Origin of the sequence: Corynebacterium pelargi, assembly GCF_014635485.1 — a bacterium.
GTDB classification, from domain to species: Bacteria; Actinomycetota; Actinomycetes; order Mycobacteriales; family Mycobacteriaceae; genus Corynebacterium; species Corynebacterium pelargi.
This window is the reverse complement of the sequence record NZ_BMCX01000005.1, coordinates 98452-156122: the sequence shown is the minus strand read 5'-3', so window position 1 is coordinate 156122 and position 57671 is coordinate 98452. Positions and strand designations below refer to the sequence as shown.

The window sequence follows — 57671 nt, the reverse complement described above, 5'->3', positions numbered from 1 at the left end:
CTTGGCCACCGTGGCGTCTTCCACGCATCTTCCGGTGCTGTGCAAGGACTTCATCATTGATCCGGTGCAGGTGCATGCGGCGCGCTACTTCGGTGCCGATGCCATCCTGCTCATGCTGAGCATCTTGGATGATGATGAATACCGTCTACTTTCCGCCGAGGCGCAACGCCTTGGGCTAGATGTGCTCACGGAGGTCATTGATGAGGAAGAAGTAGCCCGCGCGCAGCGCTTGGGCGCGAAGATCTTCGGCATCAATCACCGCAACCTTCACGATCTTTCCATCGATCTTGGCCGCTCTGCCCGTTTGGCTTCGCTGATTCCCGATGACGCAGTGGTGGTCTCCGAGTCGGGTATCCGCGAGCACGCTGTGGTGCGTAAGCTCGCCGCGCATTCCGACGCCTACCTGGTTGGCTCGCACCTCACCGGGCAGGAGGATGTGGATCAGGCTGCCCGCAGCCTCGTGTTTGGCGAACATAAGGTGTGCGGTTTGCGTTCTCCCTCCGCCGCCCAAGCAGCCCGCGCGGCAGGCGCCCTCTACGGCGGGCTCATTTTTGAGCAAGCCAGCCCGCGCAATGTTTCACGTGAAACATCGGCCGAAATTATCGCCGCGGAACCTGGGTTGCGCTATGTGGCCGTATCCAGGCGCACCGATGGTTGGGCCGAGCTGATCCAGGAGGGCATCCATGCCGTGCAGGTCCACGCCCCTTACCAAGGCTCCATCGAGGCCGAGCGCGCGTTGATTGCTCGGGTGCGCGAAGAGGTAGGGGAGGGCATGAAGGTCTGGCGCGCGGTTTCCATGAGTGCGCCGGAAGGCCCAGCGCTGGCCCGCGCCCTCGTCGACGACGTAGACCTCCTCGTGCTCGACGCAGCAGATGGCGGCAGCGGCACACGCTTTGATTGGGCATCGGTGCCCGAGGAAGTACGCCAGCACAGCCTGCTTGCCGGTGGCATCGACCTAGAGAATCTCCATGAGGCACTCGGCATTGAGTGCCTCGGCGTGGACCTGAATTCCGGGGTGGAATACCACCACGCCGGCTCCTTCAATCACCACAAAGACGCAGGCGCGCTACGCCGGGCGTTTCACATCATCCGCACCGACGCAAAGGACGCGAAACGTGACTGAATCATCGACCATCCTGCCCGCATACTTTGGAGAATTCGGCGGACAATTTGTACCCGAATCCTTGATCCCCGCCTTAGATCAGCTTGAGCGCGCCTTCGTTGATGCCATGGAATCCGAGGCCTTCCGCGAAGAACTCCGCGGCTACCTCCGCGACTACCTGGGCCGCCCGACACCGCTCACCGAATGCTCGAAGCTGCCCCTCAGCCGCAAGCAAGGCGAATCCAAGGTGCGCATCTTTCTCAAGCGCGAGGACCTCGTGCACGGCGGCGCACATAAAACCAACCAGGTCATCGGCCAGGCGCTCCTAGCCAAGCGCATGGGCAAAACGCGCATCATCGCCGAAACCGGCGCCGGCCAACACGGCACCGCCACCGCCTTGGCCTGTGCGCTCTTGGATCTCGAATGCGTGATTTATATGGGCGCGAAAGACGTGGAGCGCCAGCAGCCCAATGTCTATCGCATGGAGCTGATGGGCGCGAAGGTGGTGCCGGTGGATTCCGGATCCGGCACCCTCAAGGATGCCGTGAACGAGGCGCTGCGCGACTGGACGGCCACCTTCCACGAATCTCACTACCTGCTCGGCACCGCCGCAGGCCCGCACCCATTCCCCACCATCGTGCGTGAATTCCACCGCGTTATTTCCACCGAGGCCAAAGCCCAAATGCTTGAGCGCACCGGCGGCCTGCCCGATGTAGTGGTTGCCTGCGTAGGTGGCGGCTCCAATGCCATTGGCATGTTTGCCGATTTCATTGATGAGCCCTCCGTGGAGCTCGTAGGCGCAGAACCCGGCGGGCACGGCCTGGACTCGGGGGAGCACGGTGCGACCATTAACGCCGGCCAAATCGGCATCCTCCACGGCACCCGCGGCTACCTCATGCGCAATGGTGATGGGCAGGTAGAAGAAAGCTACTCCATCTCCGCTGGCTTAGACTACCCAGGCGTAGGCCCCCAGCATGCCTACTTAGCCGCCAGCGGCCGGGCAAAATATGTGGCCATCACCGACGCAGAAGCCCTCGAGGCCTTCCAATTGCTTTCACGTGAAGAGGGCATCATTCCCGCCTTAGAATCCAGCCACGCGCTGGCCTACGCCCTCAAACGCGCCGCCATTGCAGACCGCGAAGGCAAGGCCTTGAACATTCTCGTCTCCCTTTCCGGACGAGGTGACAAAGACATTGACCATGTTCGCGCCACCCTCGAGGCCAACCCCGAGCTCAAGCTGAAAGGCTAAGAACCATGACCCGTTATGAAGCACTCTTCCAACGCCTGGGCAACGAGGGCGCCTTTGTTCCCTTCGTCATGTTGGGCGATCCCACACCCGAAGATTCTTTGCACATCATCCGCACCCTCATCCAAGCCGGGGCCGATGCTCTGGAGCTCGGCGTCCCCTTTTCCGATCCCGTTGCCGATGGCCCCACCATTCAACGCTCGCACCTGCGCGCACTCGATGCAGGGGCAACGGTAGATAGCTCCCTGGATCTCATTGCACAGATCCGCGAGGAATTCCCCGAGGTTCCCATCGGCTTGCTCATCTATGGCAACGTGCCCTTTACCCGCGGCATCGATCGCTTCTATGAGGAGTTTGCCAAGGCCGGGGCTGATTCCATCTTGATTCCAGATGTGCCCGTGCGCGAAGGCCAGCCCTTTATTGCCGCCGCCGAACAAGCCGGCATCGATCCCATCTTCATTGCACCAGCCAGGGCCAGCGAGGCAACACTCAAGGGTGTGGCGGCACATTCCAAGGGCTATATCTACGCCATTTCACGTGATGGCGTTACCGGCACCGAGCGCGCATCGGAGACGACCGGGCTGCAAGAAGTAGTGGAAAATATTGAGCGCTTTGATGGTGCTCCCATTCTGCTTGGCTTTGGCATCTCCACCCCGGAACACGTTGCCGAGGCCATCGCGGCCGGAGCCAGGGGAGCGATTAGTGGTTCGGCGATCACCTCCATTATCGAGCGCCACTGCGAAGGCGAACATCCTGAGCCGGCAAAGTTGCGCGACCCGGAGGCGCTTGGCAAAGAGTTAGGAGAGTTTGTGCGCGGCATGAAGGCTGCGACCAAGCAATAATCTTGCGGAGTTTCGGGCCATTTTTTGGGTTGTGGGAGCTCGTGCTATTTGCGTCACGGTGACGTTATATAGAAGACTTGCTTAGGTCATGGTTGGTTTTGCTCATGGGGCTGCGGTGCCATACTCATAGGCATGAACCAGCCCGAGCAACACCTCTGTTCCCGACGAGCCTTCCTCATCGGCAGCGCAACCACCTTCGCCGGTGCACTCCTGGTGGCTTGCGGGGGAGAAAAGAACGTGCCCCAAGACATCGCCGTGAATGACGTCCCCGTGGGGAGTGCGGTGATCGTAGATAAATACATCATTGCCCAACCCACCCAGGGCGACTACAAAGCCTACTCAGCCATCTGCCCCCACCAGGGCGCGCCAATCACCGTGGTGGAAGGCGACACCGTCAAATGCACCAAACACGGCTCCAAATTCAGCATCAAAGACGGCAGCGTGCTCAACGGCCCGGCCCGGCAACCCCTCGAATCAGTGGGGGCGCATGAGGATAACGGCCAAATCCACATCAACTAAGGCGGGGAGCTCAGCAGCGGGCACCATAGGAGCTTGCACTAGCCCCGGCGACTAGGCTTTGGGCATGCGCCGAATCTCCATCGACCCGCTGATCGTGCTGATCCTCTCGGCGGTCTTGCTCGCCATCGTCTTTCCTGTGCGCGGGCAGGCCGCCGAGTGGTTCCGCTACGCCACAGATATCGCCATCGCAGCGCTGTTTTTCCTATACGGCGCCAGGCTCTCTACCCGTGAGGCTCTCGAAGGCCTGAAACATTGGCGCTTGCACCTCACCATCTTGGCATTTACCTTTGTGCTCTTCCCTCTCATCGGCATAGCACTCCAACCCCTAGGCTCCTGGTTCGGCGCCGGCATCGCCATGGGGCTGATGTATCTGACCCTGGTGCCCTCCACCGTGCAATCCTCGGTGGCCTTTACCTCCATTGCAAAGGGCAATGTCGCAGGCGCCATCGTCAGCGCCTCACTTTCCAACATGCTCGGGGTCTTCCTCACACCAATCTTGGTGATGGCGCTGATGACCCACGACGGCTCGGTGCACGTCGATACCAGCGTCTTTATCAAAATCGCCACCCAACTACTGTTGCCCTTCGTGCTCGGCCAATTGCTCAGACCCATTGTTGGGGCAGTAGCTGCCACCAAAGGCACCAAGGTGGTCGACCGCGGCTCAATTACCATGGTGGTGTATTCGGCCTTTTCTCAGGGCATGGTGGCCGGTATTTGGGCCAGCATCGGCGCAATGCAGATCATCGCCCTGATCGTGCTCTCTGCCGCGATTGTTGCCCTGATGCTGTGGTTGAGCAAGCTCGTGGCGAAAAAACTTCATTTTGGGCGAGGCGATCGTATCGCTATACAATTTTGCGGTTCTAAAAAATCCCTCGCATCTGGGCTTCCCATGGCGGCGGTGATCTTCGGCGGTGCGCAGCTTTCGCTGCTGATTTTGCCGCTCATGATCTTCCACCAGGTGCAATTGATCATGTGCTCCTGGTACGCCCAGCACCTCCATTCCCAAAAACGCTAGAAAGGGCGCAGCATTGCTCTACGTACGCACCACCTTCACCATCCCTGGGGTAGGCCAAAGCATCCACATTGCAGAACTAGAACCCATCGGGCCTCACACCTGCCGCATGCACCGCATGATTGAGCTCGACCCCCAAGGCGTTATCCGCGGCAGCGTCCACGGCACGCAGATCAAAGGCGAAGCCACCCCACCCATGCAGGAAGTACCCCACCCCGATACCTACGAGCAATACGACGGCATCCAGGCCGAGCATCTCGACGCAGCAAGCTTCCAGGCGTTATGGGCAGAAGCCGAAGCCAAGCTTGGATCCTAAGGCCTAGACCTTCTTAGTTATCGTCAATCTCACTTGGGTAGGTGGCAAACAGTGGCAAGGGCATGGGCTGGCGGCGCAGCACATTTACCCAAAGGTCTTGATTGCCAGGGGTGAGAATATCCGAGGGCAGCGCGGGGGTGACGTACCAATCGCCGCTGGCAATTTCTTCTTCCAATTCTCCAGGGCCCCAAAATTGCAGGCCTTGGAAAATACGAACGCCTTCTAATAGCTCCGCTACTTCGCCTGGATCTTCGCTCATGGCGATGCGCACGATGCGATTGGCAACGCGCAGCATATCCGGATGCTCCTCGCGCACTTTATCCTTAGCCAAAATGCCCAAAGCAGAGACCGCACGCTGCTCATGGGCACCGCCGATAAACACCGCCGGGGGTTTAGAAGCCAACGGCGCCCATGCGGGCAGCACATTAAACACCGCCACATCGGAACGTTGATTCAAAATCACGGCCATGGAGTGCGTCTCGGAGTGCTCCAAGAGCAATAAGATGCTGCGGTGAAAAAAGCTGCCCTCTAGGCCGAGGGGGTCGGCCACCAGCAACATGCCGGGTTCTGGGGCTGCCTGTTCAAGGGCTTGGAAGAGCCGTTCTCCAAAGAGGTTCATGCTTCCTGCCTTTCTTTCCACCACGCTTGCAGTGCTGCTTCAGCTTCTTCGGTTTCCATCGGGCCGCGCTCTAAACGAAGCTCCTTGAGGTACTGCCAAGCCTGACCAACCTCGGGGCCTGGCTGAAGGCCTAATAATTCCATAATTGCATTGCCATCGAGCGCCGGGCGCACCTTAGCCAGGTCTTCTTTGGCGGCAAGGTCTTCAATGCGCTCGGCAAAAAGATCAAATAGACGCCGAAGCCTCTGGGCCTTCTTGCGGTTGCGCGTGGTCACATCCGCACGCACCAGGGTGTTCAATTGCTCAAGCTGATCGCCTGCGTCATTGACGTACCTGCGCACTGCGGAATCGGTCCAGGAATCCTCGCTAAAGCCGTGGAAGCGCATATGCAAGAACACAAGCTGGGACACGTCCTTGACCATCTGCTTAGAGTATTTCAGTTTGCGCATGCGCTTGCGCACCATCTTGGCGCCCACAACCTCATGTTGGTGGAAGCTCACCCGGCCGTTTTCATGAAACTCCCTGGTAGCGGGCTTACCAATATCGTGAGTGAGTGCCGCCCAGCGCAATACCAGATCGGGATTCTCTTCTAATTCCACCGCCTGGCGCAGCACCGTCAGCGAGTGCTCATACACATCCTTGTGCTGGCGGTGTTCGTCTTGGGTAAGCCGAAGCGCCGAAATCTCCGGATACACCACATCGGCTAGACCGGTATCGACCATCACGCGGATGCCATCCCAAGGCGCCTGGCCGAGCATGAGCTTGTCCAATTCCATTTGCACGCGCTCAGCGGAGATGCGCTCGATCTGCCCGGCCATTTCTTCCATCGCCTTGTGCACACGCGGGGCTAGGGAGAATTCCAGTTGCGACACAAAGCGCGCTGCCCGCAGCATGCGTAGGGGATCGTCGTGAAAGCTCAGCTCGGGGGCGGCAGGGGTGTCGATGACGCGGCGTTCTAAATCCTCTAAACCACCGAGGGGATCATGAAAGACCGGCTCCGCTTCCACATCGAGCTCTAAGGCCATGGCATTGACCCGAAAGTCTCGGCGGATCAGGTCATCTTCTAGGCGATCGCCATATTGCACCTCAGGATTGCGCGATTGGCCATCATAGCTATCGGCGCGGAAGGTGGTGATCTCAATTTGCATGCCCTGCATTTCTGCAGAGATGGTGCCGAAATCAATGCCCGTATCCCACACACTGGGGCTAAGAGCTTGGAGAATTTCCTGTACCTGTTCCGGGCGGGCCTCTGTGGTGAAGTCGAGGTCGTGGCCTAGGCGGCCAAGGAGTGCGTCGCGCACGGAGCCTCCCACAAGGTATAAGGAGTAGCCCCGATCCCGAAATGCTTGCGCCAGCGGGCGTAGCACCGGTTGAAGTTTGGCTATTTCCTTTTGCCCCTGCAGCAGCAAAGTTGCGTTGCGTGACGTCATCATTAGCAAGATTCTACATTCTCGACGCGCCCTGGCTTATACCGTTTCAGGGCGCTAGCGGTTACGATCAGCGGGATGGATGAAAACGAGACCGCCTCAGGTGGTTCCTCGCAACCCTCGAAGCATCCCCGCAGGCGCAGGCGACGGGGGCGCTCGAAGAAGCGCGGTGCCCAGGCACAACAGCAGCGCGGCCACCAAAATAGTGAAGGTGGCGGCGCTTCTCGGCGTGCCCGCAGCCGGGCGGGGGGCTCCGGGCGCAAGCAGCGGAGAAGCAACAACAACCGTGGGGCACATAACAGCTCCATGCCCACCCGCGATGAGACTTCAGCGGGCGGTTTGCTCGTCTCTGGTTTAGCCGAGGCAGTGGATGCCGATGGCAATGTGGACCTTTCCAAGATTTATGTTGCCCTCATTGGCAGGTTGGATCGCCGTGGGCGCATCCTCTGGTCCATGCCCAAGGGGCATGTGGAGCCGGGCGAAGATAAAGCCGCCACCGCAGAACGTGAGGTGTGGGAAGAAACGGGCGTGCACGGCGAGGTCTTTGCCGAGCTCGGTGTGATTGATTATTGGTTCGTTTCCGAGGGCGTGCGGATCCATAAAACCGTGCACCATCATCTCTTGCGCTTTGTCGACGGAGACCTAAACGACGAAGATCCGGAAGTGACCGAGGTTGCTTGGATTCCCGCCAATAAGCTCAGCGAGCATTTCGCCTACGCTGATGAACGCAAACTCGCACGGGTGGCCTATAACCTCTTGCCTGAATACGCCCGTGCAGAACGCGCCGAAGGGAGGGTCACGCCACGTTAAGCCGTCGAATGCTCAGCACCGGCGTGGCCGTTGGTTTGCTCGTCGGTGTCCTTGGCATGCCCGATACAGCCTTCGGCGAGGGTCTTCCCGTATCGCCTTCTGCCCAAAGCACCCGCGAACGCTGGATCAACCCGAATGTTCGCGAGATTGATGCCGAGGGCGATCTTCGCATTGAACTGACCCAAGTGCCCACCTCTGTGGAGCTGGGGAGTCCACTGTCGCTGCGCGCCCGGGTCATCAACGATTCCGATGAGTCACTCAACGCCGATAATCTGCGCATCCTCATCGCCCACGCCGATAGCGAGGATTCCCTTGGGCAAAGCCGCGAGGTTTTAGCCGCTGATCCCTCGGCCTATCCCTATCGGGCAACGCCCGTCAAACTCAACGGCGTGATACGGCCGGGCGAAGCCAAGGAGATTTCCCTTGAAGTCGCTACCTCCGAGCAGCGCGATGGCCTGAGACTGAAATCTGCCGGGGTGTATCCGGTGATGGTGGCCTTGGAATCAAGCAGCGAAGGCATTGTCAGCACCCAGCGCTTCCTAAGCGCTGTGCGCAGCGGCGATGAAGAAGAACAAGAACGCACCCCGCTTTCGGTGTTGGTGCCTTTAAGTGCCCCCATTGATGCAGTCGGTGGCGAAACCGGCGATGCCCCCGAGCCTTCGGAACTGCTGTTGCAGTCTGAGGATCTTGCCCATAACTTCGGCCCCGGCGGGCACCTTGGCCAAACGCTGAATGACTTTGATGCCTTCGCCACGGCGTATCCTCAGGCGGCTCAGGGCACCTGCCTTGGTATCGACCCGGAATTGGTGCGCACCGCAGCGCGCATGTCCCAGGGCTATAAGGTGGCCCAGGAACGTCCCAGCGTGGTGAGCCAAAAGCAGCGCCTTCGCGATTCTTGGGGCAGCGGCGGCACGGATATTCAGAGCACCGAGGGCACCGGCCAGGAGATTGCCGCACAGTGGCTGAACCATTTGCGCGAGCTTGCCGGGCGCAGTTGCACCGTGGCCTTGCCCTGGGCCAATGCTGATCTTGATGCGGTGCAGGCCACCAATAATGAGTGGTTGATGCGCGAGGCTTTGCAGCGCGGCCAGATCACCTTAAGCAATGTGCTCGGCAGCGAGCCGCTGGACAATGTGGTGGTGCCGGGTAAGGGCTATATCAGCCCGCCGAGCGTCAGCAGCATGGGGTGGGCCTATAAGGCTTCGATCCCGCAATCGAGCACGCTGGATCCTTTAGGTAAGGCGTGGTTTGATCAGGGCGAACAAAACCCTGCTCCGGAGCCGGAAAACACCTCCGATTCCGCCCTTGAGCAAACCCGAACGCAGGCTCCTTCCAACGTGCCGCCCCGCCCGCAGCAGCCCGTGCGAGTGCTCATGGCCGATAACACCATTTGGACTGCTCCGCGAAGTGGCGATACGGCGCTGCTTGGTCCGAATATTTGGGCCAAGACCTATCCCGGCTCTTTAGCCGCTTTGCTTGCCGACGCCTCCGCGACCCCAGAAACCAAGGGGTATAGCAACTACAACACCCGCTTTGATGCGCGCCTCGATGCAGGCCCGGCGCGGCTGGCCACTGCCAGTGCGGCCATTGAGTTTGAGGCACAGCGCAGCGAGGATCCAGTCTTGGTGATGCTGCCGATCAATGCTTCGAGCCCGAAGACGCTGCTGAATACCGTGGGTGAATTGGTTGAACGCGGCGATGCTGAAAGCATCACCCTGGATCGCTATGTGGCCTTGGACCCGGATGTGGCTCAAGAGTTAGAAGCACAACCGATGCCCGAACCCCCAGGTTTTGGTGCACCCTTTGATGATCCGACGGTGATTTCGGATACCGAGATCAGTCGCGCTCGCCAGCAGGCCGATTATATTGATGACCTCACCCAGCTCATGGTTCCCGATCCGGCGGTAGCCATTGGGCCGTATAGCTTTACGGTTCCGCTGCGTATGGATGTGTTGCGTGCGTTGAGCTCGAATGGTCGCGGTTCCATTGCCACCTTTGATCAAACGGTGCAGCGCGAGAATGCGCTGTTGAACCAGAACCGCGAAACGCTGACCGAGCTTCGTTCCTCGGTCACGCTCTTGCCGCCTGGCAATGTCTATACGCGCTGGTCTGATTCTTCTCCCTTATTGATTGCCGCGCGCAATGGTCTGCCGCTGCCGGTGGATGCGCGGATTCTTTATGATGCGCCCAAGGGGGCGAGCATTAACGTCGAAGAGCGCCTGCTCATCCCCGCAAAGGGTTCTATTACCGCCCAAATGACGGCCACTTTGCCCACGGATTCAGGGCGAACCGATATTGACCTGTGGTTGGCCACACCTTCTGGTGCTGCCATTTCCAATCCTGTGACCATTGGTGTGCAAACTCGCTCGGGGATCATTGGCTCGAAGCTTTCCACGGTGCTGATTATGTTGGCGCTGGTGGGCTTGGTCTTCCTTGGTGTTATTCGTAGGCGCCGTGCTAAGCGGCGCGTGCAGCGCTTTGATGCGTCCAAGCGTGCTCCGAGGCCGCCGCAGCGCTATGCCCAAAGCACTCGCTATATTGCGCATCCAAAATCGCAGCGGCGCCCCAGACGTGAGGAAGGGGAGGGGCACTAAGCATGCCCGCAACTTCACGTATTTCGCCTCAACCCTCAACGCTCAAGGATGGACCCCGTGACCCATTCAGGTGCTAACGGTACTCGCCACCGCATCGTCGATCCCTCCGCGCCCGCGCCGGTGCCTGAGATTCAGCAGACTCCTGCTCCTCAACCAGAGCAGGATCATTCGCGCTTATCTACCCCGGCCAACCGCCCGGCGCGAGTCCGCAATGTGCCGGCGCCGAACCCAGAGGGTGAACAAGACGCCAAGGCCGTCGAGCATGCGATGAGCCAGCAGGATTCGGCTCCGAAGGCTAGCTCGAAGAAAGCCAGCGACGCCGATGTGGTGCGTGCCGGTGGTTCCATGGCGATTGCCACACTGTTTTCGCGCATCACGGGCTTTTTGCGCAATGTGATGATTACCGCCACCTTGGGTGGTGCCATTGCTTCGGCGTTTAATGTGGCGAATACGCTGCCGAACTTGATCACCGAGATCGTGCTCGGCGCGGTGCTCACCTCGCTGGTGGTGCCGGTGTTGGTGCGTGCAGAAAAAGAAGACCCCGACCGCGGCGAGGCCTTCATTCGCAGGCTGTTTACCTTGGCGGCCACGCTGCTGATCTCGGTGACGTTATTGGCCGTCATCGGCGCGCCCTGGCTTACAGAGTTGATGCTGGATTCCGAGAGCAAGGTCAATCTGACCCAGGCCACCAGCTTTGCCTATCTGCTCTTGCCGCAGATTTTCTTCTACGGCATCTTCGCCCTGCTCATGGCGGTGCTCAACACCAAGGGCGTGTTTAAGCCCGGTGCTTGGGCGCCGGTGGCCAATAACGTGATCACCCTCGCGGTGCTCGCACTGTATATGTTCTTGCCCGGCAAGCTCGACGCTTCGGCTCAAAGCCCCGTCACCGACCCGCATGTGCTGTTGCTTGGTGTGGGCACCACCTTGGGCGTGGTGGTGCAGGCGCTGATTATGCTGCCGCCGATTCTGCGTTCTGGTGTTTCCCTAAAACCGCTGTGGGGCATTGATGCCCGCTTGAAGCAATTCGGTGGCATGGCCTTGGCCATCGTGGTGTACGTGGGCATTTCCCAATTGGGCTATGTGGTCACCACCCGCATCGCCGCAAATTCTGATGCCGCTGCGCCGAATATCTATCAGCAGCACTGGCTGCTATTGCAGGTGCCCTATGGCATCATCGGCGTCACCTTGCTCACGGCGATCATGCCGAGGCTTTCTCGCAATGCCGCCGATGGTGACGATAAGGCCGTGGTCAAGGACTTGGTCATGGGCTCGAAGCTCACGTTCTTGGCTCTGATCCCCATCGTGGTGTTCTTCACCGCCTTCGGTGAGCAGATCGGTCGCGGCTTATTCGCCTACCGCGAATTCGATGCCTCGCTTGCTTCGATTCTTGGTTGGACTTTAAGTTTCTCGGCCTTCACGCTGCTGCCTTATGCCTTGGTCTTGCTGCATTTGCGTGTGTTCTATGCCCGCGAGGAGGCGTGGACGCCCACGCTGATCATCGCCGGTATCACCACCACCAAGATCCTGCTTTCCTATCTTGCTCCGGTGCTGGCCACCGATCCTTCGAAGGTCGTGATCCTGCTTGGTGCGGCCAATGGTTTCGGTTTCGTCGCCGGCGCCATGATCGGTGCCACCCTGTTGCGCCGCAAACTCGGCTCCCTTGGCACCCGCGCGGTGGTGCACACCAGTGCTTGGGCTTTTGGCGCCTCGCTGGTGGGCGTGGCCATTGCTTTGGGCCTTGATTTCGTGATCCGCCGCATCGGCATCTTAGAGGCGCTTGGCAGCATCGGTGTGCTTGTCGAGCTCGCCATCGTCGGCGTGGTCTTCCTGGCTATTACCGGCATTGTGCTTTCGCGTTCCGGCCTGCAGGAAGTGGCAAGCCTCGGCGGTTCTTTGCAGCGCATCCCGGGGCTGAACAGAATTATCAAGGTCAAGGAGAAGGAGCTTATGAGCGCTCCTGCGGCCACCTCCTTGACGCCCGAGCTTTTGGCACTGGACGATACCTTTAACGCCACCCCGGTGCCGCCGCCAATGTCTGCAGGTGTGGTGCGCGGCCCGCGTTTGGTCCCTGGTGCGCGCGTATCTGATGGGCGTTTCAGGCTCCTGGCCGATCATGGTTCTGTAAGCCAGGCCCGCTTCTGGCAGGCCCGCGAGGTCGCCACCGATAGGGAAGTGGCGCTGGTGTTTGTGGATACCTCCGGTTCGGCTCCGCAGGCTCCTTTGAGCCCCGCTGCCGCCGCCGGTGCTGCCGCCGAGGTCTCCCGTCGCACTCGGGCGCTGGGTAAGCTGCGCCACCCGGCTATCGCTCCGAATATTGAGGTGCTTTCTTATCGCAATGGCTGCCTTGTGGTTGCCGATTGGGTTGCTGGCACCACCTTGGCGTCGGTGGCAGAAGAAGGTGCAGATCCCTTTGCTGCCGCCTATGCCCTTGAGCTGCTTGGCGATGCCACAGAGGCCGCCAAGCTGAAGGCCCACACGCCTTTGGGCTTGGATAATCGTTCGCGCATTCGCATCAGTACCGATGGTGTGGCTGTCTTGGCCTTCCCGGCGGTCTTGCCCGATGCAAGCGTGGAACGCGATCAATCCTGTTTACGCACCGCGCTGTGCACACTGGTGGATGCAGAGCAAGCACCGGAGCCTGTTGCTGAACTCTTGCAGGTCCCGGCTGCCGATCTGCCCGAGGCTTTGAGGGCCCTGCCCGATACGGCCGATCAAAGCCCCGATCAGCTCCAGGTGTCTGCGGATCGAAGCCCCAAGCCCAGCAATGAGCCTGGCTTTGGTTCTAAGAACATGACGCGCGCCGGGCGCACCGCGGTGGCCCTGGCGGTGGTGGCGTTGGTGACGATGATCGCCCTCGGTACCGCCTACCTCACCGCCGTGATTGGTTCCCGCGATGAGAAGGCTCCCATCGATACCAACTCCATTAGCCGCGAGCACCTAGAAAAGGCCATCCCCATTTTGGCTAAGGCCGAAAAGGCTGCCACCTGGGCCGATGGTGCAGGAGAGCAGGAGGAGATCCCTGCGGTGGTGGATAACGACGCCACTACCACCTGGCTGGCGCAGGGCAATGCCCGTGGCGTGCTCTTGAGGTTTGAGCAGCCGATTGAGCCCACCAAGGTGATTGTGAACGTTGATGAACAAACCATGGTGCGGGTGTATTTGGGTGAAGATGCCTATAACCTCAACTCAGCCATGTTGCTGGGTGATGGTGAGGTCCGAGGCGGCAGCGGCAGCGTGAAGCTGCGCGAGCACCCCAAGACCACCGAGGTGCTGGTGTGGTTTGAAAGCATCCCCGAGGGTGAACCGCTTGAAGTCAAAGATGTTCAGGTGGTGGCGAGGCCTTAAGTTGGGGGCGGGGCGTCGAAAAGCTAGTTTTTGCCCCCAAAGGAGGGAAATTACGCCGCTGGAATTTCGGGGGTAAAAGAGGCGTTCTAGCAGCAAAAATACCCCCAGCGGGCGTGCCCAATGCATTGGGCATCTGCTCCGAATGCGGTGCATGGCCAGGTTTCCCATAATCACAAGTGCTGCAGGAATACCGCGGCAACGAGGCAAACCTTCAGCGCTTAAGACCAAGCCATGCACAGTACTTCAGGGGGAGTTGTTCGTGCAGACCGTCATTGACCACCCGCCAGCACCGAGTATCCCAAACAACGCCAGCGCCGATTTCGAAGCAATTCTCAGACACCACCACCGCCGCCTCTGGTTTTTGGTGCGCCGCTACGTGCACAATCATTTCGACGCCGAGGAAGTGCTCCAAGAAGCGCTGCTTAAAGCCAGCGAGAAGATCAGCTCCTATCGCGGGGAAGCAAGCCTGCACACCTGGCTGCATCGCCTCGTGGCCAACACCGCCTATGACTTTGTTCACCGCAACAAGCACCGCCCCACCATCCCGCTCGATACCGATATTCACTGGGGATCCCGGCACCAAGAAGGCGGGCTCGATCTTGCCACCACCTCTGCGGTACGCCTGGCCATGCGCACCCTGCCACAGGAACAACGTCGCGCCATTTACCTCGTTGATTTTGTGGGCGTGGAAATTTCCATGGCCGCCGCCATCGAAGGTGTGCAGCCCGGCACCATGAAATCTCGGCGTTCCAGGGCCAGAGCTGCGCTTCGCGAGCGCCTGGCTATCTAAGGCTTAATCGGCCCGGGAATAGTGGGCGCGGTGCTGCGTTGCAGTGAAAGCAGCACGCCTCTCAGTGACGGTTAGACTGGGATTGCTGCTCACGTATTCCTAGGAAAGGTTTTTCAAGCATGTCTGATGCCACGATTCACGATGTTGCCATCATTGGTTCCGGCCCGGCCGGCTATACCGCAGCCCTGTACGCCGCGCGCGCAGAGCTTCGCCCCATCGTGTTCGAGGGCATTGAATATGGCGGCTCGCTGATGACCACCACCGAGGTAGAAAACTTCCCCGGCTTTAAAGACGGCATCTTAGGCCCTGAGCTCATGGAAGAAATGCGCGCACAGGCGGAACGCTTTGGCGCCGACCTGCGCATGGAGCTCGTCACCCGCGTAGAGCTTGAGGGCGAGATTAAGAAGATCTGGGTTGATGATGAAGAATTCCAGGCCCGCGCGGTGATCTTGGCTACCGGTTCGGCACCTCGCTACTTGGGTGTTGATGGTGAGCAGCAACTGCTCGGTCGCGGCGTTTCTGCCTGCGCAACCTGCGATGGTTTCTTCTTCCGCGACCACGACATTGCCGTGATCGGTGGTGGCGATTCCGCGATGGAAGAGGCGATCTTTTTAACCAAGTTTGCAAAGTCCGTCACCATCGTGCACCGCCGCGAGGAATTCCGCGCCTCTGCGATCATGCTGGAGCGCGCCAAGGAAAACGAGAAGATCCGCATCCTGACCAACAAGCAAGTCTCCCGCGTGCTTGGCGAAAATACCGTTGAGGGCTTGGAGCTTGTCGATTCGCTCTCCGGCGAGACTTCCACCCTCGATGTGACCGCCATGTTCGTCGCCATCGGCCACGATCCGCGCTCCGAGCTCTTCCGCGATGAAGTCGAATGCGATGATGCCGGCTATGTGCAGGTCCAGCATCCTTCTACCCGCACGAATATCCCTGGTGTTTTTGCCATTGGCGATTTGGTGGATGCCACCTACCAGCAGGCCATTACTGCTGCCGGTTCCGGCTGCCGCGGCGCGATCGACGCGGAACATTACTTGGCGGAAATTTAGGGGCTAGACTCCTTCGGAAGTAACTATCACTGCACAGAAAGGCCAGGGCATGGCAAAGCCAATCACCATTACTCAGGAGAATTTCCGCGAGATCGTTATCGAGTCTGATAAACCAGTGCTGGTGGACTTTTGGGCCGAATGGTGCGGGCCTTGTAAGAAGCTCGGCCCGATTATCGACGAGGTAGCCGAAGAGGTCGAGGGCGTGGCCGTAGTGGGCAAGGTGGATGTGGATGCCGAGCGCACCTTGGGCGCGATGTTCCAGATCATGTCCATTCCCACGGTGTTGGTGTTCTCTGGTGGGCAAAAAGTTGCCGAGTTTGTGGGCGTAAAGCCCAAGGCTGCGCTTGTCGAGGCACTGACTCAGCACGCCTAACTGGTATTCTCGACTGCTAGAACCCACTAATAATGGCTTATACTTAAGCCCGTTAGTGTGACCAGTGTGAATACAGTGAATGGAAAGGATCAGTGTGTCTGACATTCTCCGCGTCGGCGACCGAAGCGCCCGGGTCGCCGAGGTTAGGGACGCACTCGCACGCCTAGGCTTCTTGCAGGGCACCTCACGCAAAGTCTCCAGTAGCAAAGGCCAGACGTTCACCGAAGAAGAAAAGCTTTTCGACGAACCCCTCGCTGAGGCACTCAAGGCTTTCCAGCAGGCTCGCGGCATCATTGCCTCCGGGATCATCAACGATCCCACCCTGCGGGTCTTGCGTGAGGCCAGCTATGCCCTGGGCTCGCGAGTCTTAAGCTTTCAACCCAATAACCTCTTTGTTGGCGACGACGTACTCCAGCTCCAACAACAGCTCCAGGAACTGGGCTTTTATACCGATCGCCTCGATGGCCGCTTCGGTGAACAAACCCATGCGTCCTTGATGAACTACCAAATGAACTACGGCCTCCAAGTCGATGGCATCTGTGGGCCAGATACCATCCGCGCCTTCGGGCTGTTGGGTCGCCGCATCACCGGTGGTTCACCGCAGCAGTTGCGTGAACGTGAGCGCGTGCGCGAATCCGGCCCGCGCCTTGCTGGCAAGCGCGTGGTGATCGACCCTGCCCTTGGTGGCAGCAACCGCGGCCAGGTAGTCAAGGGTCGCTTCGGGGAAATTTCCGAAGAAGAGCTCATCTGGGATCTCGCCACCCGCGTGGAAGGCCGCATGATCGCCGCGGGGATGGAAACAATCATCTCCAGGCCACGCCAGGATGATCCCTCTCAAACCTCCCGGGCAGAAATCGCCAACGCCTTTGATGCAGACCTCATGATCTGCCTGCAGGCTGATCGCTACCAAAACGAAAAAGCATCTGGCTGCGCCAGCTTCTACTTCGGCTCCGAGATGGGCTCAAACTCGCTCATTGGCGAGCTGCTCAGTGGCTTTATCCAACGCGAGATCGTCGCTCGCACCAGCCTGATTAACTGCGGGAATCACGCAAGGACATGGGACCTGCTTCGCGTTACCCAAATGCCCACGGTGGAAGTAGTGGTTGGGTATCTCACCAACCCCGAAGACGTAAAGATCCTCACCGATCCTGCCGCCCGCGACGCGATCGCAGAAGCCATCGTGGTGGCCGTCAAGCGCCTCTACTTGCAGGAACAAGACGATCAGCCCACGGGCACCTTCCGCTTCGATGAGCTGCTAGAACAAGAGGCTCGCGCCTAAGCCAACGCGCTTGCCAATAACTCTTCTGCCGCCTGCGCACTCAACATGTGCTCAGGCGGTAACTCTATGCGCAGCCTGGGCAGGCTGGGATGCGGAGCTACTACTTCAAAGCCTGCAGCCTGCAATAACTGCGCCGGCATGAGCCCAATCTCTTCTTTCCTCAAGGCAAGAGGATCCTCGGTACTGCTATACCCAAATGCTTCGACGGCCACGGCCTTGTGCTGCCATAGATGCGCTAAGACGGCATCAATTAAGACATGCTCGAGGCCAATGCCTTCAAAGGCGGGGTCGATATGCAGCGAGCTTAAAAGCCAGGCATCGGCACTCACGGGGGCGGTGGGCAATTGCGCCACACCGGGGGAGAAGCGGGGTTGGCAAAAGATGATGGTGGCAATGGCGTGTTCTTGGCCCGCGCGCAAGATATGAAAGCCGCACTGTTGTTGCTCAAGCAGCACGGCCATAAGCCACGCTTCTTTTTCAAAGCGTGGATCCCCGCTCTCGCACACCTTTTGGGCTACGTCCTGGCCCAGTTCCCAAAACACGCAGCGCGCAGCCAGTGGGTGCATCATGCCCACGGTGGCTCTATGTAGCGGCTGCAACATGATGGATCAGTTCCGGTGGAGAAGCTCCATGATGCGCTCAAAATCGTCGCGGTCGCCGAATTCCACCACGATCTTGCCTTTGCGCTTACCCATGCTCACGCTTACTTTCGTGTCCAGGTCGTCGGCAAGCTGCTCTGCTGCCTGGCTTAAAAAGGCAGGGGTTTCTCGTGGCTGGCGGACCTTCGGCTTTGGTGCCTCACCGCGATTTAATAAGGTGACGGCTTCTTCCGTGGCGCGAACCGAAAGGCCTTCGGCCACCACCCTTTGTGCAAGGTCTTCCTGGGCCTGGGCGCCTTGTTTGAGCCCGAGCAGGGCGCGCGCATGGCCGGCGGAAAGCACACCGGCGGCTACTTTTCGCTGCACCGGCACCGGAAGGGCCAGCAGGCGAATCATGTTGGTAATCATCGGGCGCGAACGGCCAAGCTTGTCTGCCAACTGGGCTTGGGTTACGCCGAATTCCTCAAGGAGCTGCTGATAGGCTGCCGCCTCTTCCAAGGGATTGAGCTGCACGCGGTGGATATTTTCCAATAGCGCATCGCGCAGCATGTCCTCATCGCTGGTGGCGCGCACGATAGCTGGAATGGCCTTTAAGCCCGCCTTCGAGGCTGCGCGCCAACGACGCTCACCCATGATGATCTCGAAGCGGCCACCATCAACGGGGCGCACCACGATGGGTTGGAGCAGGCCGAACTCCTTGATGGAGTGCACCAGCTCGGCCAAATCATCTTGGTCGAAGACGCTTCTGGGGTTCTTCTCATTGGGCAGGATCAGCCCAATGGGAACCTCCTGGTAGGAAGCGCCAAAGGCCTCTTCTTGCTGCACAACCTCGCCATCTTTGGCGGCTGCTTCGGCCAAGATGGGGTTGATGCGAGCCCCCGTTTCATCTCTTTGGGGTGCCTGCGAGCGGCCGATGACGATATCGGCGGCGTTATTGCCTAGGCGTTCTCCTGCCTGCGGGCTGGAGGTAATCAGTGCTGCAAGCCCGCGTCCGAGGCCGCCCTTGCGTGGTTCCTGGTTCATTCGGCTGCCCCTTCTTCTTCGCGGCTGAGTTGATCTTCAATGGCCCTGGCTTCATCTGAAATTCCCACGGCACCGGAATGTTGGCCGGGCAGATAATCGCCGCGGATTGCTAATTCCCTTGCTGCATCCACATAGGCCATGGCACCGCGTGAACCTGGGTCGTAGGAAAGCACTGTTTGGCCGTAGCCGGGCGCTTCGGACACTTTGACGGAGCGGGGAATCTTGGTGCGCAACACAACATCGCCGAAGTGGCCGCGGACCTCTTCGCTTACCTGCTCTGCCAGCTTGGTGCGCCCGTCGTACATGGTGAGCAAGATGGCGGAGATATGCAGGTTTGAGTTCAGGTGCTGGCGGATCATCACAATATTGTTGAGCAACTGGCCCACACCTTCGAGGGCGTAGTACTCGCATTGGATGGGAATGAGCACCTCATCAACTGCCGTCATGGCGTTGATGGTGAGCAGGCCGAGTGAAGGTGGGCAATCAATGAAGATGAAGTCGAAGCCTGCTTCTTCAATAAAGGTGGAGCTGAGCGCATCATGCAGGCGATATTCGCGGCGCACCATGCTCACCAGCTCGATTTCTGCACCAGCGAGATCAATGGTGGCAGGGATGCACCAGAGGTTTTCGCTAGCGCTGGATTGCTGCATGGCTTGCTCGGCGGTGCATTCGCCGATGAGGAGCTCATAGCTCGAGAGCGTGCCAGCGCGGTGTTCTGCACCCAAAGCGGTGGAGGCGTTGCCTTGGGGGTCGAGGTCTACTACGAGCACCTTTAGCCCGCCTTGGGCAAGCCCTGCGGCCAGATTGACCGAGGAGGTGGTTTTACCTACGCCGCCTTTTTGGTTTGCCACAGTAAGCCTGCGCGTGCGTTCTGGCTTGGCAAGCTGGGCACCTCGAGCGCCTCTCCCGTGGGCTGCGCGACGCGCTGCGGGTGTCGTGGACGCGTGATCCCTATGCGAGTTCTTCATTGATTCCTTCACTCGTGGTCGCAGTGGGTGAACACTACTTTAGTGTTTCACGGACCTTAGCGATCCGGATGATGGTGGTGGGCTCTTCCAGCGCTTGGCCAATCACGCTGATCTGCGCATTCGCGCCTCCGGCTTTGGTGATCTGCTTGGCATCTCGGCGTAGTTCTTCTTCGACGGAAGAGCCCTTCATGGCAATCATCTCGCCGCCTTGTTTCAGCAGCGGCAGTGACCACCCGGCGAGCTTGCCCAAAGGGGCTACTGCGCGTGAAGTCACCACATCCACGCCATGCACCTCGCGCTTGATGGGACCTTCTTCTGCGCGTCCACGAAGCACCACCACATTGTCTAGGTGCAGTGCCGCTTTGACTTCCTTGAGAAAGGTCGATCGCTTCAGCAGTGGTTCGATCAGCGTGATCTGCAAATCTGGCCTGGCAATGGCTAGGGGGATACCCGGCAGCCCTGCGCCCGAACCAATATCGGCAACGCTTGCTCCCTCGGGCATCACCTCTGAGAGCACGGCGCAGTTAAGAATGTGGCGTTGCCAAAGCCGCGGCACTTCCCTTGGCCCGATAAAGCCGCGCACGGATCCATCGGTGGCGAGCAGCCGGTGATATTCGATGGCCAAGTCGAGGCGATCGCCAAAGATCTCCTGGGCTTGTTTGGGGGGTGCCTGTTCTAAGCCTTGGCTGTTTGGGCCTTCTTGGCCGGCTTGGCTTTCAGCAGATTGTTTCACGTGAAACTTCCTCATTTTCTCCCACGGCTGCGGTACGGATACTAACGCTAGCACGGCCGGGCAGGGCCTCTGTGAGCAGCAAAAAGCCGCCACCAGCTTCGGTGACGGCTTCCTCTTTAGCTTCAAAGGCTTATTTCTTCTTGCCCTTGCGCTTGGGGTTATTTGGGCGCTGGCCGGGTTGCGGGGCTGTGGCGCGCTTTGCTTCCTTCTTGGCTTCAATTTCTGCAGCCTCTTCAGCATCGATCTTTTCAAAGATCCAACGCTGCTGGAAGAAGGTCCAGATGTTGTTGCTCACCATGTAGAAGAGCAGGCCGATGTGCCAGAGCGCACCGGTGAACAAGATGGTGGCGGGCAGGAACCACAGCATCATGCGGTTCATCAGATTTGCCTGCATGGCCATCTGATCATTGGCCGGGGCCTTTTGCAGGCCGGCAGCTTTACGACGCTCCTGGCGATTCACCGAGAGGCGTGCGTTGAAGTGCGTTGCCAGCACAATGATCGCGATGAGCGGCACGGCAACGAACAAAATGTCGGTGCGGGTGAAGTCCACCGGCTTGAAGGCCTGGTACATGTCCTGTGGCATGGAAATGTAGGCGGAAATCGGCACACCGAACACGCGGGCGTCCAGGAAGGACTGCACATCTTCGGGGGAGAAGATGTAGTTGGATAGCTCGCGGTTTTGCTCAACCGAGAGGCCAAGCTGACCGGTTCCGGTACCGGTGCGGTTGAAGGATCGCAGCACGTGGAACAGGCCGATGAACACCGGCAACTGCACCAGGGCAGGCAAACAACCAGCAATAGGATTTACACCCATCTCCTTTTGGAGCTTGCGGGTTTCCTCCATCTGCTTTTGCTGATCGTTGGGATACTTCTTCTTAATTTCCTGCATCAGCGGCTGCAGCTCTTGCATCTTGCGCATAGAACGCATCTGGTTGAGCATGGGCTTGACCAGCAGGGAACGGATGGTAAAGGTGAGCAGCACGATGGCGAGCACCCAAGACCAACCCGAATCTGGGTTGAGCACGAAGCTCACAACCTTGTGCCAGAACCACAAGATTGCTGAGATCGGCCAATAAATAAAGTTCAGCACTGTCGAACAAATCTCCTATGAAGGTATTGAGTGCCCAAAGGCTTTGAGTGGCACCGGATCATAACCACCGGGATGCCACGGGCCGCATTTTGCAATGCGCGCCCCGCTAAGCAAAATGCCGCGCCAAGCACCGTGTTCCTCTAACGCCTGGAGCGCATAGGAACTGCACACTGGATCAAAACGACACGTAGCACCCATCTTAAGCCCTGAAAGATGCTTTTGGTAAAAGCGAACCGCAGCAATAAGCGCTGCATTCAGCCCCGAGCGCCTGTGAGAACCAGTGCGTTTAGCGTGCAGATTTGGATTGGATTTTCTTAAGTGCTGCGAGCACATCTGTTTCCAACTCCTTGAAATCCGCCTGCCCTGCCTTCGGCAGCGCCCGGATCACAATGTCTGCTTGATCGGGGAAGGCGTCGATATGCGCCAAGATGAGTGCGCGAAGTTTTCTTGAGGTGCGGTGCCGAAGCACTGCATTGCCCACGGCCTTGGACACAATCAGGCCAAAGCGAGGATGGTAGCTACCGCAAAGCTCATCCTCGCGGTGGTGTAGATGCAGAACAACGGTGCCTCTCCCGGCCCTGAATCCTCGTCGAATAGTCCTCCGAAATGTTTCGGAGTTCGGAAGTTTCAGGTGTGGGGGAAGCACCGTTTTAGGTTCTTGAAAAAACGCGCTTATGCGGTGAGCTTTGCGCGGCCCTTCTGGCGACGAGCAGCCACGATGGCGCGACCGGCACGGGTACGCATACGGGTGCGGAAACCGTGCTTGCGAGCACGACGACGGTTATTGGGCTGGAAAGTGCGCTTTCCCTTTGCCACAGTGTTCTCCTTTTACGTTGGTGCCAGACACACCGGCGGGGCTAGAGCCTTCGGCAAGCCGTAGCCGCTGGAGCGTCTGGAACAAAATTTCCAAGCAAGTGCTAGGCCGCCAATGCCAACCGAGGTTGTGCCGAAATGCCAGCGACCCTAAAGCACTTGAAGCACGGAGAAAATAAAACGGCGTTTGGGTCAAACGCCTCATTTTCCGTGATAGACCCCAATAGACTACGTGAGATTTTTCTCCCTGGGCAAATTGACACGCCGAACCCCCACCCTTACCCCTGAAACTACATTTTTGTAATTACAACAGGCGTTATTCCTGCTTGCGCCGGTCAGGAAACTAAGTAGGCCCACAGGCGCCAGCCTTGCTTTAAATTCATGGCGTTCAACGCTATTCCACTCAATGTTCGTTTAGACACCACAACGTTCAAGCAGGTAACAATATGTGTGAGAAAACCTCACAAGGTGTGGAATCTAAAAGATGTGGATAACATTCAAGAATCGCTTGAATGTTGTTCGAATTTTCGGAATTTCCGCAGGTGAAACACCCTCAATCGGTGGAGATGGGTTTTCCACAGGGTTGTTGATAGCCTGTGGATAACTGTTGATACTCTCGGGGGATAATGTTTATCCACAACTGTGGACAAAGTTGTGGATTACCCGCTCAGGGCACCGAAAAGCTTGTGAGTTGCTCGGTGGAGAAGCGACTGTGAAAAATCACAAGTTTTTGCCCTCAAACGCTTCGCTATCGAACAGATTGTCCGCTTGTTCCCTGCTCGCCAATTGGAAGGAAGGCCCATCAGTGACGGAAGGCTCCAAAGCACTGGGCGCAACCTGGCTCGAAGTGGTCGCAGAACTCACCCAAGCCTCTGCCGACCCCGCAAGTGAGATTCCGCAGCTATCCCACCGACAGCTCGCCAACCTCAACCTGATTAAGCCCGTAGCGCTCGTCGAGGGCATCGCTGTGCTTTCCACCCCTCACGAGGCAGCAAAAAAGACAGTTGAGCAGGATCTCGCCCCCTATATCAACCGGGTATTAAGCGCGAAGATGGGTCGCCCCTTCGGCATCGCCGTCACGGTCGATACTCAAGCGGCCTCGGAACCTCCGGCCACGCCAACGCAGATCAGCGCACCCGCTATCACCCCTGAGCCTGTTGCAGTGGAACAACCACCGGCGCAGCCCGAACCTAAAGCCCCGGAGCCAGGCTGGTTTACCTCTCATGTAGAAGAGCCGGAAAAGCTGCGTCCGCGCGAGACTCCTGCGCATGATCCCAATGATCTAGCGCTTCTCAACCCCAACTACACCTTCGAAAACTACGTGGTGTCGGATTCCAACCGACTTGCGTTTTCTGCTGCCAATGCTGTGGCTGAACAGCCAGCACAAAGCTACAATCCGCTGTTTATTTGGGGTGGTTCTGGCCTTGGCAAGACGCACTTGATGCACGCCATTGGCAACTATGCGCAGTTGCTCAATCAGAACTTGAAAATCAAGTACGTCTCCAGCGAAGAATTCACCAACGATTACATCAATTCTGTGCGCGATGATCGCCAGGAATCCTTCAAGCGCCGGTATCGCTCGGTGGATATTTTGATGCTGGACGATATCCAGTTCCTCCAGGGCAAAGAGGGAACACAGGAGGAGTTCTTCCACACCTTTAACGCCCTTGAGCAGGCATCGAAGCAAATTGTGCTTTCCTCAGATCGCCCGCCGAAACAACTCACCACCTTGGAGGATCGCCTTCGCACGCGATTCCAGGCCGGGTTGATTGTGGATGTGTATCCGCCTGATCTGGAAACCCGTATCGCCATCTTGGAAAAGAAGGCAGCGGCCAGTGGCGTGACCATGCGCAGGGATGTGCTTGAGCTGATTGCCAGCCGCTTTAATACCTCCATCCGCGAGCTCGAGGGCGCATTTGTTCGTATCAATGCCTATTCCTCGATTAATAATGAGCCCATCACCATGGATACGGTCGAGCATGCGCTCCGAAGCATCATGCCCGAGCAGGAATCTGTGGAGGTCACAGCGGATCGCATCATTGAAGAAACCTCAAAGATGTTCAATGTGCCAGAACGCGATATTCGTGGCTCGCGCAAAACTCGCGCGGTGGCGCATACGCGCCAGTTGGCTATGTATCTATGCCGCGAATTAACTGATTTATCGCTGCCGAAAATTGGCGAGCAGTTTGGCGGTAAGGACCACACCACGGTGTTGTACGCGGTGGATAAGATCCGCAAGGAAATCACCCAAAAGCGTGATACTTATGATGAGATCCAAAAACTTACCGCGCGCATCAAGGGCAATGGCCACGCCTAGCGCGTCCTAGCTCAACATTTTCACCACACCCCGCTTCGGCGGGGTTTTTTCTTGCTCTTTTTGCTGGATAACTGGGTTTTCTACAGTTTCCACAGAGTTATCCACACCTGTGTAATTACATGCTTGTAGTTAGTGATTGTGCGCACAGAATTCCACAAAACTGCGCTGTTGATAACTACCCAGATCATGTGCACAACAGCGCTGTGTACTGGGGAAAGATTGTGGAAGATTGCTTGAGCCAAAAAGTTATCCACAAGCGCTATGAGTTATCCACAAAATCTCCACAGTGGTGCCCACAGGTGTAATTTGCGCCTTGAGCTTGAGAAAACATGTGTTTTCCACACCTTGCACAGGACTTACTGTTACTACCAACGAAATTTCTAGTAATTCTCTTAGTAGAAACAGGGGCTGGGGATTGTGAGGCGGTGAGCGTGAGGTGTTGCTAAATCACAAAAGTTTGGCTGCGTGTGAAACGCAGGTACTTTAGGTCTTGTAATTCTTGTGGCAGTCAGCGCTGCCGCGAATAACAAAAATCTGATCAAGATCCGAGGAGCTGTGGGGTAGAAGCATGGATGCACAAGCGGTGTCATTCCGGGTTGGCAAAGATGAACTCGCCAGCGCCGTTGGCTGGGTAGCTCGTAATTTGCCCACGAAGCCCACGCAACCAATGCTGCGAGCCATGCTCATTAGCGCCACCGATGAGGGGCTCGAATTAGCTGGCTACGACTACGAAGTGTCCACCAAGGTGCGTGCGAGCGCTGATATCGAGCAGACCGGCACCGTGGCGGTGGCAGGTCGCCTGCTGGCAGAGATCATCTCCAGCCTTCCTGGCAAGCCCATCGAGATGAAGGTTGCCGGTAATTCCCTGGAAGTTACCTGCGGTACCTCGCGCTTTGAGCTGCCCTTGATCCCGCTTGATGATTATCCTCCGATGCCGAAGTTGCCTGAGGTCACCGGCGAATTCAGCCCAGCGCTATTCGAGCGAGCCATCTCCCAGGTTTCCTCCGCCGCTGGTTCCGATGACACCTTGCCCATGCTCACGGGCATCCACATGGAAATCGACGGCGAAAATGTCACCTTGACTGCCACCGACCGCTTCCGCCTCGCCCAGCGCCGCCTGCGCTGGCTGCCGCAGGTAGAGCAGGCCAAAGCCAAGCTTTTGATCCCGGCGAAGAACTTAAGCGATCACGCCCACACCTTGAGCGTTTCCGGCGATGAGCAGGTAGAAATCGCCGTGGGCACCGGCGAGCAGATCGGCGCCGAAGGGCTGTTCGGCTTGCACTACGGTAATCGCCAAACCACCATGCGCATGTTGGACGCAGACTTCCCCAACGTGGCACCGCTGCTACCTAAGACCCACACCTCGGTGGCCAAGGTCAATATCAATCAGCTTGTCTCTGCCATCAAGCGCGTCACCCTGGTTGACCGCGGCGCGCAGCTTCGTTTGCAATTCAGCGAAGGCCAGCTCATCTTGTCTGCCGGCGCCTCGGATGCAGGCCACGCCGAGGAAATGGTGGAGTGCGAATACTCGGGCGAGGATAACTTCATCATCGCCTTCAACGCCCGCTATCTGCAGACAGGCCTGAACTCCCTTGGCACGGAAAACGTGGTATTTGGCTTTAATGAGCCTTCGCGTCCAGCCATTTTGGTGCCTGAACCAGAGCAGATGCCAAGCCGCGATGAGCAGGGTGTATTCCCCACCCCGGAAACGGATTACACCTACTTGCTCATGCCTGTGCGCCTGCCGGGCTAGAAGTGAGCATCGGTGTACCTACGGCATTTGGAATTACATGACTTCCGTTCCTGGGAGCACTGTGAGCTTGACCTAGCGCCAGGGGTGCAATTATTCGTGGGGCGCAATGGCTTTGGTAAAACCAATATCCTCGAAGCCATTGGCACCATCGCGCACCTGGGATCGCACCGCGTATCACACGATGCCCCGCTGATTCGGCAGGGCATGCAACAGGCCAGGATTTCTGCCACCGCGGTCAACCATGGCCGCGAGCTCACGGCGCATCTGCTGCTCAAGCGCCAGGGTGCGAACTTGGCGCAGATCAACAGGACGCGGCTTAAAAGCCCACGCGAATTGCTCGGCGTGGTGCAAAGCGTGCTGTTTTCTCCTGAAGATTTGGCATTAGTTCGCGGTGAACCCGAAGAACGCCGCCGCTACATGGATCACGTGATTGCTGCGAAAAGGCCTCGCCTCGCAGGGGTCAAGGCTGATTATCAGCACGTTCTCAGGCAGAGGAACTCTCTGCTGAAATCCGCAGGGGCCGCCTTGCGCCGCGGCTATGGTGGCGATGATGCTGCGCTATTGACCTTGGATACTTGGGATGCGCAATTAGCCATGTTGGGCGCGCAGCTCATGTTGGCGCGCATCGAACTCATCGCATCCTTAAAGCCTTTGGTCCACGATGCCTATGCGCGCATTGCCCCGGAGTCGCGGCCTGCCTCGGTGGAGTATCGCCCCTCGGTGGATATCAGCCAGATTGATTCCACCGAATATTCCACGGAGGTGCTTGAGGCACTGATCTTGGCGGAACTTGGTGCAAAGCGCCAGCGCGAAATTGAACGTGGCATGTCTTTGGTAGGCCCGCATCGTGATGATCTGGATGTGCTCTTGGGCAATTATCCGGCCAAGGGCTTTGCCAGCCACGGCGAAACCTGGTCGATGGCTCTTGCGCTGCGTTTGGCGGAATTTGAGCTTCTGCGAGCCGGCGGCACAGAACCCATTTTGATGCTTGACGATGTTTTTGCTGAGCTCGATGCCAAGCGCCGTCAGCGCTTGGTGGAAGTCACCCAAGAAGCCGAGCAGGTGATCATTAGTGCTGCTGTGGGCGATGATCTGCCTGAGGGCTTAGATGCCCACGAGGTGCATCGCCATTATGTGAATATGCAGGATCGAGGAGAAGCAAGGGTATCGGTGCTTGATGAGTGAGCAATCTTCGAGTGCTGCAGATGATCCCATTGCTGCAGCCTTTGAGCAGATGCGTGCCCAGGCGAAGCGCCGTGGAGGCTATGTTCCACGCCTGAATGCCAAGGCCCGCTCCATGGACTCCTTTGAAAGTCCTGCAAGCTCAGATGCCAAGGCTCAGCCCCGGCCGCCTATCGGCAGGCCCACCGGCAAAGATGGCAGAGCGCTGCCCAAGGCTTCCAATGTCAAAGGCATCGGCCAGGTGATCCAGCGTGAGATTCGTCGCCGCGGCTGGCAAAAGGAAATGGCCAGCGCTTTGGTGTTCGGCCATTGGGAAGAACTCGTTGGCGAGCAGGTAGCAAAGCACACCAAAGTCGAGATGGTGAAGGATAAAAAGCTTTTCTTAAGTTGTGATTCCACGGCCTGGGCTTCGAATCTTCGCTTGATGCAACGGCAGATTCTGCAGAAAATCAATGCCGAAGTTGGCCCCGATATCATCACCGAGCTGCGCATTTTCGGGCCAAAAACGCCCAGTTGGCGCCATGGGCCTTTGCATGTGAAAGGCCGTGGCCCAAGAGACACCTACGGATAGGGTTGTCACTGTGGCTTAATACAGGGACGTACCATCTTCAACGTGTAAGCTAGAACAGGTTATTTACCTGCAAAACAAGGAGTGCAATCTTTCGTGGCTAACGCTCAGCATGAATACGGCGCCTCATCTATTACCATCCTCGAAGGCCTCGAGGCGGTTCGTAAGCGTCCGGGCATGTACATCGGCTCCACTGGCGAGCGCGGATTGCACCACCTTGTGTGGGAGGTCGTGGATAACTCGGTAGACGAGGCCATGGCGGGCTATGCCGACCGCGTAGACGTCACCATCCTGGCAGATGGTGGTATTGAGGTCGTTGATAATGGCCGTGGTATTCCCGTCGAAATGCACCCAACCGGTGCGCCGACGGTGCAGGTGGTTATGACCCAACTGCACGCCGGCGGCAAGTTCGACTCTGAGTCTTATGCCGTCTCCGGTGGTCTGCACGGCGTTGGTATTTCTGTGGTGAACGCCCTGTCCACGCGCGTCGAGGCCGATATTAAGCGCGATGGCAAGCACTGGCTGCAAAACTTCAATAATGCGGTGCCAGATCCCCTGGTCGAAGGCGGCAATGCCCGCGGCACGGGTACCACGGTGCGTTTCTGGGCTGATCCCGAGATTTTCGAGACCACCACCTATAGCTTCGAAACGATCTCGCGTCGCCTCCAAGAGATGGCCTTTTTGAATAAGGGCCTGACCATCACCTTGACCGATAAGCGCGCCACCGAGGAAGAACTCGAGCTCGAAGCGCTGGCAGAGTCCGGTGATACCGCCGAGAATGTTTCTCTAGACAAGCTCGACGAGGACGGCGATAAGAACCTCGATGCCCCCAAGCCGGAGAAGAAGAAGGAAAAGAAAAAGACCTTCTACTATCCCAATGGCCTTGAAGATTATGTCGCGCACCTGAATAAGACCAAGACTGCGATCCACCCCTCCATCGTCTCTTTCGAGGGCAAGGGTGAGGAGCATGAGGTTGAGGTGGCCATGCAGTGGAACTCTGGCTATTCCCAGAGCGTGCACACCTTCGCCAACACCATCAACACTTTCGAGGGCGGCACCCACGAAGAGGGCTTCCGCGCCGCGCTGACGTCGTTGATGAATCGCTACGCCCGCGATCACAAGCTGTTAAAGGATAAAGAACCGAACCTCACCGGCGATGACTGCCGTGAAGGTTTGGCAGCGGTGATTTCTGTGCGCGTGGCCGACCCGCAGTTCGAGGGCCAGACCAAGACCAAGCTGGGTAATACCGAGGTCAAGGGCTTTGTGCAGCGCATGGTCAATGAGCATGTGTCGGATTGGCTCGATGCCAACCCTGCTGAGGCGAAGACGATCATTTCTAAGGCTGTGTCTTCTGCCCATGCTCGTGTGGCTGCGCGCAAGGCACGCGATCTGGTGCGTCGTAAGTCTGCGAATGATCTTGGTGGTTTGCCAGGTAAGTTGGCCGATTGCCGTTCCAAGGATCCGGTGAAATCCGAGCTCTACATCGTGGAGGGTGACTCCGCAGGTGGTTCGGCGAAGTCCGGCCGCGACTCGCTCTACCAGGCGATTTTGCCGCTGCGAGGCAAGATCCTCAATGTGGAAAAGGCACGCTTGGATAAGGTGCTCAAGAATAACGAGGTGCAGGCGATTATCACTGCCCTTGGCACCGGTATCCATGATGAGTTTGATATTTCCAAGCTGCGTTATCACAAGATCGTGCTCATGGCCGACGCCGACGTCGATGGTCAGCACATTGCAACGCTGCTGTTGACCCTGCTTTTCCGCTTCATGCCGGAACTGATTGAGCACGGCCACGTCTTCTTGGCGCAGCCGCCTTTGTACAAGCTCAAGTGGGCAAAGGGCGAGCCCGGTTTTGCCTATTCTGATCGCGAGCGCGATGAGCAGCTTGCCGAGGGCTTGGCTGCCGGCCGCAAGATCAACAAGGACGATGGCATTCAGCGCTACAAGGGTCTGGGCGAGATGAACGCCAAGGAGCTGTGGGAAACCACCATGGATCCGAGTGTGCGCACCCTTCGTCGCGTGAATCTTGATGATGCTGCCGCAGCCGATGAGCTCTTTAGCATCCTCATGGGCGATGACGTAGTGGCTCGTCGCAGCTTTATTACCCGCAATGCCCGCGACGTCCGTTTCTTGGACATTTAAGCTTTTCGACGAAACAAAGGCCCGGAATATTCCGGGCCTTTGTGCTGCGTTATTGTTCTTCGACGTGGCTTTCGAGCAGATCGCCTAAGCCTTGGAGTTCTGGGCCTAAGATCTTTTCTGCCTTGCCGCGCAAAGACTTATAGGCCTTATCAAGGCCGGGGACGTCAATGTTCTTGGCATTGCGGTCGGCTACCTCAAGCAGCGAGTTGCATACTTCTCGCTGGTTTTGGCTTAGGTACTGACCAAAGGATTCGCCGAGGTTCGCCTTGTACTGCAGCCAGTGGGGGTCGAGGGCGTCGACAAGCTCTGGCAACAGGGCGTGGGCACCTTTTTCTACGATGCCGGGCTTTGCCTTCTTGGCTGCGGCCACAGCGCCTTTGAGTGCGACGCCGGTGATGCCGGACTGGCGTGCGACGGCTTCATTGATAAAGCGCGCTAGATCTTCGGCAACTGCCTCGCGCTTATTCAAAAGATCGGTGAAATCAGACATGGCACAAGCGTAGTGGTTTTTGGTGGAGAAAGGTGAAGCGGCCTTCGTTTGGGTTCGAAGGCCGCGAGAGGCGTTGTCATTCTTCCTCCACAGCGAGCACTCACCGGCCTCGCCGTAATCACAACAGTCACAAATGTTATCAGCTTTCACACCAGCCTCACAATAAGGGTGGGGGTGGGGTACTTGCATGAAGTATTCTGAGCAAAGCATATTGTTAAGCAACACAAAAGCGAGTGAAAGGAACACCATGCATAACGCAGCCACCACCTTGCTCCACCGCGCAGCCCAGTTCATTCCCAACCCCTACAAGATGCCCCTGCGCGGCCAAAGGGTGTTGATTACCGGCGGCGCCTCCGGCATCGGAAGGCTCATGGCACTCGAATGCGCCCAAAGGAACGCAGCGAAGGTAGAGATCTGGGATCTTTCAGAAGAAGGCGCTCGCGCAGTAGTAGAAGAAATTGAGTCCCTCGGCGTTGCTGCAAGCTACCAGGTCGTAGACGTCACCGATCAGCAGGCCGTGGAAGCTGCCGCAGAGCACGTCGGCGACATCGATATTTTGATCAATAACGCAGGCATCGTCAGCGGCGAGGACTTTTTAGAAAACCCCCAAGAAAATGTCGATCGCACCTTCGCGGTCAATGTGCGCTCCCTGTATTTGACCACCAGGGCCTTCCTGCCCGGCATGATCCGCCAAAACTCCGGCACCATCGTGACCATCGCCTCCGCGGCAGGGCTGACAGGCGTGGCCAAGCAAACAGATTATTCGCCCTCGAAATTCGCCGCCGTGGGCTTTGCAGAGTCCCTGCGTGTGGAGATGAAAGAGCGCGGCCACCGCGTCAATTCCCTCGTGGTATGCCCCTTCTACATCAATACCGGCATGTTTGAGGGTGCGAAATCCAAAGCACCCTGGCTGCTGCCAGTGCTGGAACAAGAAGAAGTAGCCGTGCATGTGATTGACGCGATCGAGGCTGGACGCCACCAACTCGTGCTGCCCTGGACCGCGCGCGTTGCCTATGTTGGGCGCCTGCTGCCCGTGCGCGCCTACGACGCCGTTGCCAAGCTCATCGGCACATCCAGTTCCATGGATGAATTTGTGGGGCGTAAAGAGAAGGCCTCAAAGCAGTAGCTGCTTGCAACGTACTGGAAACTACTGGAAACACCGTGTTTCCAGTAGTTTTCTAGTTTGACCTGGGGATATGCAAGTACTTGAAACGTACTGGAAACGCCGTGTTTCCAGTAGTTTTCTAGTTTGACCTGGGGATATGCAAGTACTTGAAACCTACTGGAAAATTTTCCAGTAGGTGTTTGCTGTGGTTTAGATCTCTTGAATATCGAGAAACACTCGGGCAAGGACCTCGGCGAAGACGTCATTTTCTGCGCGCAGGGGAGCAGTGGCAAGGGCCAATTCGCGCAGTGCAGCAGCGGCGCGGCGGCTATCGGTATGCACGGGAATACCTTGAATCTGCGCAGCGCTTGCAGCAGCAAGTGCCACGATGCCGGCGTAGTTGCGCACCGGCTGATCTAGCTGGTCAGCGATGATGAGTACCTGCTCAGGCGTGAGTCCGCGCATCACGGATTCTGTTGGGCTCATGGCTTTTGCACACTGCGAAGGCGTGTGCGCATTGCGCGCACTTCCGGGATGTGGGTGCGGGCGAGTTCGGCCACGTGGGCGTCGAAAAGCTGCCTGGATGCTTGTGCAAGAATCGCGCGCTTGGCGGCTTCTTGTTTGCTCGTGCCTTGGGTTTGGGCGAGCAGGGTGAGGGCGCGGTCTTCGTCTTCGCTGAGTCTGAGCGTCATGGCCATGGGTCATTGGTAGCACGGGAGGGCGTGCTCATGAAGCCGGGTGGCTTAAGTGGAGTGGCAAAGTGGCTCAGCGGAAAATGGCGCAGTAGAAGATGGTGCAGCGCAACGCGGTGAAAGGACTCGCTGGAGTCGCACGGGTGTGGCCCGGAGCCTAGGTATTGCCCTTATTGCTTGCGGGGATCTTCTCGAGCGATCTGGCGGACTTGGCTTTCAACAAGAGCCCATTGCGGATAACTATTATCAATAGCTTTGAGCACTGAAAGCGTGTCATTCAGGCGGCCACGGAAGTTGGTGCCTAATAGATTTTCTTGGTGCGAAACCCGGTTGCGTAGTCGGGTGAGTCGTTCAACCCTTTTCCCTAAATCCACGCGTGATTGATCGTCGTGATTCCTTCGTAGCATGCCGTCGAGCTTGCATCATTGGACGCTTCAACATTGAGTACAGAAGATCCGCTGATTGGTGTTCGAGGCACCAATTCCTGCTCCTGGTTATTGTTTCGTTCCAATCTTGAAGTGCCAGATTCATGGCATTGCGGATGAGTACCTCGAAATAGGACAAATGGGAATGTAGGGCTCCAGCCATCCGAGTATTCCATCGATATCTGTTACCCTTTTTCCAGTGAGCGTCGATGTAGGTCGGCGCACCTTACCCCACGACCCCGCGCCTAGTGCCCGGGGTCGTTGTAATTTGATCCCCTAGGCGCAAAATTTACCTGCCAAACGGTTATTTCGCGCGCTTGAAGCCGGGTGGCTTAAGTGGAGTGGCAAAGTGGCTCAGCGGAAAATGCCAAAAGCTCCCCGCAGCACTGTGACTGGGGGAGCGGTTCGCGCTAGGTAAGGCCGAGCTTGAGGCGTTTGAGTTCGGCAAGCTCGTCGAGGATCTTGAGCTGCTTCATTTTCAGCGCGATCAGCTCGTCGATCGAGTCGGCGTCGGAGGCTTGCGTGCCGCTCAGCTCGAACTGGTCAATTTGCTTTTCGACGTTCGGGTCGAAATCGAAGCCACAGATCCGGCCAGGCGGGACGTCCACCCAAAAGAAAGCCTTCTTTGACTCAACGAAGAGTGGGTCATCGGGGCTGAGCTCCTCAGTATGGAAGTACTTGCGGGTGGAATCCGCCACTGGCTCCCAGTCGGTGATGCGGCGAACATTGCTGGCCTTGACCAGGCCCACGGTGGAAGGCAGCAGGTAGGCCTCGGAGTCCACGGCGAAGTCGGCGTTCTCGTCACTGATCGGCCAAACGCCCTCGAAGGTGCCGTAGAGCATGTCCTGGCTGAGGTTTGCCAGATTGTCGTAGTCGTAGCCGGAGTGGGTGCGCAGTTCGCGGCCGTCCTCCTCGGCGTAGACGGGATTGACCTGGCTTTCGCGCAAGCTCACGCGGAAGATCGGGTCTTCCACACCGTACTCGGCGTAGTCAGCGATGTAGGTGGTGTTTGCAGCAAGCTGCTCAATTTCACGCTGATCGATCCTGGGGGCCTCGCCCTCCACAGAAACATCATGCAGGGCACGAACCGCTAGCAGTTGGCGCATGCGGCCGATGTTGACGGAGGGCTTGCGGCCTTCCGGATCCGTGAGCAGATCGGCCAAGTAGAGGGCCGCTTTAGAGAGTGTCAATGAGTGTCCCATTTGGGATCCTTTCTTCTTTCGGTGCCGTTTCGGGCTTTGTGTTGGTGCGGGAGGTGTGTTCTTGTTTGCCGCTATGGATATGTTAGACACATTAACACACTAAGTGCAAGACATATACAAGTGGTGTGTGGCACATATATCGCGATTAGGTTACACAAAGCGCTTGGTTAGTCCAGGTAAAAGGTGGATTGAAGCACATCGTCGCTTCACACATCTCACGTCTTGCACAGGTACATCTAGCACATCAACATCGTACATAATCACCCTGTGCCGCCCGAGGAAGCCGATGAGATCCCGTCAACCTCACCGCAGAACCCACATCCTGCTACCACGGCGATACCGCTTTCGCGCGCTCAACGCCTCAAAACGCCCTCAAGCGACTAAACTGGCACTGTTATCCTGCCCAAGAAGAAAAGGTGATTTATGAGCGACGATCTCTTCACCTCTGATGAGTTTGATCGCATTAAGCCGATCGACCTCAGCGAGGAGATGCAGACCAGCTATATCGATTACGCCATGAGCGTGATCGTGGGTCGCGCGCTGCCAGAGGTTCGCGATGGCCTCAAGCCTGTGCACCGCCGCATCCTGTATGCGATGTTCAATTCCGGCTACCGCCCGGATCGCAGCTATGTAAAGTCTGCGCGCCCCGTCTCCGACACCATGGGTCAATTCCACCCCCACGGCGACTCCGCAATTTACGACACCCTGGTGCGCCTCGCCCAGGACTGGAACATGCGCTATCCGCTTGTCGACGGCCAAGGTAACTTCGGTTCCCGCGGCAATGACGGCCCTGCTGCTATGCGTTATACCGAGTGTCGCCTCACCCCGCTCGCCATGGAAATGGTGCGCGATATTCGCGAAAACACCGTCGATTTCTCGCCCAACTACGACGGCAAGAACCAAGAGCCGGATGTGTTGCCTTCGCGCATTCCCAACCTGCTCATGAATGGCTCCGGCGGTATTGCCGTTGGTATGGCCACCAATATTCCTCCGCATAACCTCAATGAGCTGGCCGATGCCATCTACTGGCTCCTGGATAATCCCGACGCCGATGAGTCCCAGGCGCTCGAGGCCTGCATGGAATACGTCAAAGGCCCGGACTTTCCTACCTCTGGCCTGATCGTTGGCACCCAGGGCATTAAAGATGCCTACACCACCGGTCGTGGCTCCATCCGCATGCGTGGCGTTACCTCCATTGAAGAGGAAGGCAACCGCCAAACCATCGTCATTACCGAGCTGCCTTATCAGGTAAACCCGGACAATCTGATCTCGAATATCGCCGATCAGATCCGTGACGGCAAACTTGCCGGCATCTCACGCATCGAGGACGAATCCTCCGACCGCGTGGGCATGCGCATCGTGATCACGCTCAAGCGTGACGCCGTGCCACGCGTGGTGCTCAACAACCTGTATAAGCACTCCCAGTTGCAGACCAACTTCGGTGCCAACATGCTCTCCATCGTCGATGGTGTGCCGCGCACCCTGCGTTTAGATCAGCAACTGCGCCACTATGTGGCCCACCAGATCGACGTGATTGTGCGCCGTACCCAGTACCGCCTGGATGAGGCCGAAAAGCGCGCCCATATTCTGCGCGGCCTGGTCAAGGCACTGGACATGCTCGATGAAGTCATCGCATTAATCCGTGCCTCCGCCACCGTGGACGTGGCCCGCACCGGCTTGATGGAGTTGCTGGAGATCGACGAGATCCAAGCAGATGCCATTTTGGCCATGCAGCTTCGCCGTCTGGCTGCCCTGGAGCGCCAGAAGATCGTCGACGAGCTAGCCGAGATCGAGCGCGAGATCGAAGACCTCAAGGACATCCTTGCCCGCCCCGAGCGTCAGCGATCCATCGTTCGTGATGAGCTGGCCGAGATCGTCGAAAAGTATGGCGACGAGCGCCGCACCCAGATCGTGGCAGCAACCGGCGAGGTAACCGAAGAAGACCTGATCGCTCGCGAAAACGTGGTGGTCACCATCACCTCCACCGGCTACGCCAAGCGCACCAAGGTCGATGCCTACAAGTCGCAGCGTCGCGGCGGCAAGGGCGTGCGCGGTGCCGAGCTCAAGCAAGACGATGTGGTCCGCCACTTCTTTGTCAGCTCCACGCACGACTGGATCCTCTTCTTTACCAACTTCGGTCGCGTGTACCGCCTGAAGGCCTACGAGCTGCCCGAAGCATCGCGCACTGCCCGCGGCCAGCACGTTGCCAACCTGCTGGAATTCCAGCCAGAAGAGCGCATCGCCCAGGTAATCCAGCTCCAAAGCTACGAGGATGCCCCCTACCTGGTGCTCGCCACTGCGCAAGGCCGCGTGAAGAAGTCGCGCCTGTCCGACTACGAGTCCAACCGTTCCGGTGGCCTCATTGCCATCAACCTCAACGAAGGCGACAAGCTCATCGGCGCAGCCCTGTGCTCCAGCGATGATGATCTCTTGCTGGTGTCCGAGGAAGGCCAATCCCTGCGCTTCCGCGCCGACGACGAGCAACTGCGCCCCATGGGCCGCTCCACCGCCGGCGTGAAGGGCATGCGTTTCCGCGGCGACGATCAGCTCCTGGAGATGACCGTGGTCCGCGACGATGCCTTCTTGTTGGTGGCCACCTCTGGCGGCTACGGCAAGCGCACCGCCCTTGAGGAGTACCCAACCAAGGGTCGCGGCGGCCTGGGCATGCTCACCTTCAAGTACACCCCGAAGCGCGGCAAGCTCATTGGCGCACTCGTGGTGGATGAGGACGATGAGATCTTCGCCATCACCTCTGCTGGCGGCGTGATCCGCACCGAGGTCAACCAGATTCGCCCGAGCAGCCGCGCCACCATGGGCGTGCGCCTGGTCAATCTGCCTGATGACGTAGACCTGCTCGCCATCGACCGCAACGTTGAAGGCGAAGGCGAAGAGGAAGCCGAGGCCGTGGCTAAGGGCGAGAAGGAAGGCCCCAAAGACAAGGCTCCGCAGGCTCAGCAGTCGCTCGACGTAGATGGTGAGGCCTAGTCATGGCAATCAAGCGCAGTAATATCGTGCGGGTTTCACCGAAGTCGGCAGTCTTGACCGCGCTTGCACTTTCCCTGGTTGGCTTTGCTGCTTGGATCGTGTGTGTTTGCCTGCTCTACTTCGGCCTCGATGCCGCCGGTGTGTGGGACAAAGCTAACTCCGTGATCGGCGGCGTTGGTGGCAAGCAGGGCATCACCTTTGGCCTAGTCATTACCACCTCAGCCATGCTGGGTGCGGTGGTAGCTGTGCTCAATATCCTGCTCGCACCCGTGGCTGCCATCATCTACAACGCATCCGTAGACATCTTCGGAGGCCTGCGGGTGTATGTCCGTGAGACTGTAGATTAAGCTTTTCGACGTTCCAACGTGGGCCAAAAACCTGCATTAACCTGCTGATTTGCGTTCTTTGGAACGGGATGGGTAAAGTTCTATCTCGTTCCCAGGGCCTATAGCTCAGTCGGTTAGAGCGCATCGCTGATAACGATGAGGTCGCAAGTTCGATTCTTGCTAGGCCCACAGGAACAAAGGGGCATTAGCTCAATTGGTAGAGCATCTGCTTTGCAAGCAGAAGGTCAGGAGTTCGATTCTCCTATGCTCCACAGCCCAAAATCCCGGTCACGCAATGTGGCCGGGATTTTTTATTGCTCTTGGTGGCGCCTTCGCTCAATCTCTTGCCGGCGAGTGGGGTAGAGCACCAGCAAATACACCAGCGTGGATGCAGCGATGGCGATAATGCCAAAAACGTAGTGCTGCAGGAACACCAAGACGATTCCCACGATGGCAAGCAGCGTATAAAGCAAGCGAAACAGCAGCACGCGCGTGGTTTGAGACATAGCGGATAACCCTTTTACTTCAACGCCAAGAAAGCAAGTGAACCTAAGGCCAATCTACCGCGTACTTTCACCTTTGGTCTTCCATCTTGGGTGCGCATGCCGAATACTAAGGGCAAAGTATCTTCTGAAGTCCTATCGGGAAAGGACATCCATGAAACGCCTCACCTGCTGCATGAGTGCGCTTTGTTTGTTGCTTGCTGCGTGCTCGGGAGGTCTAGATGGCAGCACAACTTCAACACCGTCGCGGGTGACGAAGACGGTGACGTCGACAAGCCCAAGGCCGACCACGACCGTGACCGTGACGCAGCAGGAAGCAACGCCTGGTCCTGTCATGGGCTATACCGAGGCGCCGGGGCAGACTAGGACCACACCTATGAATAAGGTCATTGAACGCTGTGGCACCAAGGGGCTGCATGAGCGGGGCACCACCTTCTTCACAGATGGCACCTCCGGCTGGACCGAGCAGTGCGCTGTGCACATGAAATAAAAAACCCGCCCCTGGCGTGCAGGAGCGGGCAATGCTAGTGGCCGACTAGGCGTGTTCGAATTCCACTTTGGCCCAAGCGTTGAGTTCTTGGACCTGGGCTAGGGCATAGCCGGTGAGCAACTGCGGGCGAGCCAGCATCTCAGAGCTGCGCAGGTACACGAATTCTGCGTGATCCTTGGGCTGCTTGCCCTCGGCGTGCAAAGCACGTGCCCGGTACATATCGGCGAAGTCATTGGCTACATGGTGGGCAAAAGAAGCGCGCACAGCAATCACCAGTGCTGCGCCAAGCAGGGCTACAACGGCGATGGTGTGGGAGAAGAAGAAGCCCACTGCCGCTACGGCAACCAAGGCCAAGGCGATGGGGGTAGCGGACTTGATCAGGGGTTGCGCTTCGGTGGTCTGCACACGGTGTTGGGTGGGTTGTGTGCTCGCTTCGTTCATGGAAGCGGTTTGGCTCATGGCGGGTCCTTTGTGGCCGAGTTTGTGTGTTTGGGAGATTGCCGCTCAAGTGCCGCTACCGGCGGATCAGGCTTGAGGGCTTTGGAAAATGCGCAGGTCTGCGTTGAAAATCCGTGTCGAATCTTAAATCTTTGCCCCGGGGTTTACGCAACCACCAACATTCTCATAGGCTGTGGTGCTGCTTACACTTTTGGCTATACTCCTGTGCGCTGCTCATTCGCTACCTTCTAGCAAAGAAACGCACGGCAAAGAGGGCACCCAAATGGGGGTAGCGCACCCCCATTTACATGCGCCTTTGCGCAATTTTAGCGCTGCCAAATGATCTCTGCGTTGGCATTGCGGATGATGGCCCTAGGCGAGGGGGAAAGGGAAAGCTCCACCTCTAAACGTTCCTGCCCGCCACGCTGCTGCACCCGGTACACATAGTGCTCATTTTCCAGCTCAAGTGTTTCCACGGTGGCATTCACAAGCCAGGAATGCTGGCGGCGTAGCGCAATCAAAGACTTCCACACGCCAAGTACTGCAGGCTCATCACCTTCGACCCACTCGGGCTGCCACTCCGGGCGCACCGCATCATCGCCACCGATGCGCTCTTCTTTGATGCCCTCCATGCCCAGCTCGTCGCCATAGTAAATGGATGGAATACCCGGCATGGTCAACAGCAGCACCGCTGCGAGCACAGCCTTATCTTGGCCCACCTTGCTAGCGATGCGCGTGACATCGTGATTGCCCACAAAGGTATTGGGAATGAAGTGCTCCAAGAACTCCATGTGGCGGCGTACCGACCACTCAAGCTCAAAGAAGTTCGCATCATTTAAGCCAGACCAAATCGCCTTCCATAACTCATACTGCGTGAGTGAATCCATACCGGACTCGGCAATGATCGCTGGATAATCACCATGAATCACCTCGCCTAAGATCCACACATCAGCATGTTCCTGGCGTACCTTTGGCAGTACTTGAGTCCAAAAACTGTTTTCCATGGAATAGGCCGCATCAAGGCGCCAGCCGCGCACCCCGCGAGCACACCAATACTGCATCACCTCAGCCACATACGCCTGGCAGGCAGGATCAGCGTGATTGAGCCGCTTGAGATCCCCATGGCCTTCAAACACACCCTCGCCAATCAGTTCTGGGCGCACAAATCCTTCACCCACATGGCTAAACACCCCATCAAGCACCAAAGCGATGCCCTTTTCATTGCAGGCCGCTGCCAATGCATCAAAATCTTCTTCGGTGCCTAGTCGAGGATCAATGCCAAAGTGGTCGATCGTGTCATAGCCGTGGGTATGGGAACGAAAGATCGGACCGAGCAGCAGGCCATTGCAACCAAGGCTAATTAGGTAGTCCAAGGACTGTTCTAATTGCTTCAAGCCTTCGGCCTTAGCGTGCTCGCCCGGGTGGGCGTCACCTGGATTGCCCGGGTGGGCTTCTTGGTCTCCACGAATATCTACTCCGGCAAAGCCGAGGGGATAAACATGCCAAAAGATTGCGTGGTCGATCCAGGCCATAAGAAGCTCCTTGAACAATTACAGTGCACCTCCATCGTATGCACCTTCTAGCTCCAAGCGGCCTCATCCCACACAATCGGACACCGGCGCAAGCCCCACCACCCTCATCTGTGGGCAAGCATGCTCCCAGCGCAGGGCTACTGAATCGATAAACTAGCAGCTCAGCTGGGCTTCTCTAGTTTGACCTGCTCCCATGTACTGGGAAACGATATTGGAGTGAAAATCTTCAAAAAAGCACTCGCAGCCGGTGTCATTGCAGCCCTGAGCCTGAGCGCCTGCTCCTCAACTGGAGGTGCACCGCGCAGCAATGGCGAAGGTGGCCAAGCAGGTGGCGTTGATACCCCCCGCTATGTCGTAGCCATGGTCACCCACGGCGCGCCGGGCGATACCTTCTGGGATCTCGTGCGCAAAGGTGCTGAGGATGCAGCCAAGAAAGACAATATTGAGCTGCGCTACTCCTCCGACCCCGAGGCACCAAACCAAGCCAACCTTGTGCAATCGGCGATCGACGCCAAGGTCGATGGCCTTGCCGTCACCCTGCCTAATGCCCAGGCCATCGGCCCTGCTGCACAAAAGGCAGTAGACGCTGGCATCCCCACCGTCGGTTTGAACGCGGGCATGAATGAGTACAAGAAGTACGACATTTCTTCCTTCTTTGGCCAGGACGAAAAAGTAGCCGGCACCCTTGCCGGTGAGCGCCTGCAAAAAGAAGGCGCCAAGCACGTCCTGTGCGTGATCCACGAACAGGGCAACTCCTCGCAGGAGCAGCGCTGTGGTGGTGTGAAAGATGGGCTCAAGGGCGCACAGATGGAAATTCTGTACGTCAATGGCAAAGACCTCACCAGCGTCCAATCCACGGTGCAGGCCAAGTTGGCTCAAGATAAGAGCATCGACTGGGTCATGGGATTGGTGGCTCCGGTGGCAATTAGCAGCGTGGATGCGGTGCGCAATGCCGGAAGCGATGCCAAGATCGCTACCTTCGACACCAATGCCCAGCTCGTGCAGGCCATTAAAGATGGCACGATCCAATTCGCCATTGATCAACAGCCCTACCTTCAGGGCTACCTCGCGGTGGATTCCATCTGGCTAGCAAAGCGCAATGGCAGCGTGATCGGCGGCGATCAGCCCGTATTTACTGGCCCAAGCTTTGTTGATAGCTCCAATGTGGACAAGATTGCCGAAGCGGCACAGGAGGGCCTGCGATGAGCAATACCTCTGCAGATGACCGCCTGGTCGAGCGCTCACGCATGGCAAAACTGATCAGGCGCCCCGAACTCGCCAGCCTGCTCGGCGCAGTAGCCATCTTCATCCTCTTTATCGCCGTTGCCCCTGCGTTTCGCTCCATGGAGGCCTTTTCCACGGTGCTGTATGCCAGCTCCACGCTGGGCATCGTGGCCTTAGCCGTGGGTCTGCTCATGATCGGCGATGAGTTCGATCTTTCCTCCGGCGTGGCCGTGACCACCGCCGCGCTGGCAGCCTCCATGCTCAACTACAACCTGCACCTCAACTCCTGGGTCGGTGCGGGCATGGCACTGGTGATTTCGCTGAGCATCGGCGCGCTCAATGGCTTCCTGGTCACCCGCACGGGTATTCCCAGCTTCCTGATCACCCTGGCGGCATTCCTCATGCTCCAAGGCCTGAACTTGGCCATTACCAAGCTCGTCACCGGCCAGGTAGCCACGCCAACCATCGCGGATATGGAGGGCTTTCCCTCTGCTCGCACCGTGTTTGCTGGCACCGTGCACATTGGCGGCATCAGTATCCGCGCCACGGTGTTCTGGTGGATCTTCTTTGTAGCGCTGGCCTCATTCCTGTTGTTTAAAACCAAATTCGGCAACTGGATCTTCGCCGTCGGTGGCGATCAAGATGCCGCCCGCGCAGTCGGTGTGCCGGTGGCGCGAGTCAAAATCATCTTGTTCATGTTCGTCGGTTTCGCCGCCTGGTTTGTAGGCATGCACAACCTTTTTGCCTTCGACTCCATCCAGGCTGGCCAGGGCGTTGGCAATGAGTTCCTCTACATCATCGCCGCGGTGATCGGCGGTTGCGCCTTGACCGGCGGCCGCGGCACCGCAATCGGCACCGCAATCGGCGCCATCATCTTCGGCATGACCAACCAGGGCATCGTCTACGCCGGTTGGAACCCCGACTGGTTCAAGTTCTTCCTCGGTGCCATGTTGCTCTTTGCCGTGTTCACCAACACCTCCTTTGCTAGCTTCACGAAAGGCCGTCGATGAACCCCATCATTGAACTCGACAATGTGAGCAAGTCTTATGGCAGCTTTGATGCCCTTCGCGGAGTAAACCTCAAGGTGCACCCAGGTGAAGTGGTGTGCGTGCTTGGCGATAACGGCGCCGGCAAATCCACCCTGATCAAAATCCTTGCCGGACTGCACAAACACACCTCCGGCTCCTTGCTTGTCGACGGCAACGAGGTGCATTTCCAAGGCCCCCGCGACGCCCTCGAGCATGGCATTGCCACCGTGTACCAAGACCTTGCCGTGGTGGGGCAGATGTCGGTGTGGCGCAATTTCTTCCTAGGCCAGGAGCGCACCTCCCGTTTTGGCAAATTGCGCGAGGCAGAAATGAAGCGCATCACCCAAGAACAGCTCCTGAACATGGGCATCGACCTGCCCGATGTAGATGTAGAAGTAGATAGCCTTTCTGGCGGCCAACGCCAGGTGGTGGCCATTGCTCGCGCCGTGTACTTCGGCGCCAGGGTGATCATCCTCGATGAACCCACCGCGGCACTGGGCGTGAAGCAATCGGGCATGGTGCTGAAATTCGTTGCCGCAGCCAGGGATCAAGGCATCGGAGTGGTGCTGATTACCCACAACCCGCACCATGCCTATCTGGTGGGCGATCACTTCAGCATCTTAAACCTGGGCCGCCAGGTGCTCGATGGCAGCCGCGAAGAGGTCAGCCTGGAAGAACTCACCCAGCAAATGGCCGGTGGTGGGGAATTAGAGGCGCTCTCCCACGAGCTTGCGCGCTAAAAAAACCAGCCCCTTTTTCCGGGGCTGGTTTTTTGTTTCTAGTCTTCCTTGAGGCGGTGCTTGGCAATCTGCTCGTCGATGGACTTCAGCAGTTCCTCGTCGCGCTCTGGGGTGCCTTCTAGAGGATCAGCGGCCGCTGCAGCATCGGCGGCGGTATCGATGCGCTCCTCGGAGGAATACACCAGGGTTGATTCGGTGGGGGCCTGCGTACCGAAGTCCTCAACGCGCGGAGGCTCAGTCTCTGCCTCTTGCTTGGTAAAACGAGCCACGGCGTAGGCAATGGCGGCAACCAGGGCTGCGAGCAGGGCAGAGATGCCGAACTTCTTCAGCTTCGAAGACTTCTTCTTGCCGGAGACCTTCGCCTGAGCCTTCTTCGCGGCCTTTTGAGCCTTCTTGCGAGAAGCCTTGGTTTGCTTATCTGCCTTATCGCTGAGGCGCTTGAAGGCCTTCTTGCCGCGCTTTTCTACTTCTTCGGCGCTATTGCCAAATTCAGCCTTGGCCTTTTCCAGGCGCTTCTTGGACTGCTCCAGCACGCTTGAAAGCTGCTGGGAGGCCTCATCGGAACGCTCCTGGGTGGCGTTGCCGGCTTCAAGCAGGCCATCGTAGAACTCGGAGGCCTTATCGTTTTTGAATTCCTGGAACTTATGCCACGCGGCCTTGACGCCACGGTAGCCAATACGCAAGGTAGTTGGGTTCATATGCTGCTCCTTTTTTGATGTTTGCGTTTTAGTCTATGTGTCTGAGCCCGAGTTTGCAGCAAACAATTCCGAAAAAACGCGCGTATAATGCCAAACCATGACTGCAAAGACTGCAACCGCAATCCTGCACACCAACCGCGGAGACATCTCCATCGATCTTTTTGGCAATCACGCCCCAAAGACTGTGGAAAACTTTGTCACCCTGGCTGATGGTAGCGCCGACTACAAAACGGAAAACGCCAAGGGCGAATCCGAAGGTCCCTTCTACGATGGTGCCGTGTTCCACCGCGTGATCGACGGCTTCATGATCCAAGGTGGCGACCCCACCGGCACCGGCCGTGGCGGCCCCGGCTACATGTTCGCCGATGAGTTCCACCCCGAGCTGCAATTCGACCGCCCCTTCCTGCTGGCCATGGCCAATGCAGGCCCCGGCACCAACGGTTCCCAGTTCTTCATCACCGTTGCCCCCACTCCGCACCTGAATAACCACCACACCATCTTCGGTGAGGTCAGCGATGCTGCATCGCAGAAGGTCGTGGTAGATATCGCCGGCACCAAGACCGACCGCATGGATCGCCCCGTCGAGCCAGTCGTGATCGAATCTGTGGAGATCAAGGAATAATTCCTCACACCGCGTTTGAGGCCTTCGTCGTTAGCTTTTCGACGAAGGCCTCTTTTGTAGGCAAAGAACATGTCATCACTTACTCAAAGCATCAAACGCTTCGCCCGCCCCGCCCCTGTCACCGCCGTGATTTTGGGATTCAACCTCCTCGCCTATGCCTTCAGCGCTGTGCAATCACGCTCCTGGCTCTCGCCGCTTGATGCCTCCAGCTTTGCCCAAGACGGCATGCTTTACGCGCCCTTCATGCACCAGCCCAGCGAATGGCTGCGCGCAATCACCTCCTCTTTTTTGCACATCGACCCCACGCACCTGGGCTTTAATATGCTCATGCTGGTCCTCATCGGCCGCGAGGTAGAAAAGACCCTCGGATCAGTGGCCTACTTAGGCACTTACCTTGCCTGCGGGGTCGGTGGATCGCTGGCAGTGATGCTCCAATCGCCACTCGCACCCACCGTGGGCGCTTCTGGCGCACTCTATGGGCTCATGGCGGTGCTCGTGGCGATCTGCATGCGCACACGCTCCCAAGTAACCCCCGCCCTGGTGCTGATCGCCGTGAATTTTGGCTACACGCTGATTACCCCAAATATCTCTCTATGGGGGCACATCGGAGGATTCTTCACCGGTGCGGTGATCGGCCTGCTGCTCTTTGCTCGCTTCCGCCTCAGCCAGATGGTGTGGGCATTGCTGTGCGCTGAGCTTGTCGCAGTGGCCTACGTGGGCAATTCCATGGTCTAGGAGGTGTCAAATACCTCCCCCTTTTTGTGCTGCGAAGCATCTTTCGGCGCTTTTCGCCCTTGAGCTGGGCAAAGGGGAAGTTTTCCACGGGGGCTGTTGATCGCTTGGGCCTCAAGGTCTTTGTTCACAGCCCCTTGTTTATCCACAGTAGTTATCCACATTGTGGATAACTACATCGATGTAAGATCCCGACAAAGTTTCGAAAAACCTCGCTGTTCGAATGGCTTGAGCTGGGTTTTGTTCTTGAGGCTTCGAACAATCCCCAGCTTGGGTATAAAGGGGAAAAAGTTATCCACAGTCTGTGGAAAGGGCTGTGGGGAAGTTCAAAGTGTGATTTTTGCACACCTTTATCCACACCTGTGGATAACTCTGCATGTGGATAGAAAAACGCCGGGCATTCGCATTGCCCGGCGTTCGTGGGGGTGTGAGAAGGCTTTAGCGCCAGCCCATCGTCATCAAAAGGCCAAGGGTGAAAAGCCCGAAGCCAATGCCGTAGTTCCAGTTGCCCAACTCCACCATGAAGGAGAGCTCAGGGCCGGCCAGGTAGTACACAATCAGCCAGCCAAGCCCCAACAGGAGCAGGCCAAACATGAGGGTCTTATACCAAATCGGGGTGCCGGCGGAATTCACCTTCACCGGGGTGCGGTTGGTGCCGCTGCTGCTAGGAACGTACTCGTTCGATTTGTTTACTTTTGCCTTGGGCATGACTTCGCTTCCTTCTTCGTTAGGTCGAGATTATCCGGTGATGGCGCCGAGATCGAATTCATAGGTGCGGATGGTGATCGTGGCATCCTTGCGCACCTGCTCTCCGGCCTCTGGGGTAGAACCAGCAATCTTGCCACGATCAGTAATGATCGGCGTGGCCACGGTGCCTTGTTCTGGAAGTTTGGTGACGTCCCCTGTCCAGCCGGCCTGGCGCAGCGTATTTACGGCCTGCTGCGGCGATTGCATCCTGATATCGGGCATCACCATGAGCTGGCCATTCGAAACCTGCACCACCACCTCGGAATCAGCGGGCAAATTCTCGCCCTCCGAGCTCACCGCAATCACCGTGCCCTCGGGTTCGAGCGAATCGACCCGCTCAACGCGGGGGCGGAAGCCCAAGGCCGTGAGGTTGCTCTCTGCCTGCGACCACTGCAAACCGGTGATATTCGGTACGCGTTCAGTGGCTTTGCCGGTAGAAACGGTAATCGTCACCTTGGAGCCGCGAGAAACCTGAGCCCCTGCCGAAGGGCTTTGTTCCATCACTTCGCCCTTCTTTACCTCATCGGAGGCATCTTCACGCACGGTGGAGTCAAGCTCCAAACCGGCCTTCTTCAGCTCGCGCTCGGCTTCCTTGGTGGTCTTGCCACGCAGATCGGGCACCTCGGTGATTTCCTTGCCGGAAGATACCGTGAGCGTCACCGTGGAATTCGGCGGTACGGAAGAACCGGCCCCAGGATTACTCCTGATCACCTCGCCGCGTTGAATTTGCGGATTCGGTTCCTCATTCACAGCCACCTGAAGCTTCAGCGATTCAAGCTTTTCCACAGCCTCCTGCTGCGACATGCCCTCCAAACCGGGCACCATCACCATGTTCTTCGAAGCACTTGAACCGCCGCTGAAGTAGTCATACGCAAAGGCGCCGCCAATACCAAGCACCGCCACGGCAAGCAGCGCTGCGATAATTTTCAGCGCCGAGTTCTTGTTCTTCTTCGCCGGAACGGGTGCGGGTGCTTGATGCTTAGGCGCAGGCGGGGGATCTTGCTGCACCTTGGTTGGAGCCGCGACAGGGGCAACCTGGGTCGGGGGATCCACAGGATCCACGTAGCTACGAGCAGCGTTGGTAACAGCGTGGCGTTCCAGGCGTTCGAGATCCTCGGCCATTTCTTGGGCCGATTGATAGCGATCCGCCGGGTGCTTGGCCATGGCCGTGAGCACCACCGCATCCACATTCACGGCGGCGGTGGGGGTGAGATCGCGGATGTATTCGCTCGGCTTCACCGGGTCTTCTTGCACATGCTGATAGGCCACGGCAAAGGGGGTTTCGCCCTCAAAGGGTGGGTGCGCGGTGATGGTTTCATACATCACGCAGCCCAGGGCATAGACATCCGAGCGGGCATCGGCAAGCTTGCCGCGTGCCTGCTCAGGAGAAAGGTATTGCGCCGTACCGATCACCGCAGAGGTCTGGGTCATGGCGCTGGTGGCGTCGTCAAGCGCCCTGGCGATACCAAAATCCATGATCTTGACGGCACCGGTATTGGTGATCATCACATTGGCGGGTTTGATATCGCGATGGATGATGCCCGCCTCGTGGCTTACCTGCAGCGCATGGCACACCGGAATAAGGGTGCTGGCCGCCTCGGCGGGAGTCAGCGGGCCGTCTTCACGGATGATGTCGCGAAGCGTGCGGCCATGCACCAGCTCCATCACAATATATGGAGTGTTCAGCCCAGCGATTTCCGTTTCGCCAGTGTCGTACACCGCCACAATATTGGGGTGATTCAAGCGGCCGGAATTTTGCGCCTCTCTGCGGAAACGCTCACGGAAATTCACATCCCGCGCCAAATCGGCGCGCAGCATTTTCACCGCAACCTGACGGCCAAGCAGGGTATCGGTAGCAACAAACACTTCCGACATACCACCGGTGCCGATCACCTGGCCGAGTTCATAGCGATCTGCAATCATGGTGTCTCACCTGCCTCTGGTGTAGCTGGCTCTGGCTGCTCTGGTTGCTCTGGTTCGGGCAAAAGATCACTGAGCTTTTCCAAGATCGAAGGGCTCGTAGTCCTCGTGGGGCTCGGTTGCTCTTGCTCAGGGGTGTACTCCGGTGTGGGTTCTGGGGTGTATTCCTCCACCGTCGTTTCCTCCACCGTGACCACCACCGGTGGCTTAGAGGTAGAAGGCTTGGGGTTGAGCAAAGAATCAAACATGCCCTGGGAAGCAGCCCACACCACGCCAGCAACAATCGCGCCAAGCAACAGCACGAGCATCACCGCAGGAGCAGAAGATTTCCGCGGTGCCGGCGCCGGAGCCGCGTAGCGACCCTGCATGGGCGGCCGCTGCTGCGGGGGCACATGCGCTGGAACCACCGTCGTTGGCTGCGCAACCTGGCCAAGTAACTGCGTCGAGGCTGTGCGCGGAGGTTGCGGGGCCACACGCTGCAATTGCACCGATTTGGGCTGTGGTGGTCGCTTGCCCATCCGTACTGCAGAAATGGCGAGGGCAAACTCATTGCCGTCGGCAAAACGCTGCGATGGATCTTTGCGCAAGGCGATGCCGATCAACTCTCGGGCCTGGGCCGAAACAGTGGTAGGCAAAGCAGGGGGTGCCTGATTGATATGGGCGATCGCCACCGATACGGAAGTATCGCCGCTAAAGGGCCGATGGCCTGCCAGCATCTCGTAGCCGACCACACCAAGGGAATACACATCCGTCGCGGCGCTCACGTCACGGCCTTGGGCCTGTTCAGGGGAAACGTACTGCGCCGTGCCCACCACCATGCCGGTGCGGGTCAAAGGAACGGCCTCAGCGGCCTTGGCAATACCAAAGTCGGTGATCTTTACCTGACCAGATTCGGTAATGAGCAGATTGCCGGGCTTGATATCGCGGTGCACCAAGCCCATGCGGTGAATGATGGAAAGGCCATGGGCTGCCTGCTCTAACACATCGAGAGCGAGGCGCTCGTCTAAGCTGCCCTTCCTGCTGAGCATATCGGCCAAGGATTCACCACGGACATACTCCATCACAATGCAGCACAGGGTGCGGCCGGAGGTATCGGTGGTTTCGCGATAATCGTAGGTTTCTACCACATTGGCAGAGTGGATATTTTCGCTGGCGAGCGCCTCGTTACGGAAGCGCGAGAGGAATTCATTGTTATCTGAAAACTCGGGCCTTAATACCTTGATGGCCACCTCGCGTTGGTGGCGTAGGTCGTCGGCAAGCCAAACGGTAGACATACCGCCTTGGCCGACGACCCACTGCAGGCGATAGTCATCGCCCAACATCTGTTGAAGTGCTTGATCAGTTGCCATTTATGCTGCTCCCTGTGCCGCTTGGATCACCGCACGGCCGATCGGGGCGGCCACGGAACCGCCAGTTGCTGCCTGGCCACGATCACCGCCATTTTTTACCACCACAGCCACGGCCACATCAGAGTCCGGGGCGAAAGCAATGTACCAAGCATGGGGGTTGGAGTTTCGTGAATCCTCGCCATGCTCGGCGGTACCGGTCTTGGAGGCAATATTTTGCCCAGCGTACCCGGCGGTGTGTTGCTCAGATAGGCGCATCAGATCAGTCAGCGTCGCTGCTTCTTGCTCTGTGAGCGCCTGATTCAGTTGCTGGGGCTTGACCTCAGTCACGGTATGTAAATCGCGGGTGACCACCTTCGACACCACATGCGGAGCCATGCGCTTACCGCCATTGGCCACGGTGGCAGCGATCACGGCATTTTCCAATACCGACATCGCCACATCGCGCTGGCCAATAGAAGACTGCCCAAGGGCGGCATCATCGGGAATCTCACCAATGGTGCCGGCAGCCATAGGCAAGCCCAGGTCATAGGTATCGCCCACACCGAAGGAGGCCGCTGCTTCGCGGAAATTATCCGCACCAGCATCAATACCCATCTGCACAAATGCCGTATTGCAGGAGTATTGGAAGGCCGTAGCCAAGCTCACCGTCTGCTGGCCGGCACAGGTTTGGCCATCGTAGTTTTCCAAGGTGGTGTTGGTATTAGGCAGGGTGATATTCGGTGCCCCCGTCAGTTGAGAATCAGGGGTATAGCCTGCGCGCAGACCCGACAAGGTGGTGACCACCTTAAAGGTGGATCCAGGAGGCAGAGTCTCTTGGGTTGCATGGTTGAGCAGCGGATCGCCGTCGTTGGCGTTGTAATTCTCCCAAGCAGACTCAGCGGTATTCGGGTCCACAATTTCTTGGGGGTTAAAGCTCGGCGTGGAAGCCATGCTGAGGATCTCGCCGGTGGAAGGACGAATTGCCACCACAGCACCCTCATAGCCGGCGTTGGCCAATTGGTTATAAGCCACCTCTTGCACCTGCGGCTTTAAGGTCAGCTCCACATTGGCGCCAGTTTTTTGCTTGCCCAGAAGATCATCCCAAAGACCGCTGATGCTTAAGGAAGGATCAGTGCCATTGAGCACAGCGTTGTAGCTCGCCTCGATGCCCGCTGCGCCATAAATATCGGAGATATAGCCTTCCACCGGGCCATAGGCCATGGGGTTAGCCACGTAGCGACGCTGATATAGGCCGTCTTCATCCTGGTAGGACTCCGCCAAAATCTGACCATCGGCGGAGATCTGCCCGCGCGGCTGTTGCTTCATCTCGATGAAGCCGCGGCGATTGAGCGGATTATCTGCGTACTTCTCGCGGCTGAAGGCCTGAATGATGGTGAGGTTAATCAGCAACACCAAAATGAGCAGCAGCGCGAACACACTGGTAAAACGAATTGATCGGTTCATCGGCTTGCCTCCACACCGGCTTGGTCATTGGAATAGCTGGAATCGGAGATTCTTAAAATCAAGCCCAAAAGAATGTAGTTCGCCATCAAACTCGAACCACCCTGAGACATAAACGGGGTGGTCAAGCCCGTCATCGGCATCAGGGCAGTAATGCCGGCTACCACCACAAATACCTGGATCGCGATGGTAAAGGACAAACCAGCGGCCACCAATTTGCCATAGGAATCGCGTGAGCGAAGCGCGGTGCGCAGGCCGCGGGTAACGAAGATGGCAAAGAGCACAATCACAGCCGAGAGGCCGATCAGGCCGAGCTCTTCACCAACCACGGCGAGGATGAAGTCGCTTTCTGCCACCGGGATGAGCTCGGGGTGGCCTTTGCCCAAACCTGAACCGGCGATGCCGCCGGAAGAAAGACCAAAGAGCGACTGCGAGAGCTGATAGCCCGTGGTGTCGAAGTGAGAGACGGGGTCGATGAAGTTTTGCACGCGGGCCTGGATCTTATCGGAAATCTGGTACACCGCCGTGCCACCGAGCGCCACCAGCACCGCACCGATGAGAAGCCACGACACGCGACCGGTGGCGAGGTAGAGCATGGCCAACACCGTGGCAAAAAGCAGCAGTGCAGGGCCGAAGTCGTTTTCGCCAGCCATGATCAAAATTGCCACTGCCCACACCGCGAGGATGGGGCCGAGGTCGCGCAGGCGCGGGAATTCAAGGCCCAAGATGCGGTAGCCGGCCACGTTGAATAAGGCTCGCTTATTCACGAGGAGCTGTGCAAAAAAGAGCAGGAGCAAGATCTTGGAAAATTCACCCGGCTGCACCGAGAAGGGGCCGATGGAGATCCAAATATTGGCATCGGCATTCATCTGTGTTGGCCAGACCAGTGGAAGCGCCAGCAGGATCAGACCAAGCAGGCCCAAGATATAGGAATAGCGGGTCAGGCTGCGGTGATCGCGAACAATCACCAGCACCGCCACCATTAATGCCACGCCAATCAGCGTCCAGATCACCTGTTTGCTGGCCAGGTTGCGATCTTTGGCCAAATCCAGGCGATAGACCATGGCCAAGCCAAGGCCGTTGAGCACGGAGGCCACCGGCAGCATCACCTGATCTGCATGTGGCGCAGTAAAGCACAAGGCCAGGTGGGCGATGGTGAAAACGAGGATGAAGCCGCCGATCACCCAGAACACCTCGGAGTTCAGGCCAGCGTCCTGGGCGATATTGAGGTTTACCACCGTCACGGCCATGAGCACCGCGGCGAGCAGGAGCAGGGCAAATTCTGTTCTCCTCGCGGCTAAGCGTTGAGCGAAACTCATTTGCTCACCTGCCTGCAGTTTTCACCAGGAGTATTGAGATCTTCCGGTGAGTTGGTGGCACTGGGCTTGGTGCTGGTTTTGCTGCTCGTGGCCTCGCGAGTCACACACACCGGCAAGGCCTCTTTGGCCAAACGCTGGGTCTGCTCAAGCACCTCGTCATAGGAACCGCCCTCAAGCGAATCCACGGAGGCACGGGCAGACTCTTTCAGGTCATCCACCTTGAAGGGATTGCAGGGTTCGTCTGCATCATTGGCGATCAACGTCAGCTCACTGTCTTTGCTTAAACAAGCACGCTGATATTCCTTGTGCAGATCCTTGCCAAAGACGCTGAAATCCACGCCGTTTTCAATCACGATCTGGCCATCGCGGGTGGCCACATAGTAGCGCTGCTCAATGGTCTTAGTAGCCCACCAGCCGCCGCCAATGAGCGCACCTAGAACAAGCAGAATGCCAAGCACGCCCAGGAGCTTCTTGTTTTTTGCAGGCTGCGCAATCGAGTCCGGGGTGCTCTGTTGTGCTGCAGGGTTCGGCTCAATGACCTGCGGCTCGCGCCCGGTGGGGGCATCTTGGGTGCCGCCGGGGTTGTGCTGCGATAACGCAATGGCCGCGCGGCCTGCTGCGGTATCGGGGTTGGGCTGGTCAAAGGTGCTGCCCAAAAGTGCGCCGACGGTAGCGGGTTTGGTGGGCAGGGCAGTGGCAGGATCGTTGCCTTCAACGATGTCGGCTACCACCACAGTGACGTTGTCTGGGCCGCCGGAACGTAGCGCTAGATCGACGAGGCGCCGGGCTGCTTCGGTGGGGGAGCCCTGCGCGAGTTCTTGCTCGATGGTGGAGTGGGTAACGGGATCCGAAAGACCATCGGAGCACAGCAGGTAGCGATCGCCTACTTGGGCATCGATCATGCGTAGGGTCGGTTCTACGGGCCTTCCGGTGTAGGCCTTGAGAATCATGGAGCGCTGCGGGTGAGTGGAGATATCGCTTGGATCCAGCTCGCCTTTATCTACCAACGATTGCACATACGTGTCGTCGATGGTGATTTGCTCCAATTGGCCATCGCGGAGGCGATAACCACGAGAATCACCCACATGGCACATTGCCAATTCGCTGCCATTGAACATCAGGGCAGTCAAGGTGGTGCCCATGCCATCAGTTTCTGGAACCTCGCGCACGCCCTGGGCAATGGCGTGGTTGGCATCATCTGCACCGGAGGCGAGCAGCGCGAGCATGTCATTATCGCCGGGATCGGCGTCGAGCGGTTCGAGGTGGCGGATCATGATCTGCGATGCCACTTCGCCCGCGGCATGGCCACCCATGCCGTCGGCAAGCGCAAGAAGGTGCGGGCCTGCGTAGGCGGAGTCTTCGTTATTGCCTCGGACCAATCCACGATCGGAGGCGGCGGCGTAGTTGAGTTTCATTAGCCGTTCAACCTTATTGTCGTGCGTCCAATTTTGATATCGCTGCCCACTGATACCTTTTCGGGCTGATCAATGCGGTAGCCCCCGGCATAGGTGCCGTTGCGCGAATCGAGATCCTCAATAAACCACTCGGAGCCGCGCTTAAGCAGGCGGGCATGGCGCGAGGAGGCGTAATCGTCACTGAGCACGAAATCGCAATCTTGGGAGCGTCCAATAATGATCTCGGATTGTTGGCCAAGAGCCAGGCTGGAACCAAGAAGTGGGCCATCGACGATGGCGATCTCTCTGGGGGTTGCGCCGCGCTTGACGGCTGGCGCCGGCGGAGCTTGGGTGTATTGCACGGGCACGCCGGGCATGCCTTGGGCGGCCGCGGCTTTGGTGTCGCGGCGGAGGGTGTTCAACGCAAAGAGGATGAACAGCCACAGCAGTGCTAGCAGCGCAATGCGCAATACAAGCAAAATCACGGAATCCAAGGGGGATGCTCCTAGTTCGGTTCCAGGGTTCTTTTGGGCGGCTTAGCGCTGGGAATCGACGATACGTACTTCGATATGCGAGTGGCCCACGGTGATCACGTCGCCGTCGGCAAGCAACCAATTTTCCACAGGCGTGCCATTGACGGTGGTGCCATTGGTGCTGCGCAGATCGGTGAGCACTGCATCTTGGCCATTCCACTCGATCTCCGCGTGCTGGCGCGATACTCCCGTATCGGGCAGGCGCAGATCGGCGTCATTGGAGCGACCAATGATATTCGACCCGATACGCACGAGGTAGGTACGCGAGGACCCATCCTGCAGCAGCAGGGTCATGCTCAACCCAGTGTCTGGGGTTTCCGGCTCACCGACGGGCACGTTGGGGTCGCGCTCGGGTGCTGCGGACATGTACTGGGTACTGGGCTGTTGATTCATGCTGTCCACGGAAGCCTCGCTTTCTGGTTGGGGTGCTTCTTCGCGTTGAGTCTGAGGTTGTACAAAGCCCATGGTGCCGCCGGAGCCGGTGGCGGTGGCGGCATGCAGTTGCCCGGTACGAAGCCCCGAGGCCAATGCCACTGCCACGGTGATCGGACCTGCTGCTTGCCAGCCTTGATTTCTGTAATAACGTGCGAGTTGGTCAGCGAAGTTTTGGGGCAGGCGAGGGTGTTCTGCCTGGAGGTTGGCAAAATCTTTGGCACTGACTTCCACGCGGAATTCATTGGGTGCCTCGATCGTGCCTTCGTATGTGTGCACCGTATTGTCTTCTGCTTCTTGTTTGAGCAGCTCTTCAATTTCGGCCGGTACAACGCGCCCACCAAATACGAAGGCGAAGCTATTGTCCAAACCGCGTTGCATCGCGCTGTCGAGCTTGGCGATCTTGCCCATCAGTGACACAGCGTTCGCCTCCTTTTGCGTCGTTGTTAGCACTCATACTGCTGTTGTGGCTTGTGATGGTTATACCGATTGCAAAGCTCGCCATCGACTGCGTTGCCACAGGTATGCGGCCACGCTTGAAGCCATATCAAGCCACGTCAAGCCCTAGTATAGAGTCCAAAGGCATTTTCGCCCTATTGTCCTTTGGCGCTTCTTCGGTGTTTTTGGCCTTTGAGCTGGATTATTGGTGAATTCTGGGCTTCACGTGTTAGGTTATTCCAGTCGCAATAATGCATCACCTGCCCAGGTGGCGGAATTGGCAGACGCGCTGGCTTCAGGTGCCAGTGTCCTTTACGGACGTGGGGGTTCAAGTCCCCCCCTGGGCACAGATAACCGCAACCCCCATGGTTGCGGTTTTTCCTTTATCAACCCTAATCTGTTTGCAATGAATGTCATTTGGAAGGGTCTGAGCACCCAGGCAAAGCTCCTATTGTGGACCCAATTCGCCTTCAATATCGGCTTTTACCTCGTCGTTCCCTTCCTCGCCATCTATATGGCAGACACCCTCGGCATCGCAGGCGCAACCATCGGCCTGATCCTGGGGCTTCGCACCTTCAGCCAACAAGGCCTCTTCGTGCTCGGCGGCATCTTAAGCGATCGCTTCGGGCTTAAACCCGTGCTGCTCAGCGGCATTGCCATTCGAGTCTTGGGCTTTCTCATCGCCGCCAAAGCCCAATCGGTGCTTAGCCTCGGCATCGGCGTGGTGCTCATCGGCGTGGCGGCAGCACTGTTTTCACCAGCAGTAGAGGCAAGACTCGGTGGCTTAACGGCCAAGGAGCGAGGAGGCAAAAGCACCCAAGACGTCTTCGCCGCAAATGCCACCTTCCTCCACGCCGGTTCGCTGATTGGCCCCGCATTGGGCGCGCTGCTTATTCCCCTCGGCTTCGAGGTGGTGTGCCTGGTGGCAGCCGGCATCTTCGTGCTCCTGTTCTTCTGCCACCTGCGCTGGACCACGCAACCAAAGCCTGGGGCAGAGGCAGAGCCTGCCATCTCCAGCCTCAAAGGCCTCGGCCTTGCTTTTCGCCACCGCGCCTTTATCGTCTTTGCCCTGCTGGTATGCGCCACGCAGGTGTCCTATCACCTGCAATATATTGCGCTTCCTGCCTGGCTTCAGCACGCCGACCTCAACCAAAGCCTGGTGGGCTGGCTTTTTGCAGGGGTGAGCATCTACGTGGTGGCAGCCCAGATGCGCTTCTCGGCCTTCTCGGAATCCCGTGGTGCTCCCGTGATGCTGCCGCTGGCCATGGTGATCCAGGCGGTGGCCTGGGCCGCAATGGCTGCGTGTGCGCTTGTGTTCGGGCACTCCATTTTGCCGCTGGTGGGCTTTTTAATTGTGCTGCATGCAGGCCAAATGCTGATCGCTCCGATGGCGCGTTCCATCGTGGTGACTTTGGCGCCACCGCATCTTTTGGGCACCTACTATGGCTTGCTCAATACGCTTGGCGGCAGCGCCGTGCTGCTGTGCACCGCCATCTTTGGCAAGCTTGTCGACGCATCCTTTGCTAGCGCTTGGCTTTTTGCAGCAACCTTGTTAGGCCTTTCTGCTTTTGGCCTTTGGTATTTCCGCGGCGTGTATTTGCAGGAGGCAGAGCAGCAAAACCCTGCGCACTCATAGAAAGCAGAATCAAAGCGAAGGTGGGGGCAAGCGCAATCCACGGCGCTTGTTCCACGTAGGGCAAGCCCTCAGCCAACATCGCACCCCACTCAGGAGTTGGCTGTTGCGGACCCATGCCCAAAAAGCCCAGGCTCGCCAGGGCCAGCGCCTTGCCCGGGAGGCGAAGGAAACTGTGGCGCAGCAGCGGCCCTGCGATCTCTGGGAGCAAGAAGCGCACAAACGTGCTCGCCTTCGATTCGCCAAGAATTGGCAGCATCGCGATATAGGGCTGGAGTTTGGCTTCGCGCAATAGATCGCGGGCATGAGCAGCCAGGGGTGCCCACGATGCCAGCGCCACCGCAATGGCTGCGCTCATCATGGAAGGCCCGGCAATGCCAGCGACCAATAAGCCGGCCAAGACAGGGGAGGTGGCGTTGGTGACGTCGACAAGCCCTGCGCTCCAACGCGGCATCACACTGGCAACAAGGGCAATGATCAAGCACAACACTGTCACCGCGATGGCAAAGCTCAAGGTAAACGCCGCGCCATGGGCCAAACGGGCCAAGACGTCTCTCCCTGCGGCATCACTGCCAAGTGGCAAGGCCAGGCTCGGGGGAGCTAAGCGCGGATGATCCAAACTATAGGGATTGCGCCCAATGCCAAGCAGTACGCAAAGGATCACCGGGATGATCGAGACAAGCGGCAGCAACAGGTCGCGTGAACGCCGCGGAGCCTCGGGGG

At 57.9% G+C, this 57671-nt stretch carries 53 protein-coding genes, 3 tRNA genes and 2 pseudogenes (2 of these 58 only partly in view); 30 read left to right on the top strand and 28 right to left on the bottom strand.

Annotated elements, in window-relative coordinates; all coding sequences use genetic code 11:
* From trpCF to IEU99_RS10440, 6 genes are all read left to right on the top strand, one after another.
* Positions 1-1123: the 3' portion of a bifunctional indole-3-glycerol-phosphate synthase TrpC/phosphoribosylanthranilate isomerase TrpF gene (trpCF, locus tag IEU99_RS10465; protein ID WP_128890724.1), read on the top strand. The gene continues 311 nt to the left of window position 1, outside the view; only the last 1123 of its 1434 coding nucleotides appear in the window; its start codon lies beyond the left edge, outside the window; the stop codon is at positions 1121-1123.
* Positions 1116-2351, top strand: coding sequence for a tryptophan synthase subunit beta (gene trpB, locus IEU99_RS10460; protein WP_128890725.1), 1236 nt, complete (start codon positions 1116-1118; stop codon positions 2349-2351). The genes trpCF and trpB overlap by 8 nt, the downstream gene beginning before the upstream one ends.
* A gap of 5 nt (positions 2352-2356) precedes the next feature.
* Positions 2357-3190, top strand: coding sequence for a tryptophan synthase subunit alpha (gene trpA / locus IEU99_RS10455; protein ID WP_128890726.1), 834 nt, complete (start codon positions 2357-2359; stop codon positions 3188-3190).
* Between the two features lie 132 nt (positions 3191-3322).
* Entirely contained in the window at positions 3323-3709 is a 387-nt protein-coding gene (locus tag IEU99_RS10450) for a Rieske (2Fe-2S) protein (RefSeq protein WP_128890727.1), read from the top strand.
* Between the two features lie 64 nt (positions 3710-3773).
* Complete coding sequence (locus tag IEU99_RS10445; RefSeq protein WP_128890728.1) at positions 3774-4724, top strand: bile acid:sodium symporter family protein; 951 nt, start codon at positions 3774-3776, stop codon at positions 4722-4724.
* 13 nt (positions 4725-4737) lie between these two features.
* Positions 4738-5037, top strand: a complete 300-nt coding sequence (locus tag IEU99_RS10440; protein WP_128890729.1) for a hypothetical protein — start codon at positions 4738-4740, stop codon at positions 5035-5037.
* Between the two features lie 13 nt (positions 5038-5050).
* Here IEU99_RS10440 and IEU99_RS10435 read toward each other — a convergent pair whose 3' ends face one another.
* Positions 5051-5656 carry a YqgE/AlgH family protein gene (locus tag IEU99_RS10435; protein WP_128890730.1) on the bottom strand — a complete coding sequence of 202 codons (606 nt, stop codon included), beginning with the start codon at positions 5654-5656 and terminating at the stop codon, positions 5051-5053.
* Positions 5653-7089: a CCA tRNA nucleotidyltransferase gene (locus tag IEU99_RS10430; protein ID WP_128890731.1), complete on the bottom strand. Its 1437-nt coding sequence runs from the start codon at positions 7087-7089 to the stop codon at positions 5653-5655. The genes IEU99_RS10435 and IEU99_RS10430 overlap by 4 nt, the downstream gene beginning before the upstream one ends.
* A 300-nt stretch (positions 7090-7389) precedes the next feature.
* Between IEU99_RS10430 and IEU99_RS10425 the strand changes: the two are divergent.
* From IEU99_RS10425 to IEU99_RS10395, 7 genes and pseudogenes are all read left to right on the top strand, one after another.
* Positions 7390-7893: pseudogene (locus tag IEU99_RS10425) on the top strand (NUDIX hydrolase); the annotation flags it as partial.
* 8 nt (positions 7894-7901) lie between these two features.
* Complete coding sequence (locus IEU99_RS10420; protein WP_128890733.1) at positions 7902-10487, top strand: DUF6049 family protein; 2586 nt, start codon at positions 7902-7904, stop codon at positions 10485-10487.
* A gap of 48 nt (positions 10488-10535) precedes the next feature.
* Positions 10536-13832: a murein biosynthesis integral membrane protein MurJ gene (locus IEU99_RS10415; protein ID WP_128890734.1), complete on the top strand. Its 3297-nt coding sequence runs from the start codon at positions 10536-10538 to the stop codon at positions 13830-13832.
* A gap of 259 nt (positions 13833-14091) precedes the next feature.
* The gene (locus tag IEU99_RS10410) at positions 14092-14622 is read left to right on the top strand and encodes a sigma-70 family RNA polymerase sigma factor (RefSeq protein WP_164931208.1); all 531 of its coding nucleotides are present in this window, start codon (positions 14092-14094) and stop codon (positions 14620-14622) included.
* Between the two features lie 119 nt (positions 14623-14741).
* On the top strand, positions 14742-15671 hold the full coding sequence (trxB, locus tag IEU99_RS10405) for a thioredoxin-disulfide reductase (RefSeq protein WP_128890736.1): 930 nt from the start codon (positions 14742-14744) through the stop codon (positions 15669-15671).
* Positions 15672-15720: 49 nt separating this feature from the next.
* Entirely contained in the window at positions 15721-16044 is a 324-nt protein-coding gene (gene trxA, locus IEU99_RS10400; RefSeq protein ID WP_123961158.1) for a thioredoxin, read from the top strand.
* Positions 16045-16138: 94 nt separating this feature from the next.
* Positions 16139-17323 carry an N-acetylmuramoyl-L-alanine amidase gene (locus IEU99_RS10395; protein ID WP_128890737.1) on the top strand — a complete coding sequence of 395 codons (1185 nt, stop codon included), beginning with the start codon at positions 16139-16141 and terminating at the stop codon, positions 17321-17323.
* Here IEU99_RS10395 and IEU99_RS10390 read toward each other — a convergent pair.
* The 8 genes from IEU99_RS10390 to rpmH form a co-directional block, all read right to left on the bottom strand.
* Positions 17320-17925 (bottom strand): hypothetical protein, encoded by a 606-nt coding sequence (locus tag IEU99_RS10390; protein ID WP_128890738.1) that lies wholly within the window; start codon positions 17923-17925, stop codon positions 17320-17322. The two genes, IEU99_RS10395 and IEU99_RS10390, sit on opposite strands and share 4 nt — an antisense overlap.
* Before the next feature lie 6 nt (positions 17926-17931).
* Positions 17932-18945, bottom strand: coding sequence for a ParB/RepB/Spo0J family partition protein (locus IEU99_RS10385; RefSeq protein ID WP_128890739.1), 1014 nt, complete (start codon positions 18943-18945; stop codon positions 17932-17934).
* The gene (locus IEU99_RS10380; protein ID WP_123961162.1) at positions 18942-19913 is read right to left on the bottom strand and encodes a ParA family protein; all 972 of its coding nucleotides are present in this window, start codon (positions 19911-19913) and stop codon (positions 18942-18944) included. The genes IEU99_RS10385 and IEU99_RS10380 overlap by 4 nt, the downstream gene beginning before the upstream one ends.
* 34 nt (positions 19914-19947) lie before the next feature.
* Positions 19948-20646, bottom strand: a complete 699-nt coding sequence (rsmG, locus tag IEU99_RS10375; RefSeq protein ID WP_371869489.1) for a 16S rRNA (guanine(527)-N(7))-methyltransferase RsmG — start codon at positions 20644-20646, stop codon at positions 19948-19950.
* Positions 20647-20776: 130 nt separating this feature from the next.
* Entirely contained in the window at positions 20777-21736 is a 960-nt protein-coding gene (gene yidC / locus IEU99_RS10370) for a membrane protein insertase YidC (protein ID WP_128890741.1), read from the bottom strand.
* A gap of 15 nt (positions 21737-21751) precedes the next feature.
* Positions 21752-22069, bottom strand: coding sequence for a membrane protein insertion efficiency factor YidD (yidD, locus tag IEU99_RS10365; protein WP_128890742.1), 318 nt, complete (start codon positions 22067-22069; stop codon positions 21752-21754).
* Positions 22023-22382 carry a ribonuclease P protein component gene (rnpA, locus tag IEU99_RS10360; protein WP_123961166.1) on the bottom strand — a complete coding sequence of 120 codons (360 nt, stop codon included), beginning with the start codon at positions 22380-22382 and terminating at the stop codon, positions 22023-22025. The genes yidD and rnpA overlap by 47 nt, the downstream gene beginning before the upstream one ends.
* A gap of 26 nt (positions 22383-22408) precedes the next feature.
* Entirely contained in the window at positions 22409-22552 is a 144-nt protein-coding gene (rpmH, locus tag IEU99_RS10355; protein WP_123935783.1) for a 50S ribosomal protein L34, read from the bottom strand.
* 802 nt (positions 22553-23354) lie between these two features.
* Between rpmH and dnaA the strand changes: the two genes are divergently transcribed.
* The 5 genes from dnaA to gyrB all read left to right on the top strand — a co-directional run bounded on the left by dnaA (position 23355) and on the right by gyrB (position 30511).
* Positions 23355-24866 (top strand): chromosomal replication initiator protein DnaA, encoded by a 1512-nt coding sequence (gene dnaA / locus IEU99_RS10350; protein ID WP_123958938.1) that lies wholly within the window; start codon positions 23355-23357, stop codon positions 24864-24866.
* Between the two features lie 568 nt (positions 24867-25434).
* Positions 25435-26619 (top strand): DNA polymerase III subunit beta, encoded by a 1185-nt coding sequence (gene dnaN / locus IEU99_RS10345; RefSeq protein ID WP_123958940.1) that lies wholly within the window; start codon positions 25435-25437, stop codon positions 26617-26619.
* Positions 26620-26631: 12 nt separating this feature from the next.
* Entirely contained in the window at positions 26632-27804 is a 1173-nt protein-coding gene (gene recF, locus IEU99_RS10340) for a DNA replication/repair protein RecF (protein ID WP_128888922.1), read from the top strand.
* Positions 27797-28372, top strand: coding sequence for a DciA family protein (locus IEU99_RS10335; protein WP_123958945.1), 576 nt, complete (start codon positions 27797-27799; stop codon positions 28370-28372). Before recF ends, IEU99_RS10335 begins: the two co-directional genes overlap by 8 nt.
* Before the next feature lie 93 nt (positions 28373-28465).
* Positions 28466-30511: a DNA topoisomerase (ATP-hydrolyzing) subunit B gene (gene gyrB / locus IEU99_RS10330; protein ID WP_128888923.1), complete on the top strand. Its 2046-nt coding sequence runs from the start codon at positions 28466-28468 to the stop codon at positions 30509-30511.
* A gap of 49 nt (positions 30512-30560) precedes the next feature.
* On the opposite strand, the gene IEU99_RS10325 is transcribed toward gyrB, so the two are convergent.
* The gene (locus IEU99_RS10325) at positions 30561-31001 is read right to left on the bottom strand and encodes a DUF6918 family protein (RefSeq protein WP_123958949.1); all 441 of its coding nucleotides are present in this window, start codon (positions 30999-31001) and stop codon (positions 30561-30563) included.
* Between the two features lie 247 nt (positions 31002-31248).
* Between IEU99_RS10325 and IEU99_RS10320 the strand changes: the two genes are divergently transcribed.
* Positions 31249-32127, top strand: coding sequence for an SDR family oxidoreductase (locus IEU99_RS10320; RefSeq protein ID WP_206731207.1), 879 nt, complete (start codon positions 31249-31251; stop codon positions 32125-32127).
* A 189-nt stretch (positions 32128-32316) separates the two neighbouring features.
* Here IEU99_RS10320 and IEU99_RS10315 read toward each other — a convergent pair whose 3' ends face one another.
* The 3 genes from IEU99_RS10315 to IEU99_RS10305 form a co-directional block, all read right to left on the bottom strand.
* Positions 32317-32592 carry a hypothetical protein gene (locus IEU99_RS10315; RefSeq protein ID WP_123958953.1) on the bottom strand — a complete coding sequence of 92 codons (276 nt, stop codon included), beginning with the start codon at positions 32590-32592 and terminating at the stop codon, positions 32317-32319.
* Entirely contained in the window at positions 32589-32804 is a 216-nt protein-coding gene (locus tag IEU99_RS10310; protein WP_123958955.1) for a CopG family transcriptional regulator, read from the bottom strand. The genes IEU99_RS10315 and IEU99_RS10310 overlap by 4 nt, the downstream gene beginning before the upstream one ends.
* A gap of 829 nt (positions 32805-33633) precedes the next feature.
* Positions 33634-34425: a hypothetical protein gene (locus IEU99_RS10305; protein ID WP_128888924.1), complete on the bottom strand. Its 792-nt coding sequence runs from the start codon at positions 34423-34425 to the stop codon at positions 33634-33636.
* 423 nt (positions 34426-34848) lie between these two features.
* Here IEU99_RS10305 and gyrA point away from each other — a divergent pair, with 423 nt between their 5' ends.
* From gyrA to IEU99_RS10285, 4 genes are all read left to right on the top strand, one after another.
* Entirely contained in the window at positions 34849-37410 is a 2562-nt protein-coding gene (gene gyrA / locus IEU99_RS10300) for a DNA gyrase subunit A (RefSeq protein WP_123958961.1), read from the top strand.
* 2 nt (positions 37411-37412) lie between these two features.
* Positions 37413-37757, top strand: coding sequence for a DUF3566 domain-containing protein (locus IEU99_RS10295; protein ID WP_123958963.1), 345 nt, complete (start codon positions 37413-37415; stop codon positions 37755-37757).
* Positions 37758-37851: 94 nt separating this feature from the next.
* Positions 37852-37925: transfer RNA gene (locus tag IEU99_RS10290), tRNA-Ile, on the top strand.
* Between the two features lie 10 nt (positions 37926-37935).
* A tRNA-Ala gene (locus tag IEU99_RS10285) sits at positions 37936-38008 on the top strand.
* A 39-nt stretch (positions 38009-38047) separates the two neighbouring features.
* Here IEU99_RS10285 and IEU99_RS10280 read toward each other — a convergent pair.
* From IEU99_RS10280 to IEU99_RS10265, 4 genes are all read right to left on the bottom strand, one after another.
* Positions 38048-38242 carry a hypothetical protein gene (locus tag IEU99_RS10280; RefSeq protein ID WP_128888925.1) on the bottom strand — a complete coding sequence of 65 codons (195 nt, stop codon included), beginning with the start codon at positions 38240-38242 and terminating at the stop codon, positions 38048-38050.
* Between the two features lie 132 nt (positions 38243-38374).
* Positions 38375-38575 (bottom strand): hypothetical protein, encoded by a 201-nt coding sequence (locus IEU99_RS10275; RefSeq protein ID WP_128888926.1) that lies wholly within the window; start codon positions 38573-38575, stop codon positions 38375-38377.
* Between the two features lie 199 nt (positions 38576-38774).
* Positions 38775-39188, bottom strand: coding sequence for a hypothetical protein (locus tag IEU99_RS10270; protein ID WP_128888927.1), 414 nt, complete (start codon positions 39186-39188; stop codon positions 38775-38777).
* Between the two features lie 305 nt (positions 39189-39493).
* Positions 39494-40699: an alpha-amylase family glycosyl hydrolase gene (locus IEU99_RS10265; RefSeq protein WP_128888928.1), complete on the bottom strand. Its 1206-nt coding sequence runs from the start codon at positions 40697-40699 to the stop codon at positions 39494-39496.
* A 216-nt stretch (positions 40700-40915) separates the two neighbouring features.
* Between IEU99_RS10265 and IEU99_RS10260 the strand changes: the two genes are divergently transcribed.
* From IEU99_RS10260 to IEU99_RS10250, 3 genes are read left to right on the top strand one after another with little or no spacing between them, the layout of a single operon-like run.
* Positions 40916-41905: a substrate-binding domain-containing protein gene (locus IEU99_RS10260; protein WP_371869488.1), complete on the top strand. Its 990-nt coding sequence runs from the start codon at positions 40916-40918 to the stop codon at positions 41903-41905.
* Complete coding sequence (locus IEU99_RS10255; protein ID WP_128888929.1) at positions 41902-42933, top strand: ABC transporter permease; 1032 nt, start codon at positions 41902-41904, stop codon at positions 42931-42933. The genes IEU99_RS10260 and IEU99_RS10255 overlap by 4 nt, the downstream gene beginning before the upstream one ends.
* Positions 42930-43691 (top strand): ATP-binding cassette domain-containing protein, encoded by a 762-nt coding sequence (locus IEU99_RS10250; protein WP_128888930.1) that lies wholly within the window; start codon positions 42930-42932, stop codon positions 43689-43691. Before IEU99_RS10255 ends, IEU99_RS10250 begins: the two co-directional genes overlap by 4 nt.
* A gap of 38 nt (positions 43692-43729) precedes the next feature.
* Here IEU99_RS10250 and IEU99_RS10245 read toward each other — a convergent pair whose 3' ends face one another.
* Positions 43730-44389: a hypothetical protein gene (locus IEU99_RS10245; RefSeq protein ID WP_128888931.1), complete on the bottom strand. Its 660-nt coding sequence runs from the start codon at positions 44387-44389 to the stop codon at positions 43730-43732.
* Between the two features lie 97 nt (positions 44390-44486).
* On the opposite strand from IEU99_RS10245, the gene IEU99_RS10240 reads away from it, so the two are divergent.
* Positions 44487-45011: a peptidylprolyl isomerase gene (locus IEU99_RS10240; RefSeq protein WP_128888932.1), complete on the top strand. Its 525-nt coding sequence runs from the start codon at positions 44487-44489 to the stop codon at positions 45009-45011.
* 69 nt (positions 45012-45080) lie between these two features.
* A complete protein-coding gene (locus IEU99_RS10235) occupies positions 45081-45746 on the top strand; it encodes a rhomboid family intramembrane serine protease (protein ID WP_128888933.1) in 666 nt (221 codons plus the stop codon).
* Between the two features lie 435 nt (positions 45747-46181).
* Here IEU99_RS10235 and crgA read toward each other — a convergent pair whose 3' ends face one another.
* From crgA to IEU99_RS10195, 8 genes and pseudogenes are all read right to left on the bottom strand, one after another.
* Complete coding sequence (crgA, locus tag IEU99_RS10230) at positions 46182-46451, bottom strand: cell division protein CrgA (RefSeq protein WP_128888934.1); 270 nt, start codon at positions 46449-46451, stop codon at positions 46182-46184.
* 30 nt (positions 46452-46481) lie between these two features.
* A complete protein-coding gene (pknB, locus tag IEU99_RS10225; protein ID WP_128888935.1) occupies positions 46482-48413 on the bottom strand; it encodes a Stk1 family PASTA domain-containing Ser/Thr kinase in 1932 nt (643 codons plus the stop codon).
* Between the two features lie 41 nt (positions 48414-48454).
* A pseudogene (locus IEU99_RS10220) lies at positions 48455-49759 on the bottom strand (serine/threonine-protein kinase); the annotation flags it as partial.
* A complete protein-coding gene (locus tag IEU99_RS10215; protein ID WP_128888937.1) occupies positions 49760-51202 on the bottom strand; it encodes a penicillin-binding transpeptidase domain-containing protein in 1443 nt (480 codons plus the stop codon).
* Positions 51199-52518 carry an FtsW/RodA/SpoVE family cell cycle protein gene (locus tag IEU99_RS10210; protein ID WP_128888938.1) on the bottom strand — a complete coding sequence of 440 codons (1320 nt, stop codon included), beginning with the start codon at positions 52516-52518 and terminating at the stop codon, positions 51199-51201. The genes IEU99_RS10215 and IEU99_RS10210 overlap by 4 nt, the downstream gene beginning before the upstream one ends.
* Complete coding sequence (locus IEU99_RS10205; protein WP_128888939.1) at positions 52515-53933, bottom strand: PP2C family protein-serine/threonine phosphatase; 1419 nt, start codon at positions 53931-53933, stop codon at positions 52515-52517. The genes IEU99_RS10210 and IEU99_RS10205 overlap by 4 nt, the downstream gene beginning before the upstream one ends.
* Entirely contained in the window at positions 53933-54406 is a 474-nt protein-coding gene (locus IEU99_RS10200) for an FHA domain-containing protein FhaB/FipA (protein ID WP_128888940.1), read from the bottom strand. Before IEU99_RS10200 ends, IEU99_RS10205 begins: the two co-directional genes overlap by 1 nt.
* 42 nt (positions 54407-54448) lie before the next feature.
* Entirely contained in the window at positions 54449-55297 is an 849-nt protein-coding gene (locus IEU99_RS10195) for an FHA domain-containing protein (RefSeq protein WP_128888941.1), read from the bottom strand.
* 280 nt (positions 55298-55577) lie between these two features.
* Between IEU99_RS10195 and IEU99_RS10190 the strand changes: the two genes are divergently transcribed.
* Together IEU99_RS10190 and IEU99_RS10185 are read left to right on the top strand one after the other, a co-directional pair.
* Positions 55578-55662: transfer RNA gene (locus IEU99_RS10190), tRNA-Leu, on the top strand.
* A 59-nt stretch (positions 55663-55721) separates the two neighbouring features.
* The gene (locus IEU99_RS10185; protein WP_128888942.1) at positions 55722-56951 is read left to right on the top strand and encodes an MFS transporter; all 1230 of its coding nucleotides are present in this window, start codon (positions 55722-55724) and stop codon (positions 56949-56951) included.
* Here IEU99_RS10185 and IEU99_RS10180 read toward each other — a convergent pair.
* Positions 56839-57671, bottom strand: partial view of an ABC transporter permease subunit gene (locus tag IEU99_RS10180; RefSeq protein WP_128888943.1) — the 3' end only. 961 nt of this gene lie beyond the right edge of the window; 833 of the gene's 1794 nt are visible here — the last part of the coding sequence; its start codon lies beyond the right edge, outside the window — the gene reads right to left on this strand; the stop codon is at positions 56839-56841. The genes IEU99_RS10185 and IEU99_RS10180 overlap by 113 nt on opposite strands.

Excerpts from the sequence above, each read along its gene's own strand:
- trpA (WP_128890726.1), top strand. The coding sequence starts at position 2,357 with ATGACCCGTTATGAAGCACTCTTCCAACGCCTGGGCAACGAGGGCGCC.
- IEU99_RS10450 (WP_128890727.1), top strand. The coding sequence starts at position 3,323 with ATGAACCAGCCCGAGCAACACCTCTGTTCCCGACGAGCCTTCCTCATC.
- IEU99_RS10445 (WP_128890728.1), top strand. The coding sequence starts at position 3,774 with ATGCGCCGAATCTCCATCGACCCGCTGATCGTGCTGATCCTCTCGGCG.
- IEU99_RS10435 (WP_128890730.1), bottom strand. The coding sequence starts at position 5,656 with ATGAACCTCTTTGGAGAACGGCTCTTCCAAGCCCTTGAACAGGCAGCC.
- IEU99_RS10430 (WP_128890731.1), bottom strand. The coding sequence starts at position 7,089 with ATGATGACGTCACGCAACGCAACTTTGCTGCTGCAGGGGCAAAAGGAA.
- IEU99_RS10420 (WP_128890733.1), top strand. The coding sequence starts at position 7,902 with ATGCTCAGCACCGGCGTGGCCGTTGGTTTGCTCGTCGGTGTCCTTGGC.
- IEU99_RS10415 (WP_128890734.1), top strand. The coding sequence starts at position 10,536 with ATGGACCCCGTGACCCATTCAGGTGCTAACGGTACTCGCCACCGCATC.
- trxB (WP_128890736.1), top strand. The coding sequence starts at position 14,742 with ATGTCTGATGCCACGATTCACGATGTTGCCATCATTGGTTCCGGCCCG.
- trxA (WP_123961158.1), top strand. The coding sequence starts at position 15,721 with ATGGCAAAGCCAATCACCATTACTCAGGAGAATTTCCGCGAGATCGTT.
- IEU99_RS10390 (WP_128890738.1), bottom strand. The coding sequence starts at position 17,925 with ATGTTGCAGCCGCTACATAGAGCCACCGTGGGCATGATGCACCCACTG.
- IEU99_RS10385 (WP_128890739.1), bottom strand. The coding sequence starts at position 18,945 with ATGAACCAGGAACCACGCAAGGGCGGCCTCGGACGCGGGCTTGCAGCA.
- IEU99_RS10380 (WP_123961162.1), bottom strand. The coding sequence starts at position 19,913 with ATGAAGAACTCGCATAGGGATCACGCGTCCACGACACCCGCAGCGCGT.
- yidD (WP_128890742.1), bottom strand. The coding sequence starts at position 22,069 with ATGTGCTCGCAGCACTTAAGAAAATCCAATCCAAATCTGCACGCTAAA.
- dnaN (WP_123958940.1), top strand. The coding sequence starts at position 25,435 with ATGGATGCACAAGCGGTGTCATTCCGGGTTGGCAAAGATGAACTCGCC.
- IEU99_RS10335 (WP_123958945.1), top strand. The coding sequence starts at position 27,797 with ATGAGTGAGCAATCTTCGAGTGCTGCAGATGATCCCATTGCTGCAGCC.
- IEU99_RS10325 (WP_123958949.1), bottom strand. The coding sequence starts at position 31,001 with ATGTCTGATTTCACCGATCTTTTGAATAAGCGCGAGGCAGTTGCCGAA.
- IEU99_RS10320 (WP_206731207.1), top strand. The coding sequence starts at position 31,249 with ATGCATAACGCAGCCACCACCTTGCTCCACCGCGCAGCCCAGTTCATT.
- IEU99_RS10315 (WP_123958953.1), bottom strand. The coding sequence starts at position 32,592 with ATGAGCCCAACAGAATCCGTGATGCGCGGACTCACGCCTGAGCAGGTA.
- IEU99_RS10310 (WP_123958955.1), bottom strand. The coding sequence starts at position 32,804 with ATGGCCATGACGCTCAGACTCAGCGAAGACGAAGACCGCGCCCTCACC.
- IEU99_RS10305 (WP_128888924.1), bottom strand. The coding sequence starts at position 34,425 with ATGGGACACTCATTGACACTCTCTAAAGCGGCCCTCTACTTGGCCGAT.
- gyrA (WP_123958961.1), top strand. The coding sequence starts at position 34,849 with ATGAGCGACGATCTCTTCACCTCTGATGAGTTTGATCGCATTAAGCCG.
- IEU99_RS10295 (WP_123958963.1), top strand. The coding sequence starts at position 37,413 with ATGGCAATCAAGCGCAGTAATATCGTGCGGGTTTCACCGAAGTCGGCA.
- IEU99_RS10280 (WP_128888925.1), bottom strand. The coding sequence starts at position 38,242 with ATGTCTCAAACCACGCGCGTGCTGCTGTTTCGCTTGCTTTATACGCTG.
- IEU99_RS10275 (WP_128888926.1), bottom strand. The coding sequence starts at position 38,575 with ATGACAGGACCAGGCGTTGCTTCCTGCTGCGTCACGGTCACGGTCGTG.
- IEU99_RS10270 (WP_128888927.1), bottom strand. The coding sequence starts at position 39,188 with ATGAGCCAAACCGCTTCCATGAACGAAGCGAGCACACAACCCACCCAA.
- IEU99_RS10265 (WP_128888928.1), bottom strand. The coding sequence starts at position 40,699 with ATGGCCTGGATCGACCACGCAATCTTTTGGCATGTTTATCCCCTCGGC.
- IEU99_RS10255 (WP_128888929.1), top strand. The coding sequence starts at position 41,902 with ATGAGCAATACCTCTGCAGATGACCGCCTGGTCGAGCGCTCACGCATG.
- IEU99_RS10250 (WP_128888930.1), top strand. The coding sequence starts at position 42,930 with ATGAACCCCATCATTGAACTCGACAATGTGAGCAAGTCTTATGGCAGC.
- IEU99_RS10245 (WP_128888931.1), bottom strand. The coding sequence starts at position 44,389 with ATGAACCCAACTACCTTGCGTATTGGCTACCGTGGCGTCAAGGCCGCG.
- IEU99_RS10240 (WP_128888932.1), top strand. The coding sequence starts at position 44,487 with ATGACTGCAAAGACTGCAACCGCAATCCTGCACACCAACCGCGGAGAC.
- IEU99_RS10235 (WP_128888933.1), top strand. The coding sequence starts at position 45,081 with ATGTCATCACTTACTCAAAGCATCAAACGCTTCGCCCGCCCCGCCCCT.
- crgA (WP_128888934.1), bottom strand. The coding sequence starts at position 46,451 with ATGCCCAAGGCAAAAGTAAACAAATCGAACGAGTACGTTCCTAGCAGC.
- pknB (WP_128888935.1), bottom strand. The coding sequence starts at position 48,413 with ATGATTGCAGATCGCTATGAACTCGGCCAGGTGATCGGCACCGGTGGT.
- IEU99_RS10215 (WP_128888937.1), bottom strand. The coding sequence starts at position 51,202 with ATGAACCGATCAATTCGTTTTACCAGTGTGTTCGCGCTGCTGCTCATT.
- IEU99_RS10210 (WP_128888938.1), bottom strand. The coding sequence starts at position 52,518 with ATGAGTTTCGCTCAACGCTTAGCCGCGAGGAGAACAGAATTTGCCCTG.
- IEU99_RS10205 (WP_128888939.1), bottom strand. The coding sequence starts at position 53,933 with ATGAAACTCAACTACGCCGCCGCCTCCGATCGTGGATTGGTCCGAGGC.
- IEU99_RS10185 (WP_128888942.1), top strand. The coding sequence starts at position 55,722 with ATGAATGTCATTTGGAAGGGTCTGAGCACCCAGGCAAAGCTCCTATTG.